General features: G+C 71.1%; 50 protein-coding genes, 1 tRNA gene and 1 other RNA gene (1 of these 52 running past the window's edge). 31 read left to right on the top strand and 21 right to left on the bottom strand.

Annotation, left to right across the window (positions count from 1 at the left end):
• Window positions 1–770: the 5' portion of a M20/M25/M40 family metallo-hydrolase gene (locus ACWEOW_RS15645; RefSeq protein ID WP_452270137.1), read on the bottom strand. Its footprint begins 583 nt before the window's first position; 770 of the gene's 1,353 nt are visible here — the first part of the coding sequence; it begins with the start codon at window positions 768–770; the stop codon falls past the left edge of the window.
• 235 nt (window positions 771–1,005) lie between these two features.
• Window positions 1,006–1,689: a helix-turn-helix domain-containing protein gene (locus ACWEOW_RS15640; protein WP_452270136.1), complete on the bottom strand. Its 684-nt coding sequence runs from the start codon at window positions 1,687–1,689 to the stop codon at window positions 1,006–1,008.
• 167 nt (window positions 1,690–1,856) lie between these two features.
• Here ACWEOW_RS15640 and ACWEOW_RS15635 point away from each other — a divergent pair, with 167 nt between their 5' ends.
• The 8 genes from ACWEOW_RS15635 to ACWEOW_RS15600 all read left to right on the top strand — a co-directional run bounded on the left by ACWEOW_RS15635 (window position 1,857) and on the right by ACWEOW_RS15600 (window position 10,469).
• Entirely contained in the window at window positions 1,857–2,717 is an 861-nt protein-coding gene (locus ACWEOW_RS15635; RefSeq protein ID WP_452270135.1) for a hypothetical protein, read from the top strand.
• A 256-nt stretch (window positions 2,718–2,973) separates the two neighbouring features.
• The gene (locus ACWEOW_RS15630; RefSeq protein ID WP_452270134.1) at window positions 2,974–4,842 is read left to right on the top strand and encodes an ABC transporter substrate-binding protein; all 1,869 of its coding nucleotides are present in this window, start codon (window positions 2,974–2,976) and stop codon (window positions 4,840–4,842) included.
• Window positions 4,843–4,844: 2 nt separating this feature from the next.
• Window positions 4,845–5,930, top strand: a complete 1,086-nt coding sequence (locus tag ACWEOW_RS15625) for an ABC transporter permease (RefSeq protein ID WP_452270133.1) — start codon at window positions 4,845–4,847, stop codon at window positions 5,928–5,930.
• Between the two features lie 191 nt (window positions 5,931–6,121).
• Window positions 6,122–6,991, top strand: a complete 870-nt coding sequence (locus ACWEOW_RS15620; RefSeq protein ID WP_452270132.1) for an ABC transporter permease — start codon at window positions 6,122–6,124, stop codon at window positions 6,989–6,991.
• A complete protein-coding gene (locus ACWEOW_RS15615) occupies window positions 6,988–7,983 on the top strand; it encodes an ABC transporter ATP-binding protein (RefSeq protein ID WP_452270131.1) in 996 nt (331 codons plus the stop codon). The genes ACWEOW_RS15620 and ACWEOW_RS15615 overlap by 4 nt, the downstream gene beginning before the upstream one ends.
• Entirely contained in the window at window positions 7,980–9,014 is a 1,035-nt protein-coding gene (locus ACWEOW_RS15610) for an ABC transporter ATP-binding protein (RefSeq protein WP_452270130.1), read from the top strand. The genes ACWEOW_RS15615 and ACWEOW_RS15610 overlap by 4 nt, the downstream gene beginning before the upstream one ends.
• A 449-nt stretch (window positions 9,015–9,463) precedes the next feature.
• On the top strand, window positions 9,464–9,901 hold the full coding sequence (locus ACWEOW_RS15605; protein WP_452270129.1) for an N-acetyltransferase family protein: 438 nt from the start codon (window positions 9,464–9,466) through the stop codon (window positions 9,899–9,901).
• A 91-nt stretch (window positions 9,902–9,992) separates the two neighbouring features.
• The gene (locus ACWEOW_RS15600) at window positions 9,993–10,469 is read left to right on the top strand and encodes an iron chaperone (protein WP_452270128.1); all 477 of its coding nucleotides are present in this window, start codon (window positions 9,993–9,995) and stop codon (window positions 10,467–10,469) included.
• Between the two features lie 41 nt (window positions 10,470–10,510).
• Here the strand turns inward: ACWEOW_RS15600 and ACWEOW_RS15595 are convergent, their stop codons facing one another.
• The 6 genes from ACWEOW_RS15595 to ACWEOW_RS15570 form a co-directional block, all read right to left on the bottom strand.
• Window positions 10,511–11,014, bottom strand: coding sequence for a WhiB family transcriptional regulator (locus ACWEOW_RS15595; RefSeq protein WP_452270127.1), 504 nt, complete (start codon window positions 11,012–11,014; stop codon window positions 10,511–10,513).
• Window positions 11,015–11,806: 792 nt separating this feature from the next.
• Window positions 11,807–12,784: a zinc-binding dehydrogenase gene (locus ACWEOW_RS15590; protein ID WP_452270126.1), complete on the bottom strand. Its 978-nt coding sequence runs from the start codon at window positions 12,782–12,784 to the stop codon at window positions 11,807–11,809.
• Between the two features lie 3 nt (window positions 12,785–12,787).
• A complete protein-coding gene (locus ACWEOW_RS15585; protein WP_452270125.1) occupies window positions 12,788–13,150 on the bottom strand; it encodes a hypothetical protein in 363 nt (120 codons plus the stop codon).
• The gene (locus ACWEOW_RS15580; protein WP_452270124.1) at window positions 13,147–14,010 is read right to left on the bottom strand and encodes a DODA-type extradiol aromatic ring-opening family dioxygenase; all 864 of its coding nucleotides are present in this window, start codon (window positions 14,008–14,010) and stop codon (window positions 13,147–13,149) included. The genes ACWEOW_RS15585 and ACWEOW_RS15580 overlap by 4 nt, the downstream gene beginning before the upstream one ends.
• Window positions 14,011–14,033: 23 nt before the next feature.
• Entirely contained in the window at window positions 14,034–14,819 is a 786-nt protein-coding gene (locus ACWEOW_RS15575) for a citryl-CoA lyase (protein WP_452270123.1), read from the bottom strand.
• Window positions 14,816–16,006 carry a CaiB/BaiF CoA transferase family protein gene (locus ACWEOW_RS15570; protein WP_452270122.1) on the bottom strand — a complete coding sequence of 397 codons (1,191 nt, stop codon included), beginning with the start codon at window positions 16,004–16,006 and terminating at the stop codon, window positions 14,816–14,818. The genes ACWEOW_RS15575 and ACWEOW_RS15570 overlap by 4 nt, the downstream gene beginning before the upstream one ends.
• 237 nt (window positions 16,007–16,243) lie before the next feature.
• Between ACWEOW_RS15570 and ACWEOW_RS15565 the strand changes: the two genes are divergently transcribed.
• From ACWEOW_RS15565 to ACWEOW_RS15540, 6 genes are all read left to right on the top strand, one after another.
• Window positions 16,244–17,731: an amidohydrolase family protein gene (locus tag ACWEOW_RS15565; RefSeq protein ID WP_452270121.1), complete on the top strand. Its 1,488-nt coding sequence runs from the start codon at window positions 16,244–16,246 to the stop codon at window positions 17,729–17,731.
• 128 nt (window positions 17,732–17,859) lie between these two features.
• Complete coding sequence (locus ACWEOW_RS15560; RefSeq protein WP_452270120.1) at window positions 17,860–18,795, top strand: IclR family transcriptional regulator domain-containing protein; 936 nt, start codon at window positions 17,860–17,862, stop codon at window positions 18,793–18,795.
• Between the two features lie 74 nt (window positions 18,796–18,869).
• Window positions 18,870–19,439, top strand: a complete 570-nt coding sequence (locus ACWEOW_RS15555; protein WP_452270119.1) for an NADPH-dependent FMN reductase — start codon at window positions 18,870–18,872, stop codon at window positions 19,437–19,439.
• Window positions 19,440–19,647: 208 nt separating this feature from the next.
• Window positions 19,648–20,484 carry a helix-turn-helix transcriptional regulator gene (locus ACWEOW_RS15550; RefSeq protein WP_452270118.1) on the top strand — a complete coding sequence of 279 codons (837 nt, stop codon included), beginning with the start codon at window positions 19,648–19,650 and terminating at the stop codon, window positions 20,482–20,484.
• A gap of 130 nt (window positions 20,485–20,614) precedes the next feature.
• A complete protein-coding gene (locus tag ACWEOW_RS15545; RefSeq protein WP_452270117.1) occupies window positions 20,615–24,385 on the top strand; it encodes a hypothetical protein in 3,771 nt (1,256 codons plus the stop codon).
• On the top strand, window positions 24,382–25,059 hold the full coding sequence (locus ACWEOW_RS15540; RefSeq protein ID WP_452270116.1) for a hypothetical protein: 678 nt from the start codon (window positions 24,382–24,384) through the stop codon (window positions 25,057–25,059). The genes ACWEOW_RS15545 and ACWEOW_RS15540 overlap by 4 nt, the downstream gene beginning before the upstream one ends.
• A 147-nt stretch (window positions 25,060–25,206) precedes the next feature.
• On the opposite strand, the gene ACWEOW_RS15535 is transcribed toward ACWEOW_RS15540, so the two are convergent.
• The gene (locus ACWEOW_RS15535) at window positions 25,207–26,781 is read right to left on the bottom strand and encodes a helicase HerA-like domain-containing protein (protein ID WP_452270115.1); all 1,575 of its coding nucleotides are present in this window, start codon (window positions 26,779–26,781) and stop codon (window positions 25,207–25,209) included.
• Between the two features lie 51 nt (window positions 26,782–26,832).
• Between ACWEOW_RS15535 and ACWEOW_RS15530 the strand changes: the two genes are divergently transcribed.
• Both ACWEOW_RS15530 and ACWEOW_RS15525 read left to right on the top strand, forming a co-directional pair.
• Window positions 26,833–27,129, top strand: a complete 297-nt coding sequence (locus ACWEOW_RS15530; RefSeq protein WP_020145941.1) for a type II toxin-antitoxin system VapB family antitoxin — start codon at window positions 26,833–26,835, stop codon at window positions 27,127–27,129.
• Between the two features lie 45 nt (window positions 27,130–27,174).
• Window positions 27,175–27,711, top strand: a complete 537-nt coding sequence (locus ACWEOW_RS15525; protein WP_452270114.1) for a LytR C-terminal domain-containing protein — start codon at window positions 27,175–27,177, stop codon at window positions 27,709–27,711.
• A gap of 131 nt (window positions 27,712–27,842) precedes the next feature.
• On the opposite strand, the gene ACWEOW_RS15520 is transcribed toward ACWEOW_RS15525, so the two are convergent.
• The 3 genes from ACWEOW_RS15520 to ACWEOW_RS15510 form a co-directional block, all read right to left on the bottom strand.
• Window positions 27,843–28,871 (bottom strand): metallophosphoesterase, encoded by a 1,029-nt coding sequence (locus ACWEOW_RS15520; protein WP_452270113.1) that lies wholly within the window; start codon window positions 28,869–28,871, stop codon window positions 27,843–27,845.
• Between the two features lie 53 nt (window positions 28,872–28,924).
• A complete protein-coding gene (gene argF / locus ACWEOW_RS15515; RefSeq protein ID WP_452270112.1) occupies window positions 28,925–29,944 on the bottom strand; it encodes an ornithine carbamoyltransferase in 1,020 nt (339 codons plus the stop codon).
• A 607-nt stretch (window positions 29,945–30,551) separates the two neighbouring features.
• Window positions 30,552–30,639, bottom strand: a tRNA-Ser gene (locus ACWEOW_RS15510).
• Window positions 30,640–30,719: 80 nt separating this feature from the next.
• Between ACWEOW_RS15510 and ACWEOW_RS15505 the strand changes: the two genes are divergently transcribed.
• Window positions 30,720–32,090: an MFS transporter gene (locus ACWEOW_RS15505; RefSeq protein WP_452270111.1), complete on the top strand. Its 1,371-nt coding sequence runs from the start codon at window positions 30,720–30,722 to the stop codon at window positions 32,088–32,090.
• Window positions 32,091–32,092: 2 nt separating this feature from the next.
• Window positions 32,093–32,189, top strand: an RNA gene (gene ffs, locus ACWEOW_RS15500) — signal recognition particle sRNA small type.
• A 5-nt stretch (window positions 32,190–32,194) separates the two neighbouring features.
• On the opposite strand, the gene ACWEOW_RS15495 is transcribed toward ffs, so the two are convergent.
• Complete coding sequence (locus ACWEOW_RS15495; RefSeq protein WP_452270110.1) at window positions 32,195–33,274, bottom strand: LacI family DNA-binding transcriptional regulator; 1,080 nt, start codon at window positions 33,272–33,274, stop codon at window positions 32,195–32,197.
• 100 nt (window positions 33,275–33,374) lie between these two features.
• Here ACWEOW_RS15495 and ACWEOW_RS15490 point away from each other — a divergent pair, with 100 nt between their 5' ends.
• Entirely contained in the window at window positions 33,375–34,577 is a 1,203-nt protein-coding gene (locus tag ACWEOW_RS15490) for an MFS transporter (protein WP_452270109.1), read from the top strand.
• A gap of 85 nt (window positions 34,578–34,662) precedes the next feature.
• Here ACWEOW_RS15490 and ACWEOW_RS15485 read toward each other — a convergent pair whose 3' ends face one another.
• From ACWEOW_RS15485 to ACWEOW_RS15475, 3 genes are read right to left on the bottom strand one after another with little or no spacing between them, the layout of a single operon-like run.
• Entirely contained in the window at window positions 34,663–35,916 is a 1,254-nt protein-coding gene (locus ACWEOW_RS15485; protein ID WP_452270108.1) for a GNAT family N-acetyltransferase, read from the bottom strand.
• Between the two features lie 46 nt (window positions 35,917–35,962).
• Window positions 35,963–37,369: a hypothetical protein gene (locus tag ACWEOW_RS15480; RefSeq protein ID WP_452270107.1), complete on the bottom strand. Its 1,407-nt coding sequence runs from the start codon at window positions 37,367–37,369 to the stop codon at window positions 35,963–35,965.
• Window positions 37,366–38,022 carry an ABC transporter ATP-binding protein gene (locus ACWEOW_RS15475; protein ID WP_452270106.1) on the bottom strand — a complete coding sequence of 219 codons (657 nt, stop codon included), beginning with the start codon at window positions 38,020–38,022 and terminating at the stop codon, window positions 37,366–37,368. The genes ACWEOW_RS15480 and ACWEOW_RS15475 overlap by 4 nt, the downstream gene beginning before the upstream one ends.
• A gap of 155 nt (window positions 38,023–38,177) precedes the next feature.
• On the opposite strand from ACWEOW_RS15475, the gene ACWEOW_RS15470 reads away from it, so the two are divergent.
• From ACWEOW_RS15470 to ACWEOW_RS15455, 4 genes are all read left to right on the top strand, one after another.
• Window positions 38,178–40,772 (top strand): DNA polymerase III subunit gamma and tau, encoded by a 2,595-nt coding sequence (locus tag ACWEOW_RS15470; protein ID WP_452270105.1) that lies wholly within the window; start codon window positions 38,178–38,180, stop codon window positions 40,770–40,772.
• 117 nt (window positions 40,773–40,889) lie between these two features.
• Complete coding sequence (locus ACWEOW_RS15465; protein WP_452270104.1) at window positions 40,890–41,648, top strand: class I SAM-dependent methyltransferase; 759 nt, start codon at window positions 40,890–40,892, stop codon at window positions 41,646–41,648.
• A 76-nt stretch (window positions 41,649–41,724) separates the two neighbouring features.
• Window positions 41,725–42,399 carry a lysophospholipid acyltransferase family protein gene (locus tag ACWEOW_RS15460; protein ID WP_452270103.1) on the top strand — a complete coding sequence of 225 codons (675 nt, stop codon included), beginning with the start codon at window positions 41,725–41,727 and terminating at the stop codon, window positions 42,397–42,399.
• 108 nt (window positions 42,400–42,507) lie between these two features.
• Window positions 42,508–43,626: a HoxN/HupN/NixA family nickel/cobalt transporter gene (locus ACWEOW_RS15455; RefSeq protein WP_452270102.1), complete on the top strand. Its 1,119-nt coding sequence runs from the start codon at window positions 42,508–42,510 to the stop codon at window positions 43,624–43,626.
• Between the two features lie 18 nt (window positions 43,627–43,644).
• On the opposite strand, the gene ACWEOW_RS15450 is transcribed toward ACWEOW_RS15455, so the two are convergent.
• On the bottom strand, window positions 43,645–44,898 hold the full coding sequence (locus ACWEOW_RS15450) for an aminotransferase class I/II-fold pyridoxal phosphate-dependent enzyme (RefSeq protein WP_452270101.1): 1,254 nt from the start codon (window positions 44,896–44,898) through the stop codon (window positions 43,645–43,647).
• A gap of 91 nt (window positions 44,899–44,989) precedes the next feature.
• Here ACWEOW_RS15450 and recR point away from each other — a divergent pair, with 91 nt between their 5' ends.
• The 5 genes from recR (at window position 44,990) to ACWEOW_RS15425 (ending at window position 49,225) form a co-directional block, all read left to right on the top strand.
• Complete coding sequence (gene recR, locus ACWEOW_RS15445) at window positions 44,990–45,589, top strand: recombination mediator RecR (RefSeq protein ID WP_452270100.1); 600 nt, start codon at window positions 44,990–44,992, stop codon at window positions 45,587–45,589.
• 221 nt (window positions 45,590–45,810) lie between these two features.
• Window positions 45,811–46,386: a DUF5063 domain-containing protein gene (locus tag ACWEOW_RS15440; protein ID WP_452270099.1), complete on the top strand. Its 576-nt coding sequence runs from the start codon at window positions 45,811–45,813 to the stop codon at window positions 46,384–46,386.
• A 148-nt stretch (window positions 46,387–46,534) separates the two neighbouring features.
• Window positions 46,535–47,806, top strand: a complete 1,272-nt coding sequence (locus tag ACWEOW_RS15435; protein WP_452270098.1) for an aspartate kinase — start codon at window positions 46,535–46,537, stop codon at window positions 47,804–47,806.
• Window positions 47,807–47,905: 99 nt separating this feature from the next.
• Complete coding sequence (locus ACWEOW_RS15430; protein ID WP_452270097.1) at window positions 47,906–48,082, top strand: hypothetical protein; 177 nt, start codon at window positions 47,906–47,908, stop codon at window positions 48,080–48,082.
• A 102-nt stretch (window positions 48,083–48,184) separates the two neighbouring features.
• Window positions 48,185–49,225, top strand: coding sequence for a DNA topoisomerase IB (locus ACWEOW_RS15425; protein WP_452270096.1), 1,041 nt, complete (start codon window positions 48,185–48,187; stop codon window positions 49,223–49,225).
• 114 nt (window positions 49,226–49,339) lie between these two features.
• Here the strand turns inward: ACWEOW_RS15425 and ACWEOW_RS15420 are convergent, their stop codons facing one another.
• Window positions 49,340–50,737 (bottom strand): MDR family MFS transporter, encoded by a 1,398-nt coding sequence (locus tag ACWEOW_RS15420; RefSeq protein WP_452270147.1) that lies wholly within the window; start codon window positions 50,735–50,737, stop codon window positions 49,340–49,342.
• 368 nt (window positions 50,738–51,105) lie between these two features.
• Here ACWEOW_RS15420 and ACWEOW_RS15415 point away from each other — a divergent pair, with 368 nt between their 5' ends.
• Entirely contained in the window at window positions 51,106–52,227 is a 1,122-nt protein-coding gene (locus ACWEOW_RS15415; RefSeq protein ID WP_452270095.1) for a glutamate--cysteine ligase, read from the top strand.
• Here the strand turns inward: ACWEOW_RS15415 and ACWEOW_RS15410 are convergent.
• On the bottom strand, window positions 52,224–55,016 hold the full coding sequence (locus ACWEOW_RS15410) for a multicopper oxidase domain-containing protein (protein WP_452270094.1): 2,793 nt from the start codon (window positions 55,014–55,016) through the stop codon (window positions 52,224–52,226). The genes ACWEOW_RS15415 and ACWEOW_RS15410 overlap by 4 nt on opposite strands.
• Before the next feature lie 314 nt (window positions 55,017–55,330).
• Window positions 55,331–56,053, bottom strand: a complete 723-nt coding sequence (locus tag ACWEOW_RS15405; RefSeq protein ID WP_452270093.1) for a helix-turn-helix transcriptional regulator — start codon at window positions 56,051–56,053, stop codon at window positions 55,331–55,333.
• A gap of 71 nt (window positions 56,054–56,124) precedes the next feature.
• On the opposite strand from ACWEOW_RS15405, the gene ACWEOW_RS15400 reads away from it, so the two are divergent.
• Together ACWEOW_RS15400 and ACWEOW_RS15395 are read left to right on the top strand one after the other, a co-directional pair.
• Window positions 56,125–56,415, top strand: a complete 291-nt coding sequence (locus ACWEOW_RS15400; RefSeq protein ID WP_452270092.1) for a DUF2249 domain-containing protein — start codon at window positions 56,125–56,127, stop codon at window positions 56,413–56,415.
• A gap of 67 nt (window positions 56,416–56,482) precedes the next feature.
• A complete protein-coding gene (locus ACWEOW_RS15395) occupies window positions 56,483–56,890 on the top strand; it encodes a hemerythrin domain-containing protein (RefSeq protein ID WP_452270091.1) in 408 nt (135 codons plus the stop codon).
• On the opposite strand, the gene ACWEOW_RS15390 is transcribed toward ACWEOW_RS15395, so the two are convergent.
• A complete protein-coding gene (locus tag ACWEOW_RS15390) occupies window positions 56,877–57,065 on the bottom strand; it encodes a BldC family transcriptional regulator (protein WP_452270090.1) in 189 nt (62 codons plus the stop codon). The two genes, ACWEOW_RS15395 and ACWEOW_RS15390, sit on opposite strands and share 14 nt — an antisense overlap.
• Window positions 57,066–57,353 lie beyond the last annotated feature (288 nt).

The raw sequence follows: 57,353 nt of genomic DNA, 5'->3' as shown, positions 1-57,353 counted from the left end.
GGCGTGATCGGAAACTGGTGCTCGCCGAGGCGTGCGACGCTGCGCGCGATCTTGGTGACCGCGTTGTCGGTGTTGAGCTTCGAGCCGTGCCCGGCGGTGCCGTCAGCGGTCAGTCTCATCCAGGCCGTGCCGCGCTCGGCGCAGCCCACCGGGTAGGCGCGGCGGCCGTCCGGCAGTGCGACGCTGAAGCCGCCGGACTCGCTGATCGCCTCCGTCACCCCCTCGAAGAGGTGGGCATGACGCTCGACGAGATGGTTCGCGCCGTGCTCGCCGGTCGACTCCTCATCGGCCACGAAAGCGAGCACGATGTCGCGCTCGGGACGACGTCCGGTGCGCATCCAGTCGCGCACGACGGCGATGGTCATCGCGTCCATGTCCTTCATGTCGACCGCGCCTCGCCCCCAGACCAGTCCGTCCCTGATCTCGCCGGAGAAGGGGTGCACGCGCCAGTCGTGTGCCTGCGCCGGGACCACGTCGAGGTGGCCGTGCACGAGGAGCCCGGGGCGGCTCGGGTCGCGACCGGGGATCCGGGCGACGACGTTGGTGCGGCGCGGCGCCGACTCGATGAGCGTCGGCTCGATGCCCACCTCGGACAGCCACGAGGCCACCAGCTCGGCGGCCTCCCGCTCGCCGGCGCTGACCCCGCCACCGTGGTTCGTCGTGTCGACCCGGATCAGCTCGGACGTGAGGTCTGCGACCTCGTCGGCACCGCAGACGGGGGCCGGCGCGCCAGCGGCCGGGACGACGGCGGTGGGCTCGAGAGCGGTCAAGGCGGGCTCCTGGTGCCGCCGGTCCGGCTGTGCGGGCTGGATCGACGTGAAGGTCGGGACTGGTGGTCGGGCTGGGCGGTCGGGCTGGGCGGTCGGGCTGCGCGGTCGGGCTGCGCGGTCGGGCTGCGCGGTCGGGCTGGGCGGAAGCGCTGGGCGTTGTGTGGTCGCCAGCGGTCCGGGCGGCGGGCCCTGCCGGGTCGGCGGCGGCATACGGGGGGCCCCTGCGCCGACCCCGTTAGGTGGTGTCGTGGGCGGGGGAGTACGCGGCCACCATGCGAGCGGGCTGGCTCGTCGGGTAGATGCGGTGGGGGTCGTCGCTGCGGTAGTGCAGCGAGTCCCCGGCCTCGAGCGAGTACGTGTGCCCGGCCACCTCCACGTCGTAGGACCCCTCGAGGACGAGGGCGAACTCGTCGCCGGGATGCTCGCTGACCCAGTCGTGCCCGTCGGGCTGGCCGTCGTTGAGGTGAACGACGAGCAGGCGGGCGTCGAAGGGGCTCAACGGGTAGGTCCGCCCGTCGCCGTCGGGCCAGGACTGGAGCGGCCTTGCGCGTCGCAGCACCGGGTCGTACGCCTCTCGCCGGCCGACCACAGCGCCGAGCAGCTCGGGCAGCGAGCACTGGAGCGCGGCGGCGAGCACCGAGACGCTGTCGAGCGTCGGGTTGGCGGTGCCTGACTCGATCTGGGAGAGGAACGACTTGCTCAGCCCGCTCGCGCGCGAGACCTGCTCGAGCGTGAGCCCGAGGTGCTGGCGGCGGGCCCGGGCCGCGATCGAGAGCAGCTCCGCGGTCGCCATGGGGTTGGCGACGCCCGAACGACCTGCCACACCGGTCGGACCGGTCGGACCGGTCGGACCGGTCTCATCGGTGGCAGAGGTCGGACCGGCGGGACCGGTCGGGCTCGGCTGGCTCGTTGACGTCATGATGGCGCGATGATAGACACGCGCACACCGCCCGACAAGGGATGTGACGCGTGGAGTTCACTGGCAGTGAACTCGCTGGCGCCGGCGTCGTCATCGGGCGACGCGACGCGAGGCGCCGCACACGACGTACCGCCCTACCGCCCGATCGCCCTACCCGGAGGCGTCCTATGACCAGCGGACCCGGTCACACGTCGGTCCTTCTGCTGCTCGACGACGCCGCGAAACACCTGGGCCCGGAGAGCCGCCGGCTCGTCGACGTGCTGCGCTCGGGGGCCGAGCGCGGCCCGCTCGGGCCGGCCGCCATGCTGCTCGACGAGGCCACGGTCGGCCCGGCGGTCCTGGACACGCTGCTCGAGGCCGCGGGCCTGGCCGACTACCGCGAGCTGCAGCAGCTGACCGCCGAGGAGGCCGGTCTCGCAGCACAGCCCAGGACGCGCCTGACCTCGAGCAGCGACCGCCTGCTGGCAAAGGCGGTCACCGGCGAGTCCGGCGACGCGCGGATGACACTCGAGCGTCTGGCCGTCTCGGGGGCCCTGCAGGTGGCTGCCGGAAGGCTCGTCTCGGCCCGACGCGTCCATCTCCTCACGGCGACCGGACCCCTCGGCTACGCAAGCCTTTTCGCCGACGACCTGCGTGCCTCCATCACCGACGTCGTGTCGCTCGACGGGTCGCCGCTGTCCGTGGCGGATGCTCTGGTCGACGCCCGCCGCGGTGACCTGCTGGTCGTGTTCGACGTGACGACACGGGGATCCGCGCCCGACGATGCTCGGCCGCTCGCCACCATCGACGCGTTCGTGGATGCGGGCTGCTCGCTGATCGTCATCGGCGACCGCTCGTCGTCGCCGTTGGTGCCGCGCACCGACCTGACGCTGCTGGCCGAGACCGGGCCGAGCGAACGCGGCACGAGCTCCCCGGTCGTGGCCATCACGGCCGTCGTCGGGGCACTGGTGGTCACGCGCTCCAAGGCGAGCCGGCGCCGGGTCGCGGCCCGCGCCCGCGCCGCCGAGGCGCTCCGCCCCACCCGCTGACCGCACGCTGGCCGTCGCGCCCTCCCACGCCAGGCGGTATGCCGCTCGGACTGGCGGGCGTCGGCCCGACTGTGGCGGCCGGTGCGTCTTCACAGGTCACGAATCGTACTCAAACCGTTGACCGCCCCATTCGCCGATGCTAGAAACGCTCGCACCTAAACCTGTCGAATGCTCATCGACAGTTCACCACCGGTGAACCACCGGGATGGACCATGGACGAGCGGACGGCAGTCCCCTTCACACAGGAGACGCCAGCATGAGCGTTGACACATCACGGGCCGCAGGGGCAGCCCGACCCTCCGGCGCCCACCTCCACGGGCTCCGGCGGCGTCGGGTCGGCGCGGCTCTCGCAACCGGCGCACTCGTCGGCGCCCTCGGCTTCGCCGCGGGGGTCCCGAGCGCCGCCGCGGCGACCGAGACCACCCTGCGGGTCGGGCTGTCGACCGAGATCTCGACCCTCAACCCGTTCCTTGCCTACTTCGACGGCGAGCTCAACACCTTCGGCGACATCTACCCGGCGCTGACCTCGCTCGACATCAACGGCAAGCCCGGGCCCTACCTCGCCGACTCGTGGACCACCTCCAGCGACAAGCTGACGTGGACCTTCAAGATCCACGGTGGTCTCACGTGGAGCGACGGACAGCCGCTCACGGCCAAGGACGTCGCGTGGACGTTCAACAAGATCATGACCGACGAGGCAGCGGCCACCGCCAACGGCTCGCTCGTCAGCAAGTTCGAGTCGGTGACGGCACCGGACGACACGACGGTCGTCATCAAGACCAAGTCGCCCCAGGCGAACATGCTCTACGTCAGCGTCCCGATCTCCGGCATCCCGATCGTGCCGCAGCACGTGTGGGAGAAGGTCGCCTCGATCAAGGACTTCAAGAACACGACCCTGCCGATCGTCGGCTACGGGCCGTGGCAGCTGTCGGACTACAAGGCCGACCAGTACGTCCAGTTCAAGGCGAACCCCGACTTCTTCCTCGGCGCGCCCAAGTTCGACCGGCTCATCATGACCGACTACAAGAACGGCGACGCCGCGATCGCCGCCCTCAAGAAGGGCGACATCGACAACGTCGGTGGGCTGAGCGCCACGCAGTATGCCGCCCTGTCGAAGGAGAAGGGCATCACGACGTACCAGCAGACCGGGTCCAGCTGGACCGCGGTCGAGGTCAACGTCGGCGCCCAGACGCGCTCCGGTAAGGCGATCGGCACCGGCAACCCGGCGCTCAAGGACCCCCAGCTGCGCCTCGCGATCGCCACCGCCATCGACCGGGCCCAGCTCGTCCAGAAGGTGCTCGAGGGCGCCGGGCTGCCGGGAGCGGCATACGTCCCGCCGGGACTCAGCCAGTTCGCGTGGGCGCCCTCGGCGGACAAGAAGGTCTCCTTCGACGTCGCCAAGGCCAACCAGATCCTCGATGCGGCCGGCTACACCAAGGGCGCGGACGGCGTCCGGGTCGACCCCAAGACGGGCAAGGCGCTCGAGCTGCGGCTCGGCATCCACTCCGACGACACGGATGACGCGCAGATCTCCAACTACCTGGTCAGCTGGCTGCAGCAGATCGGCATCAAGCTGACGCCGCAGGCGATGAGCTTCAGCCAGCTCAACGAGAACCTCGCCAAGGGTGACTGGGACCTGCTCATGGACGGTTGGGGCACCGGCCCCGACCCGAGCTACCTGCTCAGCATCCAGACGTGTGGCACGCTCCCGCTCGACGACGGCAGCGGTGGCAACACCGACGCGTTCCACTGCAACCCGGCATACGACGCGCTCTACGACCAGCAGGTCGGCGAGTTCGACGCCGCCAAGCGGACCGCGCTGATCGGGCAGATGCAGGACATCCTGTACGACGCGAACGCCGACATCATCCTCTACTACAAGAACCAGATGGGCGCCTTCCGCTCCGACCGCGTGGCCGACTACGTCGTCGGCCAGAAGAACGAGCAGGGCCTCTACCCGACGCAGACGACCTACTGGAGCCACAAGTCGGCGGCCCCCGTCAGCGCCGAAGAGGCCTCGAACACCGGGCTGTACGTCGGTCTCGGCATCGTGGTGCTCGTCCTGCTCGCCGGTGGCGCGATCGTCGTTGCTCGTCGCCGCGGGACCGCGGACGAGCGCGAATAGTCGTGTCGGACAACGCGCAGCTGCTCGATGCGCAGGAGGTCCTCCGGGACGCCGAAGAGGCGTCCCGGGGGGCCACCCCCACGCGGGGTGAGAAGCGACAGGGCTCCGGCTTCTGGCGGTACCTCGGCACGAAGTCGCTGGCCGCTCTGGTCAGCTTCTTCGTGACCCTGGTGCTCGGCTTCGTCCTGTTCACCCTCATGCCGTCGGACCCGGTCGCCTCGCTCACCCGGGGGCGCCCGACGAGCGACGCACAGATGGCCGCGCTACGCAGGCAGCTCGGCCTCGACGACCCGATGTGGGAGCGGTTCCTGCACTACGTCGGCAACATGCTGCACGGTGACCTGGGCTACTCCTGGCAGTACCAGCAACCCGTCTCGACGCTCATCGGCGACCGCATCTGGCCCACCGTGCTGCTCATGGGGACGGCCACGGTGATCTCCGTCGTCATCGGGCTCTGGCTCGGCATCCGGGCCGGATGGCGTCACGGCAGCCTCTTCGACCGGCTTGTGTCCGGCGTGTCGATCACGCTCTGGTCGGTGCCGACCTTCTGGCTCGGCCTCATCCTGCTCGTCATCTTCAGCGTCGGCATCGGGCCGATCCCGGGGCTGTTCCCGGCCGGAGGAATGTCCGACCCGACGGTCGAGGGCGGCATCCTCCCCCAGGTTCTCGACGTCGCGCACCACATGGTGCTTCCGGTGATGACGCTCGTGCTCGTCGTCTTCGCGCAGTACGTGACGATCATGCGGACCTCGATCGTCGACGAGCTCGGCAGCCCGTACATGCTGACCGCGCGAGCCAAGGGCCTGCGCGACGACGACGTCCGGCGCCGGCACGTCGTCCCGAACGCGCTGCTGCCCTCGGTGACCGTGATCTTCCTCCAGCTCGGCGGCATCGTCGGCGGCGCCATCACGGTCGAGACCGTCTACTCCTGGCCGGGCATCGGCTACCTGACCTTCCGGGCCCTCAAGATCCCGGACCTGCCGCTGCTCAACGGCACCTTCATCGTGCTGTCCGCCACCGTCATCGCCATGAACCTGTGCGCCGACCTCGCGTACCGGTACCTCGACCCCAGGGTGCGTGCCCAATGAGCTCCCTCACGACCGAGACGAGTGATCCCGGCCCGTCTGAGACACCCGGGACCTCTGACCCCTCCACGTCCCCTGCGCCGCCGGGCCCGAACGCCTCGCCTGCCCCGGCCGGCCCGCCGTCCCTGGCCGGTTCGCCGTCCCCGGCCGGTTCGCCGTCCTCGGCCGACGCGCCGTCGTCTCAGACCCAGCCGGTGCGTCCCCGCCGCTTCGCGGCCGCACGGCGCTTCGCCGCGGCATACCTTCGCCTCCCGACCGGCGTCGCCGGGCTGGTGCTGCTCCTGTTCTTCGTCGTCCTCGCCCTCACCGCGCCGCTGTGGATCCACCCGAGCGACCTGGACGTGACGCAGGCCACCGGGCCGCAGCTGTCACCCCCGACGGTGGGCTACCCGCTCGGCACCGACAAGGACGGCCGCTCGATCCTCGACCTGCTCGTGTGGGGGTCACGGTCGAGCCTGTTCATCGGCATCGTCGCGACCGTTCTGACCATGGTCCTCGGCAGCCTCGTCGGGCTCGTCGCTGGTCACGTCCAGGGCTGGACGGGTCGGGCGCTCATGCATGTCACCGACTGGTTCATCGCGCTGCCGAGCCTGCCACTCGCGATCTCGCTCGCGGCCGTGCTCGGCCAGGGCACGGCCTCCATCACCATCGCGATCGCGGTGACATCGTGGACCGGGACCGCCAGGCTCGTTCGAGCGCAGACCCTTGCGGTCGAGGCGCGGCCCTTCATCGAACGCGCACGGGTGCTCGGCGCCGGCAACGTCCAGGTCGTGTCCCGCCACGTGCTGCCCAACGTCGCCCCGCTCATCCTCGTGTCGAGCACTCTCACGGTCGCCGGGGCGATCCTCTCGGAGAGCACCCTCACCTTCCTCGGCCTCGGTGACCCGAGCCAGGTCTCGTGGGGCGCCATGCTCAACAACGCGTTCGCCCAGGGTGCTGTCACCGGCGGAGCCTGGTGGTGGCTCGTGCCGCCCGGCATCGCGATCCTGCTCATCGTGCTCGCGTTCACCCTCTGCGGGCGCGCTGTCGAGCACGTCCTCAACCCCCGGATGGTGAAGCGATGACGATGCTCGAGGTGCGCGACCTCGCGGTCACCTACCGCACCGGCTCCGAGGAGGTGCCGGCCGTTCGCGGGATCGACCTCGACCTCGACCGCGGCGAAACCCTCGGTGTCGCAGGCGAGTCCGGGTCCGGCAAGTCGACGCTCGCGCTCAGCCTGCTGCGCCTGCTGCCAGCCACGACGCGGGTGGCCGGCGCGATCAGGTTCGAGGGCGAGGACCTGCTCGGCGCGAGCTGGGGGCACCTGCGCGCGGTCCGGTGGTCCGGCGCATCAGTCGTCTTCCAGGGCGCGATGAGCGCCCTCAACCCGGTCCAGACGATCGGTGAGCAGATCCGCGAGTCGATCCTGTTGCACGAGAAGGTCTCCGAGAAGGAGGCGCGTCAGCGCGCAGACGCTCTGCTCGACAGCGTCGGGGTGCCGGCACGGCGTGCGCGAGCGTACCCGCACGAGCTCTCCGGCGGGCAGCGGCAGCGTGTCATGATCGCCATGGCGCTGGCCTGCCGCCCCAACCTCGTCATCGCCGACGAGCCCACGACCGCGCTCGACGTCATGGTCCAGGCGCAGATCCTGCACCTGCTCGGGGACCTCGTGCGTGAGCAGGGGATCGGCATGATCATGATCAGCCACGACCTCTCTGTCCTCGCGGACACGTGCCAGCGCCTGGCCGTGATGTATGCCGGTCGCATCGTCGAGCTGGGAGAGTCCGCCGGGATGCTGGCTGACGCCCGGCACCCTTACACCGCAGCGCTTTCCGCTGCCTTCCCCCAGATCGGGGACCCCGCCTCGCGGCGTGCGCCGCGAGGGCTGCCGGGCGACCCGCCCGACCTGCGGTTCGTCGGGGCCGGCTGCTCGTTCGCGGACCGGTGCCCGTCTGTCATGCCGGTATGCCGCGAGCACGACCCGGCGCTCACCGTGGCCGGCGCCGAGCGGGAAGCCGCCTGCTTCCTGGTGCCGCACGTCGCGGAGCAGGCCGCGACGACAGGAGGACCCCGATGACCCTCGCCGACACGCCGGCCCTGGAGGTGCGCGACCTCGTCGTCACCTACCAGGCACGCCGCGGAGCGCATGCAGTCCGCGCGGTGGACCACGTCAACCTCACCGTCGCCAAGGGCGAGATCGTCGCGCTGATCGGCGAGTCCGGTTGTGGCAAGAGCACGCTCGCGCGCGCCATGGTCGGTCTCGTGCGCCCGACATCGGGTGAGGTGCGCTATGACGGCAAGGCCCTGTCGTATGCCGCTCGCGACCTCAAGGCGTATCGCCGCCACACCCAGCTCGTCCTCCAGGACCCCGCCGGGGCGCTCAACCCGCGACACAACGTCTACGACGCCGTGGCCGAAGGGCCGAGGCTGCACCGGCTCAAGGGTGACCTCGACCTGACGGTGCGCTCGGCGCTCTCTCGGGCCGGTCTGCGTCCGCCGGAGGTCTTCGCGAGCCGCTTCCCGCACGAGCTGTCCGGTGGCCAGCAGCAGCGGGTCGTCATCGCCGGAGCGCTCGCGCTGGACCCGACGGTCATCGTGGCGGACGAGCCGGTCGCCTCGCTCGACGCCTCGGTGCGTGGCGAGGTCCTGCGGCTGCTGCTCGACCTGCGCGACGACCTCGGCCTGTCCGCGCTCGTCGTCAGTCACGACCTCGGCCTCGCCTGGAACATTGCGGACCGGGTCGCAGTGATGTACCTCGGCCGGATCGTCGAGGTGGGCACCGTCGAGGAGGTCCTGCTGCGGCCCAAGCATCCGTACACGAAGGCGTTGCTGTCCGTGCTGCCGGACCCGTCCCGCGACGGTCGCCCGACCTTGCTCCAGGGCGAGTCTCCCGACGCCGCAAAGATGCCCGCAGGATGCCGCTTCCACCCACGTTGTCCGTCCCTGTCCGCGGAGGCCGTCCGCCTCGGCGTCGACGACGAATGCCGGACCGTCGACCCGGGCATTCTCCCCACGGGACAAGGCGCGGACGGTGAGGGCCACCTCGTGGCGTGCCACGTCGCGGCACTCCTGGCATCCAAGGCCGTCAAGGAGAAGGCCCCCGCCTGACCCCTGCGACAGCTCCTGACCCCGGCGACCCCGCTCGTCGAGTGGGCGCTCCGTCGCACCCGTCACAGACCCCATGGGGCCGGTGGGACGGGGCGCCCACTCGACGGTGGATCTGAGCTGGGGACCACCGCGCAGCCCCCTTTTGGTCGAGTGGGCGCTCCGTCGCACCCGTCACAGACCCCATGGGGCCGGTGGGACGGGGCGCCCACTCGACGGTGGATCTGAGCTGGGGACAACCGCGCCGCCCCCCCTTTTGGTCGAGTGGGCCCTCCGTCGCACCCCTCACAGACCCCATGGGGCCGGTGGGACGGGGCGCCCACTCGACGGTGGATCTGAGCTGGGGACAACCGCGCCGCCCCCCTTTTGGTCGAGTGGGCGCTCCGTCACATCCTTCACAGGGCGGCCAGGTGGGTGGGCGGCGGTCCGGGCGGGACGGCATACCCTGTGGCATGCCTCTGACGATCGAGCCGGTCACGCCCGCGTCGGCAGCCTTGTGGCGGGACGTCCACAACCGTGTCATCCCGGCGTCGCCCTTGTCTCTGGACGAGGTGCAGGAGCGGCTCACGCGAAGCGAGCTGACCCTGGCCTACCTGGACGGAAAGCTCGTCGGCAACGCCACGATCCGACCACCCATGCCGGACCGGGCCGGCGTGGCCACCGTCATCGTGCGTGTGCTTCCGCCCTTTCGCCGCAACGGACTTGGCACCGAGTACCTCGGCGTCGTGATGAGCCGCGCCCGTGAGCTGGGTGCGACGACGCTGGAGACCGTGGTCCTCGCGGCCAACGCTGACGGCCTGAGGTTCGCGGTGCGGCACGGGTTCGTCGAGGTCGAGCGCTACATCGTCGACGAGGGTGCCGAGTACGTCGACCTGACGAGAAGCGCCTGACCGTGCCATCGATCACGATTCAAGAAGCGGTGCGGCGACGAGCGGTCCAAGAATGGTGTCATCGCCGGAACGACGAAGGAGACTGACAACCATGGCCACCACGCGCAAGTCCGCCAAGACCAGCACCACCGCTGCGCAGCCCGAGCAGGGATTCACGGCCGAGGAGCGCGCTGCGATGAAGGAGCGCGCCAAGGAGGTCCGGACGGCCAAGAAGCGCGGCGCCCCGGCGGCGGCTGCCGACGAGCTCGCCGCAGTGCTCGAGAAGTTCGCCGAGATGAACGACTCCGACCGGGAGATGGCAGAGCGGGTCCATGCCGTCATCACGGCGAGCGCGCCGGAGCTGACGCCGCGACTGTGGTACGGGATGCCTGGCTACGCCAAGGACGGCAAGCTGGTGTGCTTCTTCCAGCCGGCGCAGAAGTTCAAGGCGAGGTATTCCACGCTGGGCTTCAACGACCCGGCGCAGCTGGACGACGGCGACATGTGGCCGACGTCCTACGCGCTGATGGCGCTGACTCCCGCAGTGGAGAAGCAGATCGGCGCCCTGGTCAAGAAGGCTGCGGGCTGACCAGCCCGTCCACAGGGGCCCCAACTGATCGAGGTTTGGGGTCAGGCGCTGATGCGTGACTCGTCGGCGGAGGGGTCCACGGGTTCGCCGCGTGGTGGCGGGACCGTGCGAGGCGTGCGCGCTGTCGCGCGGGTGAGGACCGTGCGATCGCGCTCGCTCATGCCGCCCCAGACGCCGTACCGCTGACGGGTCGCGACGGCATACTCGAGGCACTCGCTGACGACGGGGCACCCGTCGCAGAGACGGGCGGCCTCGCGGCGGTCGCGGAGGCGGGACTGCCCTCCCCGGCTGCGGTCCGAGAACCACTCCTCGGGGTCCCGCTCCGGCTGGGCGCACAGGCCCTTGTCGTTGAGCAGGGTGACCCTCGCGCTGGAGGTGATGGTGTGGAAGCGGGTGCGCACGGCACCGATGACCTGACGCGCGAGCGGCGTCACGGATGCGGCGAGGTCGAGGGTCACCGGCACCTCGTGCGTCGCTCGGTCCGTGGGCCGTTCGCTGCTGATGGCGGGTGGCCTCGTGGAGGGCTCTTCGGACGGACTGACCACGCGCTCGCACCTTTCTGTGTCGATAGCCTCGGGTCCACCACCTGGCGCCTGACGACGGCGGCCCGACTGCGGGACGGTCGGCGCCCCTGCTGATAGACGCACGACGCGCGCGTCTATGACTGTCGAGGGCTGTTCGTTCTGGGTCGTTCGTTCTGCGGCGGGGTCGGGCACGCCGCGTCCCGACCCCGCCGTGGCCGGCCGTGGACGGCGACTGCAGTCCTGGCCGGCCGGTCGCGTGGCCCGAAGGTGCCTCGCCCGGGAGGGCGACGTCTTCGGGCCACGCGGGGAGGCGAGAACGACAGAGCCCCTCAGCATGCCGTCCTCGATCGTGAGACGTGAGTGGCGGACGGGGGTGACGCGGGCTGTCCACATAGTGGACACATTGGTACAGGCCACGGCGTAGTCCCACCTGAGCTGGCCCGACAGCACACCCGGAACCGTCGGCTCTGCCCGGTTGTACCCATGCCTAGCTCACGGTTCCGGGTGTGTTGCGGAACTGGGCGCGGGTGGGCGCGCAGTGGACAGGCTCGGACTCCAGGCGGGAGCCCCCGGCGCCAGCCGGGGGCGGACAGTCGCGCTGACCGCCCCCGGCCCGGCAACGGCTGACTAGGGAGAGGCCTGCCGCCGTACCGTGCGTTTCCCCTGACGAGGACGCCCTAATCGGGGGGTCGGCGCCCTCGGGAAAACGCGGGGGACCGGTGGGATCCGGGAGAGGGTGACCCACCGTTGTCCTGGATGACGCGGCCACTGGCGCACCATGACGCAGCCTGTCCGCATGGTGGGACGGCGGTCCTACAGGAGCACGACGACGCGACCGTCGGGCGATCCGGCGACCGCCTGCGACCAGCCTGTCGAGACCTCCGAGAGGGGAACGGCCTGGAACCTCGCGGTGAGGCGTCCGGCCGCGGCGTGCTCGAGCACCGTCCGCATCACCTCGGCGCGCCGGTCCGGAGAGAGGTCGTTGTTGGTGTACCCGAGCACGGACGCCGACCGGCTGCGCAGGGTCGCCGAGTCGACGGACAGGGATGGTCCAGCGCTGCTGCCGAGGTTGACGAGCCGGCCGCCGGTGGCAAGCAGGCTGAGTGCGGCGGTCCCTGGCACTCCCGCCAGCGGGTCGATGACCACGTCCACCGGCCCGTCGCAGGCCTCGCGAAGCAGCGCCGCCATGGTCGTCTGGTCGGCATCGGGCGGAAGGGGCGCGACGGCGTCGGCGCCGCTGGCCGCGGCCCGTTCCCGGCCGGCCTCGGAGCGGGCCGCGGCCACGACCCGCCGGGCACCGAGCAGGCGGGCGGACTGGATCGCGGCCAGCCCGACGGCTCCGCCGGCGCCGAGCACGAGCACCTGCTCACCGGGGCTCATCCGCGCCCGGCCTTCGAGCATCTCCCAGGCGGCGACGGCCGACAGTCCCAGCGCCGCCGCCACGGAGTCGTCGACACCATCGGGCAGCTCGACGGCGTCCGCGGGGTCGACCGCGCACAGCTCGGACAGGCTGCCGTCTCCGGGCGCCATGCCCGCGGTCGTCGCGAACCAGATATGCCGCCCGGCCAGCTCCGGCGGACCGGAGCGGACGACGCCGACGCCCTGCACGCCTGGGACGTAAGGCAGCTCGGGAGGGCCGAAGTACGACGTGCCGGTGGCACAGAGCAGATCCAGGGGCGTGATCGGCACAGCCGTCGTTGCCACGAGCAGCTGACCCTCGCCACCTGCGGGCTCTGCGCGGTCGGCGAGCGAGGGCGCCTGCCCGTGCACGGTGATGGTCGCGGCGCGCATGGCTCAGGTCGCGATGTCGGGGTAGGGGAGGTTGAAGTGGGCGAGGCTGACGGCATACTGCTTCTGGAACCCCAGCGGCTGCGCATGGTCGCGTTCGAACATCGCGATGAACAGCGTCAGCGTGAGGAACGGGTGGGCACCCAGCCGGAAGAGCTCGACGTAGTCGTGCGCCCGGAGCGCCTGCCGCTCCTCGTCCGTGAACTCGAGCCACGTGCTCGACTCGCCCGTCGTGCAGTTGAGGATGCGGTTGGCCCAGGTGGCCTCCCACCACTCGACGAGACCCCCTGGGTCGTCGCGGTATCGCTCGACGAGCTCGGGGTCGCGGTCGACGGTGAACAGGAACTTGTCGAGCAGGTACTTGCTCATGCCGGTGCTCCGTTCGGGTACCAGGTGAAGTACGCCTCCATGGTGTGGAAGAGGTCGAGCGAGTCCACGTGGTCGGCCTTCGCGTTCTCGCCGGCCACCCCCATCATGAGCATGAAGTCCATGAAGCCGTGGGTGGCATTGCCCGGCGAGTGCAGGCTGTCGAGGGTCACCTCGGAGAGGCAGCCCTCGAGGTCCCCGGTCGCGATCCACTCGACGGCCTTGCGGTCGAACTCCGGGTCCGGACCGTGGTCGCCGAACTGCCGCGGCCCGCCGAGCTCGAGCGACAGGTGGCCGGTGCCGATGATCGCCACGCGCTGGTCGCTCGGCCACGCCTCGACGAGCTCGCGGATGGTCCGGCCCAGCTCGACGAACCGCTTCGGCTGCGGCAGCGGCGGCGCGAAGATGTTCGTGTAGATCGGCACGATCGGCAGGTCGCCGTCCGGTCGGAGCGTGATGATCGGGCACGTGATCGAGTGGTCGATCCGCAGCTCGTTGCTGAAGGCGAGGTCGAAGCCGGCGTCGAGCCCGTTGCGCAGGATGTGTGCAGAGAGGTCCTCCTGGCCGGCGAGCGTCATTCTCGGCAGGCCGAACTCGCGCTCCTCGTTGTACCAGTTGGCGTCGTAGCGGGGCGCCTTGCCGACGAGGAACTGCGGCATGTTGTCGAGCCACAGCTGGTGGAAGTGGTCGCTGCCGACCATGACGAGCACGTCGGGCTCGGCCCTGGTCAGCGTCTCGCGGAAGGTCTCGATCTTGCTGACCCACTCGTCCGCGAAGGGGGGCCGCTCGGCGCCCGTCGACGTGCTGGCGCGGTAGTAGAACGGGTGGTGCGTTGAGGCGATGACAGCGGCCACCGTGGCCATGCGACTCTCCTTCGTATATCGGCTCAGTCGTCCGGTGCGACGTACTCGGCCGCACGGTCGACCATGAGGTAGGCGTCCATCCCGATCGGGCGCCGGCGCTCCTCGGCGAGATGCCCGAGCAGGCCCGCGGTGCGCGCCAGCAGGGCGAAGCCGCGCAGGATGTCGACGGGGAACCCGAGGTCGGCCAGGGCCGCTCCGCACACCCCGGCGCCGTTGAGCGGAAGCTTTCTGCCGAGGACCTGGTCGTGCACGCGCCCGACCGCCTCGAAGAGCCTCAGATGCGGGCCGAGCAGCCCCTCCTGCTCGGCGATGCCGATGAGCACCGGGGTGCGAGGGTCGCCTTCCTTGTGAACGGGGTGGCCGAGCCCAGGGACGAACTTGCCTGCGGCACGGGCGGATCGGACCGCTTCGAGAGCGAGCGCGTCCCACTCGTCGTCCGTCTCGGGCAGGTCGTCCGTTTGCCGTTCGACGACCTCGTGCAGGAACGCGCCGCAGTCCTCGGTGACGCCGAGGAAGCGTGACCCGCCGCCGAGGAGGCCGGCGGCGAGGGCGCCCTGGAGCGAGTCAGGTGCGGAGAGGTAGGTGAGCCGCGCGGCGATGGCGGTGGGCGTGAAGCCGTGGTCCGCCAGGGCGACCAGGACCGCTTCGAACAGCCGGGTCTCTGAGGGTGTCGGCCGGCGCAGGGCGACGAGCCAGAAGGCGAGCTCGCCGAAGCCGACCTGTCCCATCAGCTCGTTGGGCAGGTCCTTGCCGAGCAGGCGGATCTCGGTCGCGGTCGACGTCCCGAGGGACGTCGGGAAGGTCGTCACGGGTGCTCCTCCTCATGGGGTGGTGTGACCGGGCGGGACAGCCACGCCCGTATGCCGTCACCGTGCTCGTCGAGAGAGGGTGGCGGGAGGCGGTAGCTGGCCGGCGTCGTCGAGAAGCGAATCGGGTTGCGCACCGAAGGAACTGCCGCATCTCCGTCGCCGGCGGTCACGACGGGCTCGAGGCCCACCTCCTCGGCGAACTGCACGCCTTGCTGGACCGTGTTGATCGGGCCGCACGGGACGCCCATGGCGGTGATGTCGGCGAACCACTCCATGGCGGTCCGGGTGCGCAGCCGCTCGACGAGCAGGGGCCGGAGCTGGTCGCGGTTGGCGGTGCGGTCCTCGTTGCCGGCGAAGCGCGGGTCGTCTGCGAGGTGCGGCGCCCCGAGGACCTCGACGAGCCGGCGGAACTGGCCGTTGTTGCCGGCCGTGATGATGAGGTCGCCGTCGGCGCAGGGCAGTGGCTCGTAGGGAAAGAGGCTGGGGTGGCTGTTGCCCATCCGGTGCGGCACGACACCTCCAGCGACGAACGCACTGGACTGGTTGACCAGGCCCGAGAGCGCGGAGGACAGGAGGTTGACCTCGACGTGCTGGCCCGCGCCCGTGGAGCTGCGGGTGTTCAGCGCTGCGAGCACCCCGATCGTCGCGTGCAGGCCCGCCATGACGTCGAAGACGGAGATCCCGGCGCGGTAGGGCGGGCCGCCGGGGTCACCGGTGAGGCTCATCAGCCCGGAGATCGCCTGCACCATCAGGTCGTAGCCGGGCAGCTCGCGTCCGCGGGGGCCGCTGCCGAAGCCGCTGATCGATGCATAGACGATGCGCGGGTTGCCTTCCGCAACCGTCTCGTAGTCGAGCCCGAAGCGGGCCAGGCCGCCGGGTTTGAAGTTCTCGACGAGGATGTCGGCCCGCCGGGCGAGCTCCTGGGCCGCGGCCAGGTCGTCCGCGTCCTTGAGGTCCAGGGCGACGGAGCGCTTGTTGCGGTTCACACCGAGGTAGTAGGTGGAGATCCCGTCGCGGACGGGCGGGCTCCACGTGCGGGTGTCGTCCCCTCCCGGCGCCTCGACCTTGATGACGTCGGCACCGAGGTCCGCCATGAGCATCGTCGCGTAGGGGCCGGCCAGGATCCGGGAGAAGTCGGCGACGAGCAGCCCGTCGAGAGGGCCGGGTCGCGCGGGCGCCGGATCCATCTGAGAGCCGCCTTGGTCGGAGTGGTGACGTTGTGCGGACGCTGGTCCGCATACGTCCGAGGCTCTCCCAACGCTCGTCTGGCTGTCAAGCAATCCAGTTGGACAAGAAGCGAACTGCACTCCAACTGGTATGGCCGGGTCGTCCGACTTGCACTCTTGACAGGTCGCCCCGGGTGCGGGGACTCTCAGGGAGAGCCGTCAAGCGGACACTCGTCCGCAATCGTGATCGGAGTGGCAATGGCGCACGAAGAAGTGGCCGACGGTCGGCCTGTGGTGCTGCGTGGAGGCATCGTCCTGACCATGGACGACCAGGGCACGGTCCTGGACGGAGGCGACGTCCTCGTCGTCGGCGACTCCATCGCTGGCGTCGGTCAGTCCCTCGAGGCTCCGGAGGGCGCCCTCGAGGTCGACGCCCGTGGCGGCATCGTCATGCCGGGGATGATCGACACGCACCGGCACATGTGGCAGACCGCGATGCGCGCCTACGGCGCGGACTGGACCCTGACCCAGTACTTCGTCTGGTACTACCTCGAGCACGGCAAGCAGTTCCGGCCGGAGGACATCCACACCGGCAACCTGCTGTCTGCTTGGGAGTCCCTGGAGGCCGGTGTGACCACGACCGTCGACTGGTCGCACGGCCTCCAGTCGGTCGACCATGCCGAGGCGGCCGTCGACGCACTGGCAGCCGTCCCGGGCCGGTTCGTCCTGGCCTACGGCAACATCCAGGCAGGACCGTGGGAGTGGACGGCCGACCCGGCGGTCAAGGCGTTCTTCGAGCGCCGCCGCGGGGACCTCTACGGCTGGCAGCTCGCCTTCGACGTCACCGGCGACCCGTCCTTCCCGGAGCGCGCCGCATTCGAGATGGCGCGCGAGCTGGGCCTGCCCGTGACGACGCACGCCGGAGTCTGGGGCGCGACCAACGACGACGGCATCCGTCTCATGCACGAGAACGGCTTCATGGACGAGTCGAACGTCTTCGTCCACGCCGCGACGTTGACGACCGACTCCTACCAGCGGATCGCCGCGACCGGCGGCTCGGTGTCGGTCTCGACGGAGTCGGAGCAGAGCGCCGGCCAGGGGTACCCGCCCACCTGGCAGGTGCGCCGACACGGCATACCCGTGTCCTTGTCGATGGACACCAGCGTCTGGTGGAGCGGCGACCTCTTCTCGGCGATGCGCACCACGCTCGGGGCCGACCGGGCGCGCGAGCACCTCGAGGCGCACGCGGCCGGTGACACCGTCACGCACCACGCCCTGCGCGCCGAGAACGTCGTGACCTGGGCGACGCGCGGCGGGGCGCACGCCCTCGGGACCGACGAGATCGGCCGCCTCACGCCCGGTGCCAAGGCAGACGTCGTGCTCCTCCGGAACGACCGCTCACCGGTGTCCTTCCCGCTGGTCAACCCCTATGGCCACGTCGCCTTCCAGGCCCAGCGCGGCGACGTGCACACCGTCCTCGTGGGCGGCAAGGTCGTCAAGCACGACGGTGAGCTCGTCGGGGTCGACCTGGCTGACCTGCGCCGCCGCGCCGAGGCCACCATCGAGCACCTGCGAGCCGAGATGGGCGACGAAGCATGGCAGGGCGGCATGAACCCCGACCTGCCGGGCGGCGACGACAAGGTCCTCGACAACCCCTACCAGTACACCGACTTCCGCAGCGAGGCCACGAGAGGAGCCCGCGGCAGCATCTTCGGCGAGCCGGGCAGCGCGAGCACGGACGGCTGAGCTGCCACCATCCGAGAGGCGCCCGTGTTGAGGTCGCCTCCGGGCCGGACCCGCACATAGGGTTCGACGCGCGCAGGGTTCGACTCGCAGGTTTCGACCCGGACGAGGCAGCAGCGAAAGGAGGCGCCGTGGCAGGCAGAGGCCGCGCACCCGACTTCGTCGAGGCTCTCGCCCGGGGGCTCGACGTCCTCGCGTGCTTCGACGCCGCCAGCCCGCGCCGCAGCCTGAGCGACGTGGCGCAGGCCACTGACCTCGCGCGCCCGACCGCCCGCCGGCTCCTGCTCACGCTCGAGGAGCTCGGCTATGTGCGGTCGCGCGACGGCCTGTTCGAGCTGACCCCGAAGGTGATGACGCTGGGCCTCGCACACGTCGCGGCGCTCGGCCTGTGGGACGTGGCCCGGCCGCACCTCGAGTGGCTGGTCGGCCGGACGGGCGAGTCCTCGTCGATGTCACAGCTCGACGGCTCCGACATCGTCTACGTCGCTCGAGTGTCGGTGCCCAAGATCATCGCCCTGCGCGTCGAGGTCGGCACCCGCTTCCCCGCGCCGCCCACGTCCCAGGGCAAGGTCCTGCTCGCAGCGCTCTCGCCGGAGGCCCTCGAGCAGGCGCTGGCCACGCCGAGCGGGTCGCGCGTGCAGCCGAGGGTGACCCGCACCCGGGCCGAGCTCGCCGACGAGCTGACCGCCGTGCGCGCCCGGGGCTGGGCGCTGGCCGACGAGGAGCTCGCGCCGGGAGTTCGCTCGGTCGCCGTGCCCGTGCGTGACGGCTCCGGGACCGTCCGCGCCGCGATGAACGTCACCGTGCACGCCGCGGAGACGTCGACGTCCCGCCTGCTCGAGGAGTACCTTCCGCTGCTCCAGCGCGCCGCCGGCGAGGTCAGTGCCGACTGGGCCCTCTGGGAGCGGCGACCCCACGTCGAGGTGCCGTACGCCTCGACAGCCCCGACAGCCCCGACAGCCCCGACAGCCCCGACGGCCCCGACAGCGTCGACAGCGTCGACAGCCTCGACAGCCCCGACAGCCTCGACAGCCTCGACGCCGCGCCCGGCCGACCGGCGCAGCTGAGCGCGGCTGCCGCGGTTGCGGACGGGTCGGCCGGGGAGGACGTTGGTGGGGATGCGACCAGGAAGGAGCGACCCATGCCCACCTACGACGTCGGCTACTTCGTCGGCAGCCTGTCCTCGACCTCGATCAACCGCGTCCTGTCCAAGGCCCTCATCCGTCTGGCGCCCGACGACCTGAGCTTCACCGAGATCCCGATCGGGAACCTCCCGCTGTACAGCCCGGACTTCGACAGCGACTACCCGCCCGAGGCCCTCGCCCTCAAGGAGGCGATCAGCGGCGCCGACGCGGTCCTGTTCGTCAGCCCGGAGTACAACCGGTCGATCCCCGGCGCGCTGAAGAACGCGATCGACTGGGCATCGCGTCCCTGGGGACAGAACTCCTTCGACCACATCCCGGCGGCGGTGATCGGGGCCTCGATCGGACAGATCGGGACTGCCTTGGGGCAGCAGAGCCTGCGCGCCGTCCTCAGCTTCTGCAATGCACGCCAGATGACCGCGCCGGAGGCCTACGTCCAGTACTCGCCCGAGGTCTTCGCCCCGGACGGGGAGGTCCTCGACGATGCGACGCGCGAATTCCTGCGCGGCTACATGGCCGAGTTCCGGGAGCACATCGTGCGCGTGCTGACGGTGCTGCCCCGCGAGTGACCTCGCGAGTGACCTCGCGCGTGACCTCGCGCGTGACCTCGCGCGTGACCTCAGTGCGCGCCGACGGCGCCCAGGATCTCGAGGTAGTGCGCCCCGGCAACACACCGAGCAGTCGCAAACTATGACGGAAATAACCGTCGAACCTTGCGACTGCTCGGTGTGTTGCGCGGCCACCGGTGGGACTCCGCCCACTGGCAGGATGTGCGGCATGACGAGCGAGGTCCCGCTGAGCGTGCGCACCCCCTCCCCACTGGGCGAGTTCCTGCGGGAGCGGCGGCACCAGCTGGCGCCGGAGGAGGTCGGGATCAAGCGCGCGAAGGGCCGCCGACGGGTCGGCCTGAGCCGCACCGAGGTGGCCGAGCTCGCGAACATCTCGGTCGCCTACTACGACATCATCGAGCGTGGCCGCGACCTGCGACCCAGCGACTCCGTCATCAACGGGCTCGCCCGGGCCCTCAAGCTCGACTCGGACGGCCGCGCCCACCTCCGGGCGCTGGCCTCCGGCGCCAGTCCGCGGCGAGCCTCAGAGCCCGAGGTCCTCAGCGAGGAGCTCGAGGAGCTGCTCGACGCGATCGACCCGAACCCCGCCTACGTCGTCGGGGCCCGCTGGGACGTCCTCGGGGCGAACCACACGGCGTGCCAGCTGTTCACCGACTGGGAGGGCAAGCGGACCAAGCGCGAGCGCAACCTGCTGTGGTTCTACTGCTGCGACCCGGCGGCGCGCAGCCTCTTCGTCGACTGGGAGCAGGAGGCGGCCGACCAGCTGGCGCTGTTCCGGGAGGCGTACGCCCGGCACCCCGACGACCCGTCGTTCAAGCGGATCCTCGACGAGATCTTCCGCGCCAACCCGGCCGCAGTCGAGTGGTGGGAGCGCTACGACAGTGATCCGACTCGGGGGCGTACCAAGCGAATTCGCCTCGACAGCGGTCAGGTGATCCAGCTGCGGCAGCTCGTCCTCCAGGTGGTCGACGAGCCCGACATCCGCGTCATCAGCTACTTCGCCGACGCAGACGGCGACCTCGACGACATCGAGTTCGACTTCTGAGCCGGCACGCCTGCTGTATCTGAGCCTGAGCCGCGGCCTCTGACCGGGGAGAACACCTCCAAGGGCCCGTAGCCAGAGGATCAGCGGATAAGCGGCATTCTGGCGACGTCGCCGATCTCCGAGGTGTGCAATGAACTCGGAGGAGCCAGTGCCTCGCCACGACGCGCATCTCAGAGGCCGATCCACGGGGTTCCCACGTCGGGTCGCCGCGGGCGGGGCCCGCGCACGCCGGTTCCTGGCGGTGCTCGGCGCGTCGGCCCTCGTTGTCGGGCTGACCGGCCTCGGCGCGTCCGGTGCCGTCGTCGCCGATGGCGGCCGGGGCGGCGGGCCTGCAGGTCTCGCAGCGGGCCGGTCGGCCCCCGTCGCCCGGCTGTCGCTCACCCCCGCACGAGCGACCGTGGAGGTCGGCCAGCGCGTGGTCTACAACGTCCGGGCCTTCGACACGTCCGGTCGCTCGATGGGTGAGGTGACCGCCAAGGCCCGCCTCTCCATCAGCCCCGACGGGTCCTGCCACGGCAGCCGGTGTACGGCCTCCAGACCGGGCCTCCACCGGGTCACATCTACCCTGCGCAAAGGCGGCGGTCTCGTCACGGCCACCGCGGTCCTCGTCGTCGAGTCACCGTATGCCGCTGCGTCCGGGGCGGGCGGTCAGGGCACACGCTCGCACCGGACCGGGGCGAAGGCGCGCGCCCAGCACCCTGCGAACACGGGCCAGGCCATGGGCTCGGCACACGTCGCCGCAAACCCCGGCTCGCACGCACCGACGCGCCCGAGCATGCTGAGCCGGCCCGGAAGCTCGACTGCGAAGACCGGCACCTCCAAGGCGACCTCGACCCCACCGGCTCCGCGCCTCGAGCTCAGCCCGGCGAGGAGGTTCGTGACGCCGGGTGAGCGGGCGGCATACACCGCGGTCGCGTTCGACGCGTCGGGTCGGTCGCTCGGCGACGTCACGAGGAGCACGACGTTGACGATGACATTCAGCGCCAACGGTCGCGCCGCGGCACGCCCCGACGGCTCGTGCAGCGGCGCCGGGTGCACTGCGACCAAGCTCGGACGGCACACCGTCACCGGACGCATCAGCATCGGCGGGACAACAGTCACGGGCTCGGCGGCCGTGCAGGTCGTCCCGAAGCATCGCCACACCGGCTCGGTCCGCGGGCTCGCCTCGATCGAGATCCGGCCTGGGTCGGCCGCCATCGAGTCCGGGGCAGGCATCACCTACGTCGCGCTCGGGTTCGACCGCGACCATCGCCTCCTCGGCGACGTCACGGGCATCACCGACTTCACGGTCGGACCGGACGGCTCGTGCACCGGCGCCCGCTGTACCGCCACAGTGCCGGGGCCGCACACGGTGACCGGCATGGTGACGTTCACGAGGGCCCAGATCACCGACACCGCCGACCTGCTCGTCACGCCGCAGGTCACCGGCCTGCTCCTCGAGCTCGCCGCGACGACGGCGCGGATCGGGCAGCCGGTCAGCCTCACGGCATACGGCCTGGACAGCGCGGGCGTGCAGGTCGTCGACCTCACGGCCGTCACCAGCCTCTCGATGGGCTGGGCCGGCACCTGCACCGGGCGGATCTGCACGCCCACGTCGACCGGGGACCACGACGTCTCCGGCACGGTCACGGTCAGCGGCCGGACGCTGAGCGACACCGTGGGACTGCGCGTCCTGCCGGCCGACTCGAACGTCGTCATCCCTCCGGTGGTTCCACCGGTGGTCATCCCGCCCGTGGTCCCCCCGGTGGTCCCGCCGGTGGTCAACCCGCCGACCACCGGGCGCGTCACGGGGATCGCCCTGGAGGCCTCGACCCGCGTGGTCGGAGCGGGAGGATCGGCCGGGTATGCCGTGAGGGGGCTCGACGAGCAGGGGGTCCCCTTCGTCGACCTCACCCAGGCCGCGGTCATCACGATCACCGCACCCGGCTCGTGCACCGGCTCGCGCTGCACAGCCACACGCGCGCAGACCTACACCGTCACCGGCACAGTCCGTCTGCCGGAGGGCACCTTCAGCGGCATCACGACCCTCGACGTGGTCCCCGGGCCGGTCGACTCCGTGGTCCTCGCACCTGCCCACGCGAGCGCGAAGGCCGGCGAGAGCGTGACGTTCCGCGCGCGGGCCACGGACGCCTTCGGCAACGACGCGGGCGACGTCACGGCGCGCGCGACGTTCACGATGACGCCACCCGGCTCGTGCACCGGCGCTACGTGCTCGGCGTCCAAGGCACAGTCGTATGCCGTCAACGGCAGTGTCGACGTCGCGGGCCGCGTGGTGGGTGGGTCGGCGGTGATGGACGTGTCGGCCGGCCCGGCCGTGACGTTCGTCCTCGACCCGCCCGTGGCCATCGCCACGGCCGGCTCGCGAGTGTCCTACCGCGCGGTCGGCTCTGACGCCTTCGGTAACCGGCTCGGCGATGTCACCGCCTCGACGATCACGATCGAGCCGGACGGGTCCTGTTCCGCTGCTGCCTGCTCCGCCTCACACGTCGGGCCGCACACGGTCACCGGCACCGCCCGTCTCGGGGGCGGGACCGTGGCGGCCCACGCCGACCTGCTGGTCCTCTCGACCGACATCGTGACCCTGCGCCTCAACCCGCGGGCGGCACAGATCGGTCCCGAGCAGAAAGCCACGTACTCAGCCATGGGCCTGGACGCGACAGGCCGCGCGGTCACCGACCTGACGGCATACACCACGCTGTCGATCGGCCGGGACGGGTCGTGCACAGCCGACACGTGCACGGCAGCCGTTCTCGGGCCGCACACCGTGACTGGCACGGTCCACACCGCACAGGGCTCCGTCGGCGGCAGCGCTGCACTCGAGGTCGTCCCGGGTGCGACGATGGCCGGCACCGCCGGGCCGCTTGCCGCAATCGAGCTCAGCCCGCGCACGGCTCAGGTCGACGCGGGTGCGCGGATCACGTATATCGCGACCGGGCTCGACGACCAGGGCGCGCCGATCGGTGACCTGACCGACCGGGCCACCTTCACGATCAGCCCGGACGGCTCCTGCGACGGCTCGACCTGCATCGCGACCTCGCCCGGACCCCACACGATCACCGGCACGGTCAGCGGCGTCACGGGGGTCGCACCTGGAGGTGCCCCCGGCACGCCGGGTGTCCCGACCGGCGGTTCCACGGGCGGCTCGACCGGCGGCCCGACCGGTGGTGCGACGGGCGCTACCGGTGGCGCCACCGGGGGCGCGAGCTCGGGTGCGACCGGCGCCCAGGGGCCGTTGGCCGACCGCTCGTCCGGGGGCGTCGCGGTCTCGCGTTCCGTCGCTTTCCGTGAGGCCCCCAGGGCGCTGGCGGCGGCTCCGTTCACCGCGTCGGCGGCACTCTCGGTCACGGCCGGACCCGGCTCGTGCATCGTCCGGCCGGACAACCTGACCACCCTCACCGCGACCACCCACGAGGTCAGCGGTGGCGCCTCGGTGCGGGTCGACGGCTCGTTCGACCAGCGGTTCGCCACGTGCGCCGTGGTCGTCCTGCTCGACGGCGACCCGATGGCCGACCAGACCCTCATCGGCGCGGACGGCAGCATCGTCGCCTCCGGGATCGTCACGACCGCATCCGGTCGGCAGGACGGGACGGTCGTCGTGGTCGGGCCCGACGGCCTCGCGCTCAAACGCGTCGCATTCCGGATGCCGCCGACGTCGGCACCGAACTGGCCCCTGTGGATCCTGATCCTGGTGGCCTTCCTGGCGATCGCGACGCTCGCCAGCGCCGAGCGCGACCGGAGGCAGCGACGGTGGATCGCCCAGCACGTGAACGTCGCACCCGTGACCGTGCAGGGGACGGTCACCACCGGTCTGGACCGTGACGGTGACAGGTCCCACTCCATCCATCTCGTGCCGCGGACCGGTCCTGGCACGATCGACGTGACGCAGGAGACAGAGCGATGACTGTGGAACCCGCGACGCAGGGCATCAGCGCCGCCGCATTCCTCTTCGACGAGAAGAACGACAGTGTCAAGGCGCTCGCCGAGGCCCTCAAGGAAAGCGGTGTGGTCGCCACAGCGACGGCGGGGCTGTCGAACCTGACGCGAGCCGGGCTCAACGCCGTGGGCGGCCAGATCGCGTCGATCGCGCACGACCTGGTGGACATCGAGTTCGACGAGCTCATCCTCGAGGGGTGGCGCAAGCTCGGTGACCTCAACGCGGCCGCGAAGCGGACGAGGGATGCCAGCGGGACGAGTGAGGTCGTGGACCTCGCCGCGCACCACATCACCTCGAACCACAACCCGCGCGTGGAGCTGCGGGTCGACGACGTCACGATCGCGACGGTGACCTTCGAGCTGTCGCTCGGGTTCACGCTCAAGGCCGTCGTGGCCACCGTCCGAGCGGGGCGCCTCGTCGCGCTGAATGCCGGACAGTGCGACGTCGAGGGCTCGCTCAAGGCGGAAGGTAAGCAGCTGGCCAAGCGGACCGGACACTTCGAGCTGCCGCTGCTGGTCCGTCTCGGCAACGGGGTCCCGCTGCTCGTCGACGACGGCCTCGAAGCGGTGGGCGGGAGCGCCCCCGTCGTCGAGGCGGAGACGGTCGGTGGCGGCGAGGCGACTGTCGACGGTTCGAGGTAGTCGGGTCGAGGTGAAACCCCGGCCCATGGCACGACGCATCACACCGGCCGGCACACCTCGAACCGGCATACGTCGACCGGGCCACACGAGAGGGCGCCCCGACCCACGAACGGTCGAGGCGCCCCCCGGTCGGAAGCCTGGTAGGGCTCAGCGCTTGCGGCGCGACGTCCCGAAAATGCTACGCGTGATCTCGCGGCCGATCACCGTGCCGGCCGAGCGGAGCATCGACTTGAACGCCGACGACTCGGCGACCTGCTGGATGATGCTCGGCTCCTCCTTCTCGGCCTTTCGCGGCGCGGGGACAGGAGCGGCCGGTGCCGGAGCCGGCTCCTGTGCCGGCGTGGGCGCGGCCGCCAACCGCTTCGCGAGCAGCTCGTAGGCCGACTCGCGGTCGGTCACGTCGGCATACTTCGCCCGCAGCGGCGACGCCGCGACGAGGGCGTCGATCGTCGGCTGAGGCGACGGGTCCATCAGGGAGTTCGGGGCCTTCATCCGCGTCCACGCGACCGGCGTCGGCACGCCGCGGTCGGACAGGACCGTCACCACGGCCTCGCCGATGCCAAGGCTCGTGAGCAGCTTCTCCATGTCGTATGCCGTGTGCGGGTAGGTCGCGATCGCCTGCTTGAGCGCCTTCGCGTCGTCCGGGGTGAAGGCCCGAAGGGCGTGCTGGACGCGGTTGCCCAGCTGCGCGAGCACGCCGGACGGCACGTCCTTGGGTGACTGGGTGACGAAGAAGACGCCGACGCCCTTGGACCGGATCAGGCGCACCGTCTGCTCGATCGCGTCGAGGAACGGCTTGCTCGCGTCGTTGAACAGCAGATGAGCCTCGTCGAAGAAGAAGACGAGCTTCGGCTTGTCGACGTCGCCTTCCTCCGGCAGGTCGTGGAACAGGTCCGCCAGCAGCCACATGAGGAAGGTCGAGAACAGCTGCGGCCGGTCCTGGACCCCGGGCAGCTCGAGGCACGAGATGATCCCCAAGCCGTCGGCGCCGACCCGCAGCAGGTCGCTCGTGTCGAACTCGGGCTCGCCGAAGAAGGCCCCGGCGCCCTGGTCCTCGAACGTGATGAGGTTGCGCAGGATGACGCCCGCGGTCGCGCTGGACAGGCCACCGAGGTCCTTGAGGTCGGCCTTGCCCTCGTCGGACGTGAGGTGCGAGATGACCGCGCGGAGGTCCTTGAGGTCGAGCAACGCCAGGCCGTTCTTGTCGGCATAGTGGAAGATCAGCCCCAGGCTGGACTCCTGGGTGTCGTTGAGGCCCAGCACCTTGGACAGCAGGGTGGGGCCGAAGCTCGTGATCGTCGCGCGGATCGGGATGCCGCTGCCCTTGCCGCCGAGCGAGTAGAACTCCGTCGGGTATGCCGTCGCGGTCCACTCCATGCCGACATCCGTCGCGCGGGCCGTGATCTTGTCACCGCCCTCACCGGGCGTGGCCAGGCCCGACAGGTCGCCCTTCATGTCCGCGAGGAACACCGGGACGCCCTGCTCGGCCAGCTGCTCGGCCATGAGCTGCAGGGTCTTCGTCTTGCCGGTGCCCGTCGCGCCGGCGACCAGGCCGTGGCGGTTCAGGACACTGAGCGGGATCTGCACGGGGGCGTCCGGATGCGCCACGTCGTCCACGACGGCCGCCCCCAGCTTGAGCACGGGCCCGTCGAAGGCGTAGCCCGCACGGATCTCGTCGATCTGGCCGGAGCTCGTGGTGCTCGACGCTGAAGTCTCGGTCACGGTTGGCACTCTATCCGCCGCTCCGACAGGTTCGCTGACTATGCTGACCCGGTGATTTTCAAGGCCGTCGGCGACTCCCGCCCGTATCCGGACCACGGACTCGAGACGACGAAGGACTGGTCCAACGTGCCGCCTCGCGTGGTCCAGCTGGGCGAGCTCATCACGACCAAGAGCACGCTCGACCTGCGCGGGCTGCTCGCCGACGACTCCACGTTCTACGGAGACCTCTTCCCGCACTGCGTGGAGTGGGAGGGCGAGCTCTACCTCGAGGACGGACTGCACCGCGCGCTACGCGCCGCACTTCAGCAGAGACCTGTCCTGCACGCCCGAGTCCTCGTACTCTCCTGACACGAGCCGTTCGGCCTGGCGGACGGCCCCGACCGAGGAGTCTGGATGTCGCAGGTCGTCGACGAAGGGGACGGCACCTACAGGGTGAGGCGCCAACGGCGCTCGATGGTCGTGCTCGCCATCGTCCTGCTCGGCCTCGGCGGCGCCTTCTACTACGCATCCTCCTACTTCCGCGCCAGCAACCCCGAGCCCGGACCGTGCACGACGGCAACCACGAGCGCCGGGCTCAAAGCCGCTGACGTCAGCCTCAACGTCTACAACTCCACTGACCGCAGGGGCCTCGCCGCCGCCGTGGCGAAGGTGGCGCGTGACCGGGGGTTCCAGGTCAAGTCGGTCGCCAACGACCCCAAGCATGCGAAGGTCCAGCAGGTCGCGCAGATCCGCTTCGGACCAGAGGGTGCAGCATCGGCCAAGCTCGTCCATCTGCATGTCCCGAAGGCCGTGCTCGTCAACGACAAGCGCAAGGGCGACACGGTGGACCTCGTCGTCGGGGCCGGATGGCGCAGCTTCGGGGCTCCGCCGGCGGGCAGCACGCCGACCCAGACGGGACGGCCGTGCCCGACGGTCACCGTCACGCAGTGAGGGACGGGCGGGCCAGAGGCACGAGCCCACGAGCAGGCAGGCGAACGAAGAGACGCCGACGCGCTGACCGGTGTCCGGCAGCGGTATGCCGCCGGGCGCGGTGAGGCGCCCGGCGGCATACGAGTGGGTGGTCAGGACGCGTAGGGGACGCGCTCCCACGACAGCACGTGGTCGGCACCCGGGCGGTTGACGGTCACCGTGAGGAAGTCCTTGTTGTTCGACGACCCGTCGACCGTGATCCGGGTCAGGTTGTCGGCCGAACCGGTGACACCGTAGAACGACAGCCACTTCGACCCGGCCGCGAGCGGCTTGTCGGAGTTGAAGACATGGCTGTCACCGTTGAAGAGGTACACGTCGCCGTCGAACGCGTTCGACTGCGCGACGAGCTCGGCCACGAGCGGCTGGAAGGCGGAGTCGTCGGCCCAGGTCACGTTGTACGTCGGGTCGAACATGTCGGCCTGCAGGAAGAGGGCGACGGCGCGGTCGTGACGCTGGCGCGCCGAGTCGAAGGTCTGGCGCACGACCGAGATCGCGTTGTCCATTCGGGCCGTCTCCTCCGCGACCTGCTCCGTCGTCGGCGTGGTGAAGCCCAGCTCGGGCCAGGGCAGGAGGCCGTCGTTGCTCCCGACGACGTGCAGGACGGCCAGGTCCACGCCCTGCCGCCGGAGTGTGACGTTCTCCGGGAACCCTGAGGCCGCCTGCGAGTCCACGGTGATCGGGTCGGTGCCGAGGGTCTGGCCGGGCGTGGTGAAGAATGTTGAGCGGATCCGCGCCAGGCGCTCGAGCGGGTTGTAGGTGCCGTTGTTCGTGCGGTGGCAGTCGGTCCACTCGTTGTCGCCCGGTGTGTAGATGAGCGGCATAGTGAACCGGTCGAACTGCGTGCGGATCATCGAGAAGTACTCGTTGGTGCACTTCGACGAGCCGTTCTTGATGTCGCCGACGTGGATCGTGAACGACAGCCCCGGGGTCGCGTTGATCTGGTCGATCCAGGCCGGGAACTTCGCGATCTGCTCGTCGCCGTAGGGCACGTCACCGATCACAGCGAAGGTGTAGTGCCCGTCCTTCTGCTGGCCGGGGTTGTCGGCGGCGAACGCGGCCGCGGGGACGGTGAGGAGTGCGGCGCTCAGGGCGGCCGCTGCGTGGGTGCGAGAAAGGCGCATGTATGCCGTTCTCCCGCAAGCGAGTTAACGGCGGCTCCACACCTTCGTGAACGTCAGGCGTCCAGGTCGGTCATCGTTGCGACGATGAGGGCCTTGATCGTGTGCATGCGGTTCTCGGCCTGGTCGAAGACGATCGATGCCGCCGACTCGAACACGTCGTCGGTGACCTCCAGCTCCTTGAGCCCGAACCGCTCGTGCACGTCCCGGCCCACCGCCGTCTCCAGGTCGTGGAAGGCCGGCAGGCAGTGCATGAACTTCACGCTCGGGTTGCCGGTCAGCGCGAGCAGCTCCGCGTTGACCTGGTAGGGCGAGAGCAGCTCGATCCGGTCGGCCCACACGTCCTTGGCCTCGCCCATCGACACCCACACGTCGGTGTGGATGAAGTCCACACCCCTGACCCCCTGCGCCACGTCCTCGGTCAGCGTGATCCGGGCTCCCGAGTCGGCGGCATACCTCCTGGCGATGGCGACGACGTCGCCGGCCGGCCACAGCGACCGGGGAGCCACGATCCGGACGTCCATCCCGAGCATCGCCCCCGTGACGAGCAGCGAGTTGCCCATGTTGAACCGCGCGTCGCCGACGAACGCGTAGGAGATCTCGGCATCAGGCTTGCCGGCGTGCTCCCGCATGGTCAGCGCGTCGCAGAGCGACTGCGTCGGGTGCCAGTCGTCGGTGAGGCCGTTCCACACCGGGACTCCCGCCCACGCGCCGAGGGTCTCGACGATGTCATGGCCGGCGCCGCGGTACTGGATGCCGTCGTAGAACCGGCCCAGCACGCGCGCCGTGTCCTTGATCGACTCCTTGTGACCGACCTGGGACCCCGCGGGGTCGAGGTAGGTCGTGCTCGCGCCCTGGTCGGCGGCCGCGACCTCGAACGCGCACCGGGTCCGCGTCGAGGTCTTCTCGAAGACGAGCGCGATGTTGCGGCCCGTGAGGCGGCGCTCCTCGCGGCGCTCCCGCTTTGCCGCCTTGAGCTCCGCAGCGAGGTCGAGCAGCGCACGGAACTCCTCCGGCGACAGGTCGATCTCCTTGAGCACGTTCCGGCCGTGCAGAGCAGCAAGCGGTGCGTTCATGGCCCGATGCTAGTGACGTCGCGACCACGCTCCACGACGGCGTCCGTCCCACCTACCCACCCCACGTCGAGTGGCCGCTGCGTCCCAGGACCCGGGCCCGGTATGCGGGGATGGATGAGACCGGGCGGCCACTCGAGGTGGTCCGACCCCGCCCCGACGGTGTCGAGTGGCCGCTGCGTCCCAGGACCCGGGCCCGGTATGCGGGGATGGATGAGACCGAGCGGCCACTCGAGGTGGTCCGACCCCGCCCCGACGGTGTCGAGTGGCCGCTGCGTCCCACGACGCCCGCCCGGTATGCGGGGATGGATGAGACCGGGCGGCCACTCGAGGTGGTCCGACCCCGCCCCGACGGTGTCGAGTGGCCGCTGCGTCCCACGACCCCGGCCCGGTATGCGGGGATGGATGAGACCGAGCGGCCACTCGAGGTGGTCCGACCCCGCCCCGACGGCGTCGAGTGGCCGCTGCGTCCCAGGACCCCGGCCCGGTATGCGGGGATGGATGAGACCGGGCGGCCACTCGAGGTGGTCCGACCCCGCCTCCCAAATCCGAAGACTCCGCCAATGCGAACGGGTCCCGCCGCGCTGAGCGCGACGGGACCCGTTCCCATTGGCGGAGGATGGGGGATTTGAACCCCCGAGGGTTTTATCCCAACACGATTTCCAATCGTGCGCACTAGGCCACTATGCGAATCCTCCGTCGGGCAGGGTACCGGAGGACTCGCCCCGTCAAGAAATCCGGGCGACCGATGTCGGTGGGGCCGGGCACACTGCAGCGGGTGACCTCGACCGACCGGCTGCCGACGCCCGACCGCCCACCCCTGCGTTCGTTCTGGCACGACCTGCCCCGCGACGGCAAGCTGCTCATCTCGACCGTGGTCTTCCAGTCGATCGGGACCGGCCTCGTCCTGCCGTTCATGGTCGTCTACCTTCACGAGGTCCGCGGCCTGCCGCTCGAGACGGTCGGCCTGCTGCTGGCCCTGCAGGCCGGCGTCGGCATCGTCATGGTCACCCCAGCCGGCGCACTCATCGACCGCATCGGCGCGCGCCTGGTCTACGTCAGCAGCCTGCTCGCGCTGCTCGTCGCCGACGTCATGCTCGCGCTCGCGACGACGACGCTTCAAGCCGCACTCGCGCTCGTCCTGATGGGCTACGGCTTCGGCATCGTCTGGCCTGCCTCAGGCGCACTGATCGGCAACCTCATCCCGTCGCAGCAGAGGCAACGCTACTTCGGCGTCAACTTCACGCTGCTCAACCTCGGGATCGGCATCGGCGGGATCATCGGCGGCCAGTTCGTCGACGTGCACCGGCCGGGCACGTTCGTGGCGGTCTACCTGCTCGACGCCCTGAGCTACCTGCCCGCCCTCGTCATCCTCCTCGGCCCGCTGCGCCACGCCCGCGACCGCGCGGAGCGACCGGCAGGCCACACCGAGGGCAAGGTCTCGTACCTCACCCTGCTGCGCGACCCTAAGCTGCGCGCGCTGCTGGCGCTCGTCGCGATCGCAGCCCTCGTCAGCTACCCACAGCTCAACGCCGGCATGCCCGCCTACGCCCGCGCCGAAGGACAGATCTCGACCCAGGCGCTGGGATATGCGTTCGCCACCAACACCGTCGTCATCGTGCTGCTCCAGCTGTTCGTGCTGCAGCGCATCGAGGGCAAGCGCCGCACACGTGTGGCGGTCGTGATGGCCCTGACCTGGGCGATCGCCTGGTCGCTGCTCGGGCTCACCTCGCTGGTGCCCGGCACGGTGGCCGCGACGATCATGCTCTGCGCCTGTGCGGGGGTCTTCGGCCTCGGCGAGACGATGCTCCAGCCCACCAGCTCGGCCATGGTCAACGACCTCGCGCCGGACCACCTGCGCGGCCGCTACAACGCGCTGAGCTCGCTGATGTTCTCGGTCGCCTTCGTGGTAGGCCCGGTCGTCGCGAGCTTCCTCATCGGGCACGACCTGGGCATGGTCTACATCGGCTTCCTCATCGGTGCCTGCGGTCTGCTCGCGCTCATCGCCGTCGCGGTCGAGCGGCGACTACCGGCGCACGTCAACGGCATACGGGAGGCCGAGGACGCCCCGACGCAGGGGCCCGAGCCTGCACCCGCAACCGGGACGGGCGGCGGATTTCCGGCTGAGGAACCCAGCGGCATACACTGACGGTCGACACCCCGCGTGGTGGTACCTCGCCGAACTCCCCCAGGGCAGGAATGCAGCAAGGGTAGGTGAGCTCTTCCAGGTACGCGGGGTGTCCCTGTGTCCGCCTACCCGGCGCGCGGCGGGGCCGTGGTGGTGCCAACCCGAAGCGTGACCGGCTGGGTGACGCTCCGGGGGCGCTTGCCGTCGAGGCGCCGACGCACGAGGGTGCCGATGATCCGGCCCTTCTCCCGGCCTTGCTGGTCCATCGTCGTGAGCCGGTGCGGCAGCCACGGCAGGTCGACGCCGTCGAACCCGGTGACGCTGACGTCGGCCGGCACTCGCAGCCCGAGCTCCTCGGCAGCCAGGATCACCCCTGCCGCGATGACATCGGACTGGGCCACGACGGCCGTCGGCCGCTCCCGTCCCGGCACGTCGAGCAGGACCCGACCGGCGATGATGCCCCCCTCGACCGAAGAGCCGTCACCGGTCTGGATCGCGGGGGCCGCCTCGCCGAAGACGTCGCGGAAACCCAGCAGACGCCCGATCGAGGGGACGTTCGCCTCGCCGACCACGATCTCGGCCTCGGGCACCGGGCCCGCGACGCTCGTCGGCAGCATCGGCATCGTCACGTGCGCGACTGCGGTGTGGCCGAGGTCGCGGACGTGCCGCGCGATCGTCGCGGCCGCCCCGCGCTCGTCGATGCGGACCTGCGTCACGCGGCGGTCGCTGGGCGCGCCCGTGCTGAACATGGGTATGCCGCGTGCGGCGAGGTGCTCGACCGCGGGGTTCTCGCCCGGCCCGCACAGTGAGAAGACGACCGCGTCGAGCGCGAGCCCGGCCAGCTGCGGGACGACGGACTCCGGGGCGTCGTCGGGCTGGCCGATGAGCAGCATCCCGGTGGGCACCCGCTCGAGCTCCTCGGCGAGCCCGTCGAGCACGGCGATCGCGAACGGGTCGCGAAAGGCGACCCGGAGCCGTCCCTCGACGAGCACCCCGATGGCGCCCGCCCTGCCCTGGCGTAGCGACGACGCCAGCGGGTTCGGGCCGGTGAACCCGAGGTCCTGCGCGGCGGCCCGAACCCGCTCTGCAGTGGGTCCGGCCACGGGCCCTTTGCCGCTGAACACGAGCGAGGCCGTCGACACGGAGACACCGGCGCGGTCGGCGACGTCGCGCAGGGTCGGTCGGGCTTGACCAAGGGTGGGCATGACAGGCATGCTATCGAAACGATTCGAGTCGAATCGATTCGAGCCACCTGGGCACTCAGTCACGGTCGTGCCCGACCCCGATCCACGAGAGGCTGGAACCATGGCCACCGCCGTCAGCACGCCGCCGACGCAGGCTGTCCGCACCGCGCGGGCGGCCGTGTTCACCGCGTTCGCCGTCAACGGCGCGGCTTTTGCGGCCTTCGCCTCGCGCGTGCCTGACCTCAAGCACGACCTCGGCCTCACCGCCGGCGAGCTCGGTCTCACTCTGCTCGCCGCGTCGGCGGGATCGGTGCTAGGGCTCCCGCTGTCGGGCTGGATCGTGCACCACCTCGGCGCCGCCCGGACCCTCATGGGCGCGGCCATCGTGCAGAGCGCGGGCCTCATCGCCGTGGGGCTCGGTGTCAGTGGGTTCCACAACCGGGCGGTCGTCATGGCCGGCCTGTTCCTCGTCGGCCTCGGCACTGGGGTCTTCGACGTCGGGATGAACCTCGAAGGCGCGTCGGTCGAACGGCTGCTCGGCCACTCGATCATGCCGCGCTTCCATGCGTCGTTCAGCGGTGGAACCGTCGTCAGTGCCCTCGTCGGCGCCGGCCTGTCCGCGCTCCACGTGTCCATCGCCTGGCACCTCGCCGGTGTGGTCCTGCTCCTGCTTGCGGTGACCCCGTGGTTCCTGCGGGCCTTCCTGCCCCGGTCGATCGAGGTCGACGAGCACGGCGCCGAGGTCAAGGAGAAAGCCGGCATCGCCGCTGCCTGGCGCGAGCCGCGGACGCTGCTGATCGGCGTCGTGGTGCTTGCCGCCGCCTTCACCGAGGGCACCGCGAACGACTGGGTCGGCGTCGCACTCTCCGACGGCTACGGCCTGCCGCGCTGGGTCGGGGTGCTCGGCTTCGCGGTCTTCCTCAGCGCGATGACCGCCGGACGGATCTTCGGCACGAGGGTGCTGGACCGGCGCGGGCGGGTGCCGGTGCTGCGGGTGCTGTTCGTCGCCGCCGTGGTGGGCTGCGCGCTCGTGGTGTTCGGTGGACCTGGCCTGGCGTTCCTGGGCGCCGCTGTCTGGGGTGTCGGCGCGAGCCTCGGCTTCCCCGTCGGGATGAGTGCGGCTGCCGACAACCCCCGCCGCGCCGCCGCCCGGATGAGCGTCGTCTCGACGATCGGCTACACGGCCTTCCTCGCCGGGCCGCCCCTGCTCGGCTTCCTCGGCGACCACGTCGGCGTCCTGCACTCGTTGCTCGTCGTCGGCGCGATGGCGATGGTTGCGCTCCTCGCGATCCCCGCCGTCCGCGAGCCCAGCCGCCGCTCCTGACTCCCACCGCGGTTCGAGGTGGTTCGTCACCCGTGAACACCAGACGAGTACGTCGGACCGACGGAGGGCGGGGGCGCTGGGGGCGTCAGAAGTACTCGGTGAGGTGTGGGGTGCAGGCGAAGATCGCGTCCAGCGCGGCGTCCGCGTCCGGGTCGCCGCCGACCACGAGTCCGGCCTGACGCAGGCGTGAGGTCGTCCAGCCGCACCAGAGCGCGGCCAGTCCTCGGGCGCCGACCCGGGCCACGGTGGTCCCGGAGGCCGTCGTGACGGCGGTCTCCATCGCAGCGGCCTCCGGGTCCAGCAGCTCGGCGGTGCCCCAGCCTCGATCCACCGAGAACCTCCACCACCCCGAGTTGCCCGCAGCCTCGGGGTCGCTGACGACGAGGTCGGCCGACGCGGTGAGGCCCGGCGCGAAGCCACGCCCGGCCACCGCTTCGGCGAGGTCGATGACGCGCGCCATCCACGGCATCTGACGCACCTCGACCGCGGGGAGTCCGGGCAGCAGCAGCGCGACCGGATCCCGGGGGTCGAGGTACGTGTGCACCGTCGGCGCCGCAGACGAGCCCGAGGCCACGACTCCCCACAGCGCCAGCGCCGACTCCGGGGTGTCAGCCACGAGGTGCTCGACCGTCACCACCTCGTCGGACAGGTCGTAGACGACGAAGCCGGCGTCCGGTGCGCCGCCGGCATCGGCATCGGCGCCGTCGCCGGAGCCCTCGACGATGTAGCAGGTGAGGTCGGCGCGTTCGAGCATGCTGCGCAAGGCCGCCTCGGACGGGACCATCGGCCCACTCTGGGTATGCCGCACCTGCCCTTCCCGGGCCATGGCGTGCAGGCGTTCGGCGTCCTTCGACCCAGCCGCGCGCAGGGCCAGCCCGCTCGAGGACCGCGCCAGGTCGCGAAGGAGGGCGGCGGCATACGTCGTCCGCGTCTGCACACCGCCGACCTCGAAGCCCGACCGGCGGTAGAGCGACGTGGTGGTCGGGAAGAGACAGGACACGACGTCGCCGAGCTCGCCCATCCGCTCGATGAGCGCGCCCGTCAGCAGCGTCGCCACGCCGCGGCCTCGGGCGGCCGGCTCGACGTACACCCCGGCGACGCCACCCATGGGCAGGAACCGCCCGCCCCAAGCCTGCTCGTACGGGCGGACCCGTCCCGCCCCGACGATGACGTCGGACTCGTCGACGACGACGAGCCACCGCCCGCCGAGCGTCTCGTCGGCGACCTGGCGCCACCAGGTCTGCTCGTCGGTGCGAAGCGGTCCGAACGAGCGGTTGCGCACGGTGAGGATCGCTGGGAGGTCGGCTTCGGTGACGTCGCGCGTCCGGAGGTCGCTCATGACCTCGAACCTAGCCAAGCGGCATACCGTCCCGAGGGGTCCTGGGTCAGGTGCGGTGGAGCATCGTCAGGGTCTGCACCCGGCGCGTGCCCCACCAGAGGAGCCCGAGGGTGACCCACACGCTCGCGCTGAGCAGCGTCTCGTGCCCGTTCTTGGCGAAGAAGGCGACGAGTGAGCCGAGCAGGACGACGGACAGCACGGGCTGGAGATACCAGAACACCAGCATCTGCGGACCGCCGAACGCCTTCGGTGCACCACGGAAGGCCGCCATCAGGTGCCCGGCCACGAGCAGCATGACCGTCGCGACGAGGATCACGACGCCGGTCAGGGAGATGGACGCGACGGGGGTGAGCACGGCGACGCAGGCGGCCAGCGAGAGAACGGTCAGCACGAGCGGCACGACCAGGTGAGCCCCCGCCTCTTCGAGCGCCGCCATGCCGAGCAGCGAAGGGGTGCCGACGTTGTCGGCCTGCAGCCGCAGGCCCTCGGCCCAGGCGCCGAAGCCGAGATAGAGCGGAACGAGCCCGATCGTGACGGCGATGCCGGGTGCGGCGGGCTCGACGGCGCCCCAGGCGACGATGGCGCCGCCGAGCAGGGTCAGGCCGAGCCCGGCCACGAAGCCGGACGGCTGGCGGCGGAGCCCGAGCAGGTCGCGCCGCACCATGACCGGGAACGGCCGCCCGGGACGCAGGCGCGCGCGGCGGGCATGCCGGATCGGGCGCGCCAGGGCGAGGCGAGCCGTGCGCAGGTTGCCGGCGAGCGCCGAGCCGGCGATGGTCGAGGTGTTGGCGGAGTGGGCGCGCAGCGACTCCGCGTGCAGCTCACGCAGGGCGTCGGAGATCCGCCAGAGCAGGCCGATCCCACGGTCCGGCCCCGGCCAGGAACGCACCTGCGACCAGAGCCACACGCGCGACGTGACGAGGCCGAGCAGGAGTCCGACGAGGAGCGCGACCGGGACGGACAGCGCGCCGGTGACCCCGGCGAACGCCAGGCCCGCGCCGAACACCAGCCCCGTCAGCCCGCCGACGAAGACGGCGCCGATCACGGCATACCGCCACCAGCGGCGCACGGACAGCGCACGGTCGATGGGCGCGCTCGCGACGAGGTCGATCCACGGCAGCGGCGGCACGACCGGCCCACGGAACCGCCCGGCCCACCAGGTCGCCGCCAGCAGCACGACGACGGCCGCCCCGATGACCCCGACCGCCGCCGGCGACGTCAGCTGCTCGCGGAGCAGCACACGGTCGGTCGTGCGGAAGACCGCCTGGACGAGCGGGAAGCCGTACGCCAGCGCGCCGACGAACATGACGTATGCCGCATACAGCAGCTGCTGGCGTGCCTTGCGGGCGCGCTCGCCGCCGATGACCCAGTCGGCCTGGCCGAGCAGCTCGTCGTCGTCGACCTCGAGCTGCGCCTCGGGCGCGGGCGACGCGGTGGGCTGCACGTCGGTCATCGCGCGGGCACGACGTCGACGATGTGGTGGGCCACCGCGGCCGTGAGGTCGCGGTCGTGGCAGGCCATGACGACGGTCGAGCCGGCGTCGGTGCGCTCGCGCACGATGGTGGCCACCACCTCGCGCTTGGCGGTGTCGAGCCGCTGCTCCGGCTCGTCGAGGAGCAGCACGGTCGAGGGTCGGCACAGGGTGAGGGCGAGGCGGAAGAGCTGCTCCTGGCCGGACGAGAGCTCGTGCGGGAAGCGGTCGGTGAGCTGCTCGATCCCGAAGCGGCCCAGGAGCGCCAGAGCGCGCGCGTCGGACGAGCTCGGCTCGCCGCCCCACGTCGAGTCGACGAGCACGAGGTGGTCCGCGAGGGTCAGGTCGCGGTAGGTCGTCGGCGGTCCGATCAGCGCCGCCACGGCTGCCCGCACGGCCCGGTCGCGCTCGTCGGCCTCGCGCCCGCCGATCGTGGCCGTCCCGGTGGTCGCCTCGAGCAGGCCGCCGATGATCCGCAGCAGGGTCGTCTTGCCCGAGCCGTTCGGCCCGCGCAGGACGACGCACTCGCCGGGGTCCGCCGACACGGTGGTCGGCTTCAGCAGTGTCGTGGTGTCGATGGTCTTGCTGACCTCGACCGCACGCACCTCACCTGTCAGCACCGCGACCGCACTCATGCGAGCCAAGATATGCGAGTCGGCAGGGCAGCGCCTCAGCGCCCGGCGACCCTGTGGACATCCGGTGCCCGATGTCGATGTCGATGTCCCGCGCGGGCGATGCAGGCACGCGACGGCATTCCGGAGCGTCACCAGCCCCGGTTAGGGTTTCGGGCATGGCCACCGCCCTCTACCGCCGCTACCGGCCGGAGACGTTCGCCGACGTCATCGGGCAGGAGCACGTCACCGAGCCGCTCATGCAGGCGCTGCGCACGGGCCGGGTCAACCACGCCTATCTCTTCAGCGGCCCGCGCGGGTGTGGCAAGACGACGAGTGCGCGCATCCTCGCCCGCTGCCTCAACTGCGATCAGGGTCCGACGCCGACGCCCTGTGGCACCTGCGACTCGTGTGTCGCGCTCGCGCGTGGTGGATCGGGCAGCGTCGACGTCATCGAGATCGACGCGGCCAGCCACGGCGGTGTCGACGACGCGCGTGACCTGCGTGAGCGGGCGAGCTATGGCCCGGCCCAGAGCCGCTACAAGATCTACATCATCGACGAAGCCCACATGGTCACCCCGCAGGGCTTCAACGCCCTGCTCAAGATCGTCGAGGAGCCGCCGGAGCACGTGAAGTTCGTGTTCGCGACGACCGAGCCGGAGAAGGTCATCGGCACGATCCGCTCGCGCACGCACCACTACCCGTTCCGGCTCGTCCCACCGGCGAAGCTGTCGGCCTACATGGAGCGGCTGCTCGAGCAGGAGGGGGTGCCGGCGGCGCCGGGCGTGCTGTCGTTCGTGACCCGGGCGGGCGGTGGGTCGGTGCGTGACTCGCTGTCCGTGCTCGACCAGCTCATCGCCGGCTCCGGGCCGGAGGGGCTGACCTACGACGGTGCCGTGTCGCTGCTCGGCTTCACCGACGGCGAGCTGCTCGACGCGACCGTCGACGCCCTGGCGGCCGCCGACAGCGCGGCGACGTTCCGGCAGATCGACAAGGTCATCGAGTCCGGGCACGACCCGCGCCGGTTCATCGAGGACCTCCTGGAGCGCCTGCGCGACCTCATCATCGTCGCCGCGGTGCAGGAGGGCGCGGCGCAGGTGCTGCGTGGCGTCCCCGAGGACCAGCTCGAGCGCATGCGCGTCCAGCAGGCGGCCTTCGGCCCGGGGGCCCTCTCGCGCGCGGCCGACATCGTCAACACCGGCCTCACCGAGATGACCGGGGCGACGGCGCCCCGCATGCAGCTCGAGCTGATCTGCGCTCGCATCCTGCTTCCGGCCTCGTCAGGGGAGCAGGGGTATGCCGCGCGTCTCGACCGCCTCGAGCGTCGCCTCGACGTGGGCGGGGTGCCGAGCGCCTCCGGCGGCGCGGCCGGACCTGCCGGTATGCCGCTGAGCGCACCTCCCGGGCCGCCGCCGGTCCCCGCATCTGCGCCTCCGGGGCCGATGGCCGGGGTGGGTTCGGATGGGTCCGGACCTGCCGCGGCGGGCGCGACCACTGCGGGTGGCGTGTCCGCGCCGCCGCGCACCGTCTCGGACTACTCGGCGCCGTCTCGGGCAGCGGCCGGCCCGGCGGGGCATGACGCTGGTCCGAGTGAGCCGGCGGGACCATCGCACGGCTCGTCTCGAGGGGCGGGCGGGATGGGTGGCAGCCGGTCTGCTGACATCCGGCACGTCGTCGGGGCCCCCGACCCCGGCCCGATCGCCCGAGCCGACGCTGCCCGGGCGGAGGCGGGTGCTCCGCCGGTCGTACCGCCCGCCGAGTCGGTCGGCGGGCCTTCGGCGTCCCGGGCCGGTCCCGGCACCGGACAGGCTGATGCGTCGCCGGAGGCCGGACCCGCGCGCCCGGCGGGTGGTGGCATGGACACGGACGCCATCCGCCGCGCCTGGCCCAACGTCCTCGGCCGGATCTTCACGATGCGACGCCTCACCTGGACGTTCGTCTCGCAGAACGCGCAGGTCACCGCGTTCGACGGCCAGACCCTGACCCTCGGCATCGCGACGGCCGGCCTGACGCAGACGTTCCGCGCGGGCAACCACGCCGAGGTCGTGCGACAGGCACTCATCGACGAGCTCGGTGTCGACGCCATCGTCAACGGCGTGCACGTCGACGACGTGGCGCAGCAGGCGCCCGTGGCTCCGCCTCCTGGCACGGTCCAACCGGCTGGGGAGGCCGACCCGCCCCGGGCCACCGGCGCGATCGGGCACGACGGCGGAACCGGGCGCGACGGCGGGTCTTCACGGCAGTCATGGGGTGATGCCGGCGCGGGTCATGATCCCGGCGCGTCACCGGTCCCTTCAGGTGGCGCTCTCACCGACGCCGGACTGACTGCCGCGGCCGCGCGCTCGCACTATGACAACGCCGGCTGGGGCAGCGCGTCCGGGCCGGCCCCCGACTGGGCCACGGGCTCGGCTCCGGACGCTGAGGCCCCTGCTGGTTCGGCCTCGAGCGACAGCCCCGCCGGCGAAACCGCCTCTGCCGCAGCGGGACCGGTTGCTGGTTCGCGCCAGTCGCCGGCACGCGCGACCGGCAGCCCGACGGGCAGCCCGACCGCCGCAGCGAAGCGGGGCGCAAAGGCTGTCCGCGAGTCGATCGCGCAGGCCCGCACCGGAGCGGCGACCGGTCAGCCGGGCGCCGAGCCACGCGCTGCCGCCGAGCTCACCGACGACTCAGCGGTCAGCGCCGACGACGAGGACATCGAGGTGTCGGGCGACGTCGGGCGCGCAGTGGTCGAGCGGGTTCTCGGCGGCCGGGTCATCCAGGAGCTCGACGACTGACCGCCGCCTGAGGGACGGTCGAGCCGTTGCAGCCTCGAGGGTGTGGGCAGCCCGGCGCACCGGCGAATAACACGCATTCGCCGATGAGGTCGCCCGCGCGGCAGTAGTTTTCCTGATGTGACCTTCGAGGTTGCGGCGGACGCCTACAACCGATTCATGGGGCGCTACTCGGGGCCGCTTGCCACACGGTTCGCCGACTGGGCCAAGGTGGCCCCGGGCGGACGGGCCCTCGATGTCGGTTGCGGTCCCGGGGCGCTGACGCGTGTCCTCGTCGAGCGGCTCGGCGTCGACGGGGTGTCCGCGGTCGACCCGTCGCACCAGTTCCTTGCCGCGCTGCGGCGTACGTTCCCGACACTCGACGTGCAGTCGGGCCTGGCGGAGCAGCTGCCTTACCCCGACGACCTGTTCGACCACACCCTGGCCCAGCTCGTCGTCCACTTCATGCAGGACCCGGTGCGCGGGCTCCGGGAGATGGGCCGGGTCACCCGGCCGGGCGGCACCGTTGCGGCGTGCGTCTGGGACCTCGCGGGCGAGGGCGCACCGCTCAGCGTGTTCTGGAGGGCGGCCCGCCAGCTCGACCCCGACGTGGTCGACGAGTCGTCGCTGCCCGGGGTGCACGAGGGGGAGCTGCTCCGACTCTTCGACGAGGCGGGGCTCACGCACATCGAGGACACCCTCCTGACCGTGACGGTGCGTCACGCCACCTTCGACGAGTGGTGGGAGCCGTACACGCTCGGAGTCGGTCCTGCCGGAGACTTCGTCCACAACCTCGATGCAGGCGGGCAAGAGCGGTTGCGGGAGCTCTGCCGCGCGCTGCTGCCCGAGCCGCCGTTCTACATCCTCGCGTCCGCGTGGGCCGTCCGGGCCCGGGCGTGACCGCCCACGGTGCATGTGTCCGATGCATCACTGACGCGACCACCCCTCGCGCGCTGTCGGCCCTAGGCTGTGGCCCATGCTGAACAGCCTTGGGCGGTCCGTCCTGTACCCGCTCTCCCATGCGCTGTACCGCCCGAGGATCGAAGGCAAGGAGAACGTGCCTCGCGACGGCGGCGTCATCGTCGCGAGCAACCACCGGTCCTTCATCGACTCCTTCGCGATCCCGCTCGCCTCGCCGCGCGGGGTCCGGTTCCTTGCCAAGGAGGAGTACTGGCAGGGCAAAGGCATCGGCGGCTTCCTGCGAAGGGGCTTCTTCACCGGTGTGGGCATGGTCCCGGTCAACCGCCACTCGCCGACCGCGGCACAGGAGAGTCTCGACGCCGCACTCGAGGTGCTGCGTGCCGGCGACGCGTTCGGCATCTACCCCGAGGGCACCCGGTCTCGCGACGGCCGGCTCTACCGCGGTCGCACCGGCGTCGCCTGGCTGGCGCTGACCGCGAACGTGCCGATCGTGCCGGTCGGCCTGATCGGCACCGAGGACATCCAGCCGGTCGGATCGAGCTTCCCGAGGATCGCCAAGGTGACGGTGCGTTTCGGCACGCCGATCGGCGTCGAGGAGTATGCCGGTATGCCGGCCGGCAAGGCGCGTCGCCTCCTGACCGACCGCGTCATGGAGGCCATCGCGGAGCTGTCCGGCCAGGAGCGTGTCGACGAGTACAACGAGGTGCCGAGCGGCGAGCCCTCCGCCTGACCCGGTGGCCCTGGGAGGGCGCGGACCAGGCGCGGCAGGAAGTCCGGTACGAAATCGATACGGGCCGCACCATTGCAGATGCGACTCAGTCGCATCTAGCGTGGACTCGTGAGCCTCACCGACATCGCGGCCGACACCAACACGGCTTCCCGTCCGCCCCTGCGGGCACGCATCGGCGCCGCCGAGCGCCGCAGCCTCCTCGGCATGGGGTCGTTCGTCCTGCTGCTGCACGTCGTCGGCTGGGGCGTGCTCGCCGGAGTCGTCGCGCCGCACGGGTACCAGGTCGCCGGCCAGGTGTTCGGTGTGGGACTCGGCCTCACGGCATACACCCTGGGGATGCGACATGCGTTCGACGCCGACCACATCGCGGCCATCGACAACACGACGCGCAAGCTGATGTCCGACGGGCAGCGCCCGATGAGCGTCGGGTTCTGGTTCAGCCTCGGCCACTCGTCGGTCGTGTTCGCCATGGTGATGCTGCTCGCGTTCGGCATCCGCGCGCTCGCCGGGGCGCTCGAAGACGACCACTCGACCCTCCAGCAGGTCACGGGGGTGTGGGGCACCTCGGTCTCGGGCATCTTCCTCGTGGCGATCGGCCTGGTGAACCTCGTCGCGCTGACCGGCATCGTGCGGGTGCTGCGGCGGATGCGCGCCGGGCACTTCGACGAGGCCGAGCTCGAGCGTCAGCTCGACAACCGCGGCTTCCTCAACCGGATCCTCGGCCGTGTCACCCGAGCCGTGCGCAAACCGTGGCACATGTACCCCGTCGGCCTGCTGTTCGGGCTCGGCTTCGACACCGTCACCGAGGTGGGGCTGCTCGTCATGGCCGGCGGCGCGGCCGCGGCCGACCTGCCGTGGTATGCCGTGGTGACCCTCCCCGTGCTCTTCGCGGCCGGCATGTCGCTGCTGGACACGATCGACGGGTCGTTCATGAACGTCGCCTACGGGTGGGCGTTCGCCAAGCCGGTCCGCAAGATCTACTACAACCTCACCGTGACCTCGCTGTCGGTCGCCGTGGCGCTGGTCATCGGCGTGGTCGAGCTGGTGTCCGTGCTGTCCGGGCGGTTCGGCATCGAGTCCGGGCCGCTGGCCTGGATCGGGTCGGTCGACCTCGCCGACGCAGGGTTCTGGATCGTGGGGCTGTTCGTCGTGACCTGGGTGGTGTCGATCGCGATCTGGCGGTGGGGCCGGATCGAGGAGCGCTGGTCGACCGCGCTCACGGACTGACCCGCGCCTGACCAGCAGCTAGGCGCGACGGGCGTCGGCGATGGCGGCGGCGAAGTGAGGCAGGGACGCCTCGATCGTGTCGGCAGTTGCCGTCAGGCAGATCCGGAACCAGCCCGGCGTCTCGAAGAGCGCACCCGGCATGACGAGCACCCCACGCTGCGCGAGTCCCTTCACGAACGACTCGTCGTCGGCGACGGGCGACCGAGGCCAGAGGTAGAAGGTCCCCTCGGGGACCGAGACCTCGTACCCCATCTCGCGCAGCGCCGCGACGAACCGGTCGCGCTTCGACTGGAGACCCGGGATGTCGATCGACAGCTCCTCGAGCCGCGGGATGGCGTACTGCATCACGGCGTTCGGGAAGAGCCAGCCGCCGGCGACCTGCAGGCTCTCGATGGCCTCCATCAGCGCGTCGCGCCCGGGTATGCCGGGTGGCACCGCGATGTAGCCGATGCGCTGACCGGGTGCGAGCAGGGTCTTGCCGTACGAGTAGCAGATGACGGTGTGTCGGTAGAACTGCGCCGGACTGTGGAACTGGTTGCCGTCGAAGACGATTCGGTTGTAAGGCTCGTCCGACACGATCCAGATGCGACGGCCGTGCCGGGCCGACGCCTCGTCGAGCAGCCGGCCCAGGGCCGTGAGGACCTCCGGTGGGTAGATTCGGCCGCTCGGGTTGTTCGGGGTGTTGACGATGACCGCGCGGGTGCGTTCGGTGATGGCCGCGGCAATGCCGTCGAGGTCGAGGTCGAAGGTCGGCTCGAGCGCCTTCACCTTGACCGGGACCAGCCCCGCTTCCAGGGCGAGGCCCTCGTAGAGGAACCACGGGGGCAGCGTGTAGACGACCTCGTCGCCCGGGTCCGCGAGCACCTTCATCGCCACGGTGATCGCGCCGAACCCGCCCGTCGTCATCCTCAGGTTGTCTGCCGCCCACCCGAGTGGCACCACGCGTTCCAGGGACGCGGCCGCTGCCTCCTGCGCCGTGACCTCGCTCTGCTTGTAGGCGAACCACAGCTCGTCCTGGGGGAGTGCGGCCGTGCGCAGCGCCTCGACGTACTCGGTCATCTGCAGCTCGTGCGGGTCCCCGAAGGTGAAGTCGAGGACGCCCGGCTCGCGGCGTCGCGTCTGGTAGTCGGACTTGCGCAGGAAGTCGAACAGCACCCGGAACGGCACGGCGGCCTGGATCCGCTCGCTGCGACGTGAGACGAGCCGGTCGACCTGCTCTGTCTCCTGCCTCGCTCCCTGCCCCGTCGCCTGCTCAGCCACTCGCTCACCCATGGCCCACTCCTCGTCCCGGAGGCCTCGTTCACGCCACGGTAGACCGGTGCGGCGGTCCGCAGCAGGGCTTCTCCAGGCTTAGGGTTGCGGTGTGTACGAAGGCGCGGTGCAGGACCTCATCGACGAGCTCGGACGGCTGCCGGGCATCGGCCCCAAGGGCGCGCAGCGCATCGCCTTCCACCTGCTGCAGGCCGACGCCGACGAGGTGAGCCGGCTCGTCACGGCGCTGACCGAGGTCAAGGCCAAGGTGCGGTTCTGCGACGAGTGTGGCAACGTCGCCCAGGCCGAGAAGTGCCGGATCTGCGCTGACCCTCGGCGCGACCACACCGCGATCTGCGTCGTCGAGGAGCCCAAGGACGTCGTCGCGATCGAGCGCACTCGCGAGTTCCGTGGCGTCTACCACGTGCTCGGCGGAGCGATCAGCCCGATCGACGGCATCGGCCCCGACGACCTGCGCGTGCGCGAGCTGATGCAGCGTCTCGCCTCGGGCGACGTGCAGGAGGTCATCATCGCCACCGACCCGAACCTCGAGGGCGAGGCGACCGCCACCTACCTGTCGCGGCTGCTGCGCGACCTCGGCGTGACCGTGACCCGGCTCGCGTCGGGACTGCCGGTCGGCGGCGACCTGGAGTACGCCGACGAGGTCACGCTCGGGCGGGCCTTCGAGGGCCGTCGCCGCGTCGACGCCTGACGCCGGACTGCCCTCCGACACGCGGCCCCCTCGACCAGCGCCGCGTGTGCGAGGGGCAAGGCGGGCGGCGACACTAGAACGTCACCAACTTCACGCCCTCCCGTATGCCGCCGGGTCGAGTCGCAGGGCAGACTGAACGACGAGCGCTACCGCGCAGGACGGCATACCTGCCCGACGGCATACGGGTCGGAGGGCACCCGAACCGGACAAGGGGATCCCAGATGGCTACCGACGACCACAGCGATGTCGACGACCTCGGCGGGCTCGCCGACCTGACGGCCGCTGAGGCCAGTGCCTTCCTCACCTCGGTCACCGAGGTCGCGTCGGGCAACGCCCCCGACACCGCGCTGCCGGTGCTGACGCTCGCACTCTCCCAGGTGCTCGTCGCCGGGGCGCGGCTCGGGGCGATCCAGGACGTCGTGCTCGAGGAGCGCTTCGAGGCCGACCCCGGGGCCGACGACGACGTCGACCCGCTTCGCGACGGCTTGGCCAACGTCCTCACCGGCATCGACGACTACGTCTACGTCGTCGACCCGGTCACGTCCGGGGAGCGAGCCGACGGCTCGATCTCCAACGACGCCGCCGACATCGCAGTGGCGCTCAGCCACGGGCTCAAGCACTACGCCGCCGGTCGCAAGGTCGAGGCGCTGTGGTGGTGGCAGTTCAGCTACCTGTCCTCGTGGGGGGACCGGGCGCTCTGCGCGCTTCGGGCGCTGCAGTCGATCCTCGCGCACCTGCGCCTCGACGCGGACGAGGAGACCGTCGGCGAGGCCGAGTTCGACGCGCTGCACCCCTGACCCGGTCGGGCTGGGCGGCCGTCTCAGCATGGTGACCATCCAGTGGACATCCCGGTCGCGAGCCTAGACTCGGGCTGCCCCCATCGGGCTGCCCCGCAGGCCGACCGTCGGGCGCCCATTCGGTCCAGCGAGCAGATCCGGAGCAGCCGTGAGCGTCGTCGTCCAGAAGTACGGCGGGTCGTCCGTGTCCGACGCCGAGGCGATCAAGCGTGTCGCCCGGCGCATCGTGGAGACGCACCGCGCCGGCAACTCGGTGTGCGTCGTCGTCTCGGCGATGGGCGACACGACGGACGAGCTGCTCGACCTCGCGGAGCAGGTCGCCGCGAACCCGCCCGCCAGGGAGCTCGACATGCTGCTGACCTCGGGCGAGCGCATCTCGATGGCGCTCGTGGCGATGGCCATCGCCCAGCTCGGTGCCGAGGCGCGGTCGTTCACCGGCAGCCAGGCGGGCGTCATCACCGACGATGCGCACGGCGCGGCCCGCATCATCGACGTGACGCCCGGGCGCATCCAGAGCGCGCTGGACGCGGGCCACATCGCGATCGTGGCCGGGTTCCAGGGCGTCAGCCAGACCACCAAGGACATCACGACGCTCGGCCGAGGCGGCTCCGACACGACCGCCGTGGCGCTCGCCGCGGCGCTCAAGGCCGACGTGTGTGAGATCTACACCGACGTCGACGGCGTCTTCACCGCCGACCCGCGCGTCCTGCCCAGCGCCCGCAAGCTCGACGTGCTGTCGATGGAGGAGATGCTCGACCTGGCGGCCAACGGGTCGAAGATCCTGCACCTGCGCTGCGTCGAGTACGCCCGCCGTTACGGCATACCGATCCACGTGCGTTCGTCGTGGTCGCAGCGGCCCGGCACCTGGGTCAAGGACAACCCCTACGAAGGAGAAGGCGCTGTGGAAGCACCGATCATCGCCGGCATCGCCCACGACCGCAGCGAGGCCAAGATCACCATCGTCGGCGTGCCCGACCGGGTCGGCGTCGCCGCGAAGATCTTCGGCGCCATCGCCGAGGCCGGCATCAACATCGACATGATCGTGCAGAACGTGTCGGCCGCGGAGACCGCCAAGACCGACATCTCGTTCACCCTGCCGCAGGAGGACGGCGCCCGGGGCATCCAGGTGCTGCAGTCGATCAAGCACGACGTCGACTACGAGGACCTGCGGCTCGACGACAAGATCGGCAAGATCGCGCTCGTCGGGGCGGGGATGAAGAGCCACCCGGGCGTCTCGGCGAAGTTCTTCGGCGCTCTGGCCGAGGCTGGCATCAACATCGAGATGATCTCGACCTCCGAGATCCGCGTCTCGGCGGTCACCCGCGCGGACATGCTCGACGAGGCGGTGCGTGCCGTGCACACGGCGTTCGGCCTCGACTCGGCCGACGAGGCGATCGTCTACGGCGGCACCGGCCGCTGAGCTCGGGCGGCTTCCGGACAAGACACAGGTTCGCTCCATCGGTGCGTGGGTATGGTCGAAGTAAGGCCAGTTCCTCGGGGGGAAAGGCAAGACAGTTCTGTGACCCCTTACGAATCGCACCTGCAGGACGACGGTTCGGTGTTTCCGCCGGTTACCCCCGACCCGCCCCTGCCTCCCGGTCAGCAGGAGATCGAGGTCCCCGAGATCGTCCCGGTCTCGACGCCCGACGGCCCGGACACGACCCAGACTCGACGGGCGGACGAACCCGCCGGGTGACGGCGCCCCCGGTTCGAGGTATCGCGGTCGAGGTATTCGCTCGCGCTCTCGACCGACCTGCAACCTCGACCCGATGACCTCGACCCGGGTATGAGTGCGGGTGTGAGACTTCGGCGTAGCGCCATCGATGGGCCCGGCATACGACGCATCGGGCGGGGCAAGGGGTTCGGCTATGTCGATGCCGGCGGGCGCCCGGTGGACGACGAGACGCGCCAGCGTGCAACCGCACTCGTGATCCCGCCGGCCTGGCGCGACGTGTGGATCTGCCCGTTCCCGAATGGGCACATCCAGGCCGTCGGCACCGACGACGCCGGGCGGCGGCAGTACCTCTACCACGAGGGATGGCACGAGGCTCGCGGCCGCGAGAAGCACGACCGGGTGCTCGCGCTGGCGAAGCGGCTGCCGGCCATGCGGGTCCGGATCGCGTCCGACCTGCGCACGAGCGGGCTCAGCCGGCGCCGGGTCACAGCGGCCGGCCTGCGGATGCTCGATGCCGGCCTGTTCCGCACGGGCGGAGACGAGTACGAGGCCGAGCACGGCTCCCACGGTGTCGCGACGCTGCTGAGGGACCACGTCACCGTCAGTGGCGACGAGGTGACGTTCGAGTTCCCGGCCAAGTCCGGGCAGCTGCGTGAAGCCGTCATGGCGGATCCCCTTCTCGCACGGGTTGCTTTGTCCCTCAAGCGAAGCCAGCACCCGGGTGACCGGCTGCTCGCCTTCCGTGAGGGCCGTCGCGAGTGGCGGGAGCTGCACTCGGGCGATCTGAACGTCGCGTTCAAGGAGATCGTCGGTGAGGAGTTCACCGTCAAGGACCTGCGCACCTGGGCTGCCACCGTCACGGCCGCGGTGGCCCTCGCGCAGGCCGGCCCTGCCGACACCAAGGCCGAACAGAAGCGGGTCGAGAAGGCGGCGATGACGGTCGTGGCCGAGCATCTCGGCAACACACCCGCGGTCGTGCGGCGTTCCTACGTCGACCCGCGCGTGCTCGACGAGTATGCCGTGGGGCGGACGGTCGCGCGTGGCCTGGCCCGCCTCAGTGCCGCGGACCGTCGACGCCTCGCGCACGGCGACCTCGTGCAGGTGCGGGACCGGGACGCGCTCGAGCGCTCGGTCGTCCGGTTGCTCAGCGACTCCCGCACCTAGCGCCGCGCCTCCACGTCTTGCCGGTCGATGTCATGGCGCGTCGTACTCGGCGTGTCGTAGCGGGCGCGCACCGACATCGACCACGCACCTGCATCGAACCGGATCAGAACGCGCCTACTCGGCGGCGGTCGCCTGCGGCTCGGGGACCGGCTGGTCCTGGCCCTGTTCGAGATCCTCCGCCCGCGTCTGCGGCATGAAGAGCCCGGCCGCGAGTCCGAGGAGCGCGGCGACGACGGTCGCGAGGAACACCGCTGCAGAGGCATCGCGAATCGCGGTCGGTGTCCCGGTGCCGCCGCTCGAGGCGATGATGCTGTTGGCGGCCGCGCCGAAGATCGCGACGCCGACCGCGCTGCCGACCGAGCGCATGAACATGTTCGACCCGGTGACGACGCCGCGCTCGCTCCACGGCACCGAGGCCTGCGCGGCGATCAGCGTCGGGGTTGCGACCAGGCCGAGCCCCAGGCCGACGACGAAGCACGAGAGGGCTGCCGACCAGACGTTCGGCCTGGCCGAGGTGATCCAGAGGGCCGCGGCGCCGACGCTGGCCAGGGTCAGGCCGATGAGCGCGGTCGGCCTGAACCCGATGCGCAGGTAGAGGCGTCCCGACTGCGACGCCGAGATCGGCCACCCGATCGTCAGGGCAGCGACGGCGAGCCCGGCCACGAGCGGGGTCGCGCCGGTGGTGCCCTCGAGGAAGGTCGGCACGTAGGAGGTCAGGCCCACCAGGACCGCGCCGACGCCGACCGAGATGAACAGGGTGGTCACGATGAGCCGCCGGGAGAAGATGTCGAGCGGCAGCACCGGCTCGGCCGCACGCCGCTCGATGGCGACGATGGCCACGAGCAGGAGCGTGCCGACGCCGAACGCCGCGATGCTCTGCCACGACGTCCACGCCCAGGCCTGGCCGCCTTCGAGGACGGCGAGGATCAGCAGGCTGAGCGAGATGGTCAGCGCAGCGGCGCCGGCATAGTCGATCTGGTGGGCTCGGCGCTCGACGGACTCGTGGTAGCCGCGCCACAGCATCCACGCCGCCAGCAGGCACAAGGGGATGTTCACGAAGAAGATCCAGCGCCACGAGGCGAACTGGGAGAAGACGCCACCGAGAGTCGGGCCGACCACGGACGAGACCGCCCAGACGCTGGCGATGTAGCCCTGCGCCTTGGCCCGCTCGGCGACCGTGTAGATGTCTCCGGCGATGGTGATCGTCACCGGCAGGACGGCTCCGGCGCCGATGCCCTGGACCGCGCGCATGGCGATGAGCGACGGCATGTCCCACGCGAGGCCGCACATGATGGACCCGACCAGGAACAGCCCGATGCCGAACAGGATGACCGGTTTGCGACCGAGCGTGTCGGCCAGCTTCGCGTAGACCGGGACCGACACGGCCTGGGCGAGCAGGTAGACCGAGAAGAGCCAAGGGAACTGCGTGAGGCCGCCGAGCTCGGCGACGATCGTCGGGACTGCGGTGGCCAGGATGGTCGCGTCGAGCGCGATGAGCGCTGTCGACAGCATCAGGGCGATGAGGATGGGTCCGCGCTCGGAGCGGAACCCGACTGTTGTCGAGGTGGACACGGTCCTCCCGAGGTCAGGTATGTCTACGTCAGGTGTGAGATGTGCGGGTTGGTCCGGCGGCGCTACTGGGTGAAAGCCCGATGTTCGCCAGATTCATTCCCGCCCATCCCACCGTTCGGGCGCTCGTGGCGAGACACTGGTGACTCGGGCCACGCCCGGATGGGTACGTCGCCCGTGCGACCCCTCTCGTGCCACGCGGGTTCGCCGCGGCACCCCACGGACGGACGTATGCCGTCAGGCTCGCCGGCACCACCCGGCCTGACGGCATACGTCTACAGGGGCGCGAACCGTTACGGGAAGGAGCCCATGTGGTGCGCACGCTGGGGGTCGAGGAGGAGATGCTCCTCGTCGACGTGCGGAACGGTCGCCCCCGCTCCGTATCGGGCCAGACGCTGATCCGGGCCGCCCATCAGCCTCCTGAGGTCGCCGGGGTCGGCGTGCACGGGGCCGTCGAGGGGGAGTTCCAGCAGCAGCAGATCGAGACGCACACGGCGCCCGCGGCCGACCTGGGCGCCTTGCGCGACGAGATCAGGCGCTGGCGGCGCGAGGCCGTCGACGCGGCCCGGGGGACCGGCTCGAGCGTTGCCGCACTGGGGACCTCGCCCCTGCCGGTCAACCCGATCCCCGCGAAGTCGACCCGCTACGCCTGGATGGAGGACCGCTACCAGCTCACGGCGCGTGAGCACCTGACCTGCGGGTGCCACGTCCACGTGTCCGTCGAGAGCGACGAGGAGGGGGTCGGGGTGCTCGACCGGATCCGCGTGTGGCTCCCGACTCTCCTTGCTATCAGTGCGAACTCGCCGTTCTGGAACGGCAAGGACTCCGGCTTCGCCAGCTACCGCTCCCAGGCCCTGGCGCGATGGCCCTCGTGGGGCCCGACCGATCTCTTCGAGTCGGCGGCGGCCTACCACCGTCGCGTCCGCGATCTCGTCCTGACCTCGGTGGTCCTCGACGAGGGGATGATCTACTTCGACGCGCGGCTCGCTGTGCACTACCCGACGGTCGAGATCCGCGCGGCCGACGTGTGCTTCACCATGGACGAGGCGCTCGTCGTCGCGGCGATCTGCCGCGGGCTCGTGGATACGGCCGCCACGGACTGGGCGCGCGGCCTGCAGGCGCCGCCAGTGCCGACCCAGCTCATCCGGATGGCGACCTGGCAGGCAGGGCGGGATGGTCTGAGCGGCAACCTGATCGACTGGCGCAGTGGGCTGCCCAGGCCGTGCTGGTCCGTGGTTGCCCAGCTGCTCGACTACATCGGCCCGTGCCTCGAGGCATCCGGTGATCTGGCGGCGGTCGAGGCCGGGTTCGCGCGCCTTCGCGAAGACGGCAACGGGGCGATCCGGCAGCGGGCGATGCTCGAGCGCACGGGCCAGCTCATCGACGTGGTGGCCGAGGCGGTCCGCGCGACCTCCGGCCACCTCAACGACTAGGGGGCGACCTCGATCAGCCCGCTCGCTCCACGCTCGGCGTCGGCCATGATGTGCGAGACGAACGGGTACGTCCCCGCGGCCGGGATCGACAGCTCGACGAAGCCGCCCTGTGCCGGCGCCAGGTCGAGCGCCTGCGAGCCGCCGGTCGACGTCCCTGGCGGGTCGAGCGGCCCGCGGCCGTCGCGCAGCAGGTACGTGCCCTCCTTGTAGACCGTGTCGAACTGGGCGCCGACCACATGGAATGCCGTGCTCCTGTTGGGGCCTGCGTCGAGCACCCAGACCCGGATCCGCTCGCCGGGCTGGGCGGTCAGCGACCGCGCCGCGTACTGAGCGGCATACCCGTTGAACACGACAGCGTCCGGCCGTTCGGCCGCGACCTTGGCGGGGTCCACGGGTGCCCCCTGGCCGGCGCCGAGGTACACCTCGGACTGCACGAGCAGGTAGCTGTGTGAGACCGGCGTGAGGCCGTCCGGCTCGATGACGACCGCGCCCGCCATCCCCGCCGCGATGTGCGCCGACATCGGCATCGTCGAGCAGTGGTACATCCAGATCCCGGCCCGCCGTGCGGTGAAGCGGTAGACGAGCGAACCGCCCGGCGGCACTGTGCGCATGACGTCGGCCGGGTTGTTCTCACCTGCGTGGAAGTCGATCGAATGGCCCATCGTCCCGTGGTTGACGAGCGTCACCTCGAACGTGTCGCCCACGCGGCCGTGGAGCGTTGGGCCGGGGGACTTCCCGTTGTACGTCCATCGCTGCTGCCTCACCCCGGGGGCCACCTCCACGGTGACCTCCTCGACCGTGAGCGTGATCCGGTGCACGCGCTCGCCGGTCAGCGGCGCAAGGACGGGGTCGTATGCCGTGAAGCCGGGTCCCGGCTGCTTCATGAGGTCGATCGTGGGGCTGGATCCCGGGGCGCCGGGGTCCGGGGCCGCCGTCGCGGGGCCGGAGCCGTCCGGCATCGGCATGCCGTGCGACTGTCCGTTCCTGCCGGCTTCGGAGTTGCCGATCGCCTTGATGGACAGGGTCATTCCCATCTGACGATGCCCGACGACCGAGCACCAGGCGTCGATGTCGCGGCCGATGACGCCGGCGTCGATCGTGGCGCGCTGGCCGTCGGATAGGCGGCCGCTCGACTGGCCGGTGTCGAGGACGAGGTCGTGGACGTTCGTCGGGTCGGTGTTGACGATGTCGATCAGGAGGCGGTTGCCGAGGGGCACCGAGATCGAGGACGGGCTGAAGCGCATGTCCATCACGGTGACGGTGACGCGGGTCGTCTCACCAGTCGGGGTGACTCCCGCGGCTGTCGCACCGCTGCCCGTCGCGCCCACGCCGACGAGCCCGGCTGCGGCGGGGTCGAGCCCGACGCCGAGGGCGGCCCCCAGAGCGACCACGGCGACGCCCGCGACGAGCTGCGACCGGGCGAAGGGCCGCTGGGTCAGTGGTGCGATGACGGGGACCCGCCCCTTGGCCGGTGGGGTGGTCGGGCCTGCAGAGGGCCCCGTTGCGGAGCCGAGGGTGCGCGACGGCATACCCGCTGGCACATCGTGGCCCGCACCGGTCTGCGACTCCGCGAGCGTGCGCCTGGCCCTGATGCCCGCGCGAATTCCCTTGAACATCAAGGGGATGTAGCTCGCGAGCGCTGCGAGCACGAGAATGGAGACGACGACGCGGACGAGGCCCGGCACGGGCAGCAGGCACACGGCCAGGCCGAGGTTGGCCACGACGACCCGGACGGTGCCTGCCGTCTCGAGCGGTGCCATGGAGGCCCGGAGCACGGAGGGCCCGCCACCGAGAACGACCGGGATGAGGTGGGTCAGCGAGCCGAGGAGCACCTGCAGCGCGAAGCCCACGACGAAGATCGAGGTCAGCGTGCCGTAGTGCTCCGCGAGGTCGTGCCAGGCGCCGCCGGTCGGCGCGAACCGCGCGACCGCGACTCCGAGCACGACCAGGCCGATGGCCAGCCAGACCATCCCCGAGCCCGCCGACAACGTGGGAAAGGTGGTGGGCGTCCGGCGCCGCGCCGCGACCACGACACCCCGGACCGTGAGGCCGACGCCGACGAGGTAGGCCGCGACGCCCGCGACAGTGAGCCACGGGAGGTCGACCAGGGGGCCCGCGACGATGAGGGCCAGGCCCGCGCCGACGATCGGCAGCGCCCGCCGCGAGTCCTGCTCCGCGCCGTCGGCCATGCGGGTCCTCAGCATGGTCGGCCAGAGGGTCACGAACGTGCCGAGGATGCTGAGGCCGACCCAGCCGAGGAGATTCGTCATCGTGTGGGCGACGAGGAGCCGGCCGTGCCAGGTGTCGGCCTGTCCCCGGGCGAGGAGGACGCCGAAGAGCGCGCCGACGGGCAGGCAGGACGCCGCGAGGATGTAGTAGCGAACCGTGATACGGAAGCGGCCGGGCAGGGCCTTGCGCAGCCGGACGACGAGCATGCAGGCGTGCCAGACCACCGCTGTCGAGACCAGCGTGGCGCCGACGACGGTGACCGGCCAGAGCGCGGTCGGCACGCCGACGAGCACGAGGGTGGTGCCGGCGGCGAGCAGGCTGAGCCGGTAGGTCTGGCGGCGGCGTGACTCCAGGTCCGGACGGCTGCGCAGCAGCGCATCGGTGAAGTGGACGCTCCACACCATGATCGAGTGCGTCACCGCTCCGAGCACGACGAGATGGACCATGAGCCACCGGGAGTCGTCGACGAAGGGGTGGACGAGCGCGACGAGAACGGCCAGGCCGAGCCAGATCACGACCGGCCGGTCGCGCATGAACCAGGAACCGCGAGTGGTGCTCATGCCGTGCGTCCGACGGCTCAGGTGTGGCGCTTCGGAATATTCACGGAATCGACTGTAGATATTTCTGGACCGCTTGGCCAATCCGCTAGCCCGGCGTGCTGAGCCCGCCACCGTCGAGTGGCCCCGTCGTCGCACGCGTTCGTGCCAGGAGTGTGCTCGCCACCGTCGAGTGGCCCCGTCGTCACACGCGTTCGTGTGAGGAGTGGCGTTCCTGGGACTGGTGTGACGACGGGGCCACTCGACGGCTTGTGGCGCCTCGGGTGCAGCCCGGCTTCATCCGCCTGCTTCATCCGCCTGCTTCGTCCGCCGGCGGCCTAGGCGGGCCGGTCGGCCTCCGGCTCCGCGGTGGGTGTCAGGTGCAAGAGGCAGGCGCCGGGCTCGGCGAAGGCCTGGAGCGACACGTCGCGTGGCGCATGCTTGGCCTCGAGCACCCCCTCGACGATGCCGCGGTGGACCTGGCAGACGACCTCCGGGCGCTGCCTGGCCACCTCGAGGATGGGGCAGCGTCGGAGCCGCACTCGCACCGAGGGCGTCTGGGCCGAGACGTCGGGGTCGAACCCGAGGTCGCCGAGCAGCCGGACCACGGTGTCGTCGGCGGGCTCGTCGGCGCCGGGGTCTGCGTCGGCGAGACTGTGGCCCCAGCGGCGGCCGAGGCTGATCATGTCGCTCCGGACGTCACCGCCATGTTCGGCGACGTGGTCGGCAAGGACCCTGGCCAGGGTGACGTACTCGGCCGCTGCCGGCGAGCGGCGCGGGCTCGGTGTGTAGCCCCACCCGGGGCGGCCCCGCCCACTCGGTGCGAGACGTGAGCGGCGCGCCAGGCCGGAAGACACCAGGCGGTCGAGGTGCTCGCGTGCCGTGTTCACGTGCAGGTCGAGCTCTGCGGCGACCGCGGCGATCGAGACCGGCTGGTCGGGGGACTCGTGGGCGAGGTCCTCCAAGGCGCGCAGGGCTCGGCGCCGCTGTGCGGTCAGGCGCTGGGCGGCTCCGGTGTCGCGCTCGGTGGGGAGCGGGCCGAGCCGAGTTGGATTTTCCACAAGGATCACCGTATAAAAAGAAGTGGTGCGCGGCAACGAGACCGCGCCGTGTCGACGCCAAGGAGCGTGTCATGACCCAGTTCATCCCCGTGTCTGAGACGAGCACCCACACCTGCGGGTGCGGTTGCACCGACGAGGGGGTGCCCGCTCTCGACGTCACGGTCATCCCGCATGCGATCCGCCACGCGACGGTGTTCGGTGCGCTCGACGCGATCTCGCCGGGCGGTTCGATGGACCTCGTCGCGCCGCACAACCCGCTGCCCCTGCTGGCCCAGCTGCGCGAGCGGCACGGCGACGTGGGCATCGAGTACCTCGTCGAGGGTCCCGATGCCTGGAGGCTGCGTCTCACCCGGCCGGCCTGACTCGTCGAGGTTCGCGGGCATGTGCAGCTATTGCGGGTGTCAGTCGATCGACTCGGTCGGTCGGTTCATGCAGGAACACGAGGAGATCGTGAACCTCACCGGGCCGCTGCACCGGGCCGTCTCCGCGGGTGACGACGCAGCGATCTCGGCGGCGCTGGACCATCTCGTCTCGCACCTTCACCCGCACACCGATGCGGAGGAGGCCGGGCTCTTCACGGTGCTTCGAGGCAAGCCCGGCTTCACGGCATACGTCGACGGGCTGTGTGCGGAGCACGCCCTGCTCGACGGGCTCGCCGAGCGGATCCGGGCCGGAGAGCACGGCGTCGTCGATGAGTTCGTCAGCCAGCTGCGCAGCCACATCGACAAGGAGGAGAACGGGCTCTTCCCCGCAGCCGCCATCGAGCTCGACGGGCCCGACTGGGTGCAGGTCGACCGCCTCACCCCGTCCCGAGCGGCTGCGCTCAGGACTCGCTGAGGATCTTGAAGATGTCCTCGGAAGCGAACCGGCGATGCCCGCCGCGCGTGCGGATCGAGGGCAGCTTGCCGATGCGAGCCCAGCGGGTGATGGTCTTGGGGTTGACGCCGAACAGGACGGCGACCTCCGCCGGGCGCATGAGTCGCGCCGGCTTCGTCTGCTGGGGGGTGGTCATGCTGCTCCTCGAGGGATCGAAGCGGGGGTTTCTAGTGAGTAGGACGCTCGAGGCCCAGAAAAATGACCGAATTCTGCCCAGAAGTTCTGTCCCGCCCCGGCCCGTCCCCCGCGTCACCCCCCTCGTTGAGTGGGCGCGCCGTCACACCAGCCCCAGCCACATGGCGCGCCACTCGACTGGGACGGGGCGCCCACTCGACTGGGACGGGGCGCCCACTCGACTGGGACGGGGCGCCCACTCGACTGGGACGGGGCGCCCACTCGACTGGGACGGGGCGCCCACTCGACT

This window comes from Monashia sp. NPDC004114 (assembly GCF_053603855.1).
Note: the sequence above shows the minus strand (reverse complement) of the source record. Positions and strands in the feature narration are given on the sequence as shown.

Bases quoted from the DNA above. Each gene is read 5' to 3' on its own strand.
- ACWEOW_RS15605 (WP_452270129.1), top strand. From the start codon at position 9,464: ATGCCTCTGACGATCGAGCCGGTCACGCCCGCGTCGGCAGCCTTGTGG.
- ACWEOW_RS15480 (WP_452270107.1), bottom strand. From the start codon at position 37,369: ATGACCGACGTGCAGCCCACCGCGTCGCCCGCGCCCGAGGCGCAGCTC.
- ACWEOW_RS15495 (WP_452270110.1), bottom strand. From the start codon at position 33,274: ATGCCCACCCTTGGTCAAGCCCGACCGACCCTGCGCGACGTCGCCGAC.
- ACWEOW_RS15550 (WP_452270118.1), top strand. From the start codon at position 19,648: ATGACGAGCGAGGTCCCGCTGAGCGTGCGCACCCCCTCCCCACTGGGC.
- ACWEOW_RS15565 (WP_452270121.1), top strand. From the start codon at position 16,244: ATGGCGCACGAAGAAGTGGCCGACGGTCGGCCTGTGGTGCTGCGTGGA.
- ACWEOW_RS15440 (WP_452270099.1), top strand. From the start codon at position 45,811: ATGGCTACCGACGACCACAGCGATGTCGACGACCTCGGCGGGCTCGCC.
- ACWEOW_RS15420 (WP_452270147.1), bottom strand. From the start codon at position 50,737: ATGCTGTCGACAGCGCTCATCGCGCTCGACGCGACCATCCTGGCCACC.
- ACWEOW_RS15540 (WP_452270116.1), top strand. From the start codon at position 24,382: ATGACTGTGGAACCCGCGACGCAGGGCATCAGCGCCGCCGCATTCCTC.
- ACWEOW_RS15555 (WP_452270119.1), top strand. From the start codon at position 18,870: ATGCCCACCTACGACGTCGGCTACTTCGTCGGCAGCCTGTCCTCGACC.
- ACWEOW_RS15570 (WP_452270122.1), bottom strand. From the start codon at position 16,006: ATGGATCCGGCGCCCGCGCGACCCGGCCCTCTCGACGGGCTGCTCGTC.
- ACWEOW_RS15460 (WP_452270103.1), top strand. From the start codon at position 41,725: ATGCTGAACAGCCTTGGGCGGTCCGTCCTGTACCCGCTCTCCCATGCG.
- ACWEOW_RS15395 (WP_452270091.1), top strand. From the start codon at position 56,483: ATGCAGGAACACGAGGAGATCGTGAACCTCACCGGGCCGCTGCACCGG.
- ACWEOW_RS15525 (WP_452270114.1), top strand. From the start codon at position 27,175: ATGTCGCAGGTCGTCGACGAAGGGGACGGCACCTACAGGGTGAGGCGC.
- ACWEOW_RS15410 (WP_452270094.1), bottom strand. From the start codon at position 55,016: ATGAGCACCACTCGCGGTTCCTGGTTCATGCGCGACCGGCCGGTCGTG.
- ACWEOW_RS15640 (WP_452270136.1), bottom strand. From the start codon at position 1,689: ATGACGTCAACGAGCCAGCCGAGCCCGACCGGTCCCGCCGGTCCGACC.
- ACWEOW_RS15490 (WP_452270109.1), top strand. From the start codon at position 33,375: ATGGCCACCGCCGTCAGCACGCCGCCGACGCAGGCTGTCCGCACCGCG.
- ACWEOW_RS15580 (WP_452270124.1), bottom strand. From the start codon at position 14,010: ATGGCCACGGTGGCCGCTGTCATCGCCTCAACGCACCACCCGTTCTAC.
- ACWEOW_RS15635 (WP_452270135.1), top strand. From the start codon at position 1,857: ATGACCAGCGGACCCGGTCACACGTCGGTCCTTCTGCTGCTCGACGAC.
- ACWEOW_RS15615 (WP_452270131.1), top strand. From the start codon at position 6,988: ATGACGATGCTCGAGGTGCGCGACCTCGCGGTCACCTACCGCACCGGC.
- ACWEOW_RS15400 (WP_452270092.1), top strand. From the start codon at position 56,125: ATGACCCAGTTCATCCCCGTGTCTGAGACGAGCACCCACACCTGCGGG.
- ACWEOW_RS15630 (WP_452270134.1), top strand. From the start codon at position 2,974: ATGAGCGTTGACACATCACGGGCCGCAGGGGCAGCCCGACCCTCCGGC.
- ACWEOW_RS15450 (WP_452270101.1), bottom strand. From the start codon at position 44,898: ATGGGTGAGCGAGTGGCTGAGCAGGCGACGGGGCAGGGAGCGAGGCAG.
- ACWEOW_RS15485 (WP_452270108.1), bottom strand. From the start codon at position 35,916: ATGAGCGACCTCCGGACGCGCGACGTCACCGAAGCCGACCTCCCAGCG.
- ACWEOW_RS15600 (WP_452270128.1), top strand. From the start codon at position 9,993: ATGGCCACCACGCGCAAGTCCGCCAAGACCAGCACCACCGCTGCGCAG.
- ACWEOW_RS15390 (WP_452270090.1), bottom strand. From the start codon at position 57,065: ATGACCACCCCCCAGCAGACGAAGCCGGCGCGACTCATGCGCCCGGCG.
- ACWEOW_RS15585 (WP_452270125.1), bottom strand. From the start codon at position 13,150: ATGAGCAAGTACCTGCTCGACAAGTTCCTGTTCACCGTCGACCGCGAC.
- ACWEOW_RS15470 (WP_452270105.1), top strand. From the start codon at position 38,178: ATGGCCACCGCCCTCTACCGCCGCTACCGGCCGGAGACGTTCGCCGAC.
- ACWEOW_RS15475 (WP_452270106.1), bottom strand. From the start codon at position 38,022: ATGAGTGCGGTCGCGGTGCTGACAGGTGAGGTGCGTGCGGTCGAGGTC.
- ACWEOW_RS15590 (WP_452270126.1), bottom strand. From the start codon at position 12,784: ATGCGCGCCGCGACCATCACCGTGCACGGGCAGGCGCCCTCGCTCGCC.
- ACWEOW_RS15545 (WP_452270117.1), top strand. From the start codon at position 20,615: ATGAACTCGGAGGAGCCAGTGCCTCGCCACGACGCGCATCTCAGAGGC.
- ACWEOW_RS15520 (WP_452270113.1), bottom strand. From the start codon at position 28,871: ATGCGCCTTTCTCGCACCCACGCAGCGGCCGCCCTGAGCGCCGCACTC.
- argF (WP_452270112.1), bottom strand. From the start codon at position 29,944: ATGAACGCACCGCTTGCTGCTCTGCACGGCCGGAACGTGCTCAAGGAG.
- ACWEOW_RS15610 (WP_452270130.1), top strand. From the start codon at position 7,980: ATGACCCTCGCCGACACGCCGGCCCTGGAGGTGCGCGACCTCGTCGTC.